Genomic DNA, 57,671 nt, shown 5'->3' with positions numbered 1-57,671 from the left:
TCACGATGGCGTCCGAGGAGACGACAGTAGGCGGTGTTACATTGCGCCATGTGAGATCATCGTCCTCGCGATACCACGTGTTCCCGGACACTGCCCATTGGCCGTTCGTCCAAGGCAACAAGGCCGTCGCAGCGAATGCCTCGGAACTCGTCGCGGTGCGGACGGATGCAGCGATGGACGGGGACACATGAAGGCCTGGCAGCGCGGATCTCTGTGTACGGGGTGCCTTTTCCCCGGGTGTGACTGGTTTTGCAAGCTCGCCAGGTAGACTCGACCCCTTTGTGGAGAAGTTGGCATGCATATCTGTGCCGACAGCCACGACGGCCCCAAGGAGGATCACAACAATACCCAGTCGTTGCACAGGATCCCTGCGCGAGATGAACCAGCGACGAACTCGCGTCGGTTTCATCGGTCGTTCTCCTTTCCCGCCGGTGGCCCCTGCGTTTCAAACATATGAATCTCATTCCACACCCTATCACAGAGGTCGAATCACAGTATGTCATGAACACATGTTAGCGCTCACACGATAGAATTCCTGCTTGTCGCCCATTCGGTATCTCGATCATTTTTTGCTACCATAAAAATGACGCTTTGCTTGGCGAGGTGAACGATAAATGCATAGAGGCCGTTTTGCACCGAGTCCTACAGGACTTATGCATGTGGGCAATGCCTTTGTCGCCTTGCTTGCCTGGCTACAGATGCGATCCGCAAACGGAGGCTTTATTTTGCGCATCGAGGATTTGGACCGCGGCCGCTCGCGCACCCACTTTGTCGAACAGATTGTAAGTGATTTGCGTTGGCTTGGCCTAGACTGGGACGAGGGCCCCGACGTGGGTGGCCCTCATGCCCCGTACGTGCAAAGTCAGCGGATCGCCCGCTACGAACAGGCCATGGCCAAATTGACCGACCGCGGCCTGACCTACCCGTGTTTTTGCAGTCGAGCGGACATTGCGGCCATTGCATCCGCGCCTCATGGTTGGTTTGGCGATGAGCCACGTTACGATGGACGCTGCCGGCTGCTAACGGCAAGTGAGCGCCAGCATCGCGCCGAGCAAAAGTCGCCATCGTTGCGGCTGCACGTACCAGCCGAGGTTACGGTTTCGTTTGTCGATCTCGTTCGTGGACGCCAAGTAGGGCGGCCGAGTGACGGTGGAGATTTCGTCGTGTGGCGGGCGGACGGCGTCGTCTCGTATCAGTTGGCGGTCGTCGTCGATGACGCCGAGATGGAGGTGACGGACGTGTTGCGCGGGCGCGACTTACTTGCGTCGACATTGCGCCAAGGCTTCCTTTACGAGGCCTTCGAGCTACAACCACCCGCCTATGCACATGTACCGCTCATCGTCGACGAAGGCGGGCGCAGGCTATCCAAGCGAGATGGCGATTTGACGCTTTTTGCCCTGCGCTCTCTAGGCGTCGCGCCAGAACGCGTCGTCGGCCTGTTGGCGCATCTGGCCGGATTGCTTGAGCGCCCCGAGCCGATCCATCCATACGCACTCATACCTCGTTTTCAGATGGCAAGGCTGCCTGCGTCAGACATCGTGTGGACCGCTGAGCATCAATCCTATTTGCAACCCCATTGAGGTGATCACTTGACGAAATCGTATCGGCAGCTGCGCATGGGTTTGCACGGCTACGGCTTTATTGGCCGTACGCATGTGCTTGCCAGTCAACTCAATCTCGCAAGTTCCAGGCCTTGCCCACACATCGTATGGGATACAGCTGTAGTGCACGATCTCGCTTCACCCGCTGCTGCGCTGGCAAGGCAAACGTTTCGTACGGTGACGGACGACGTGCAAGCGTTTGTGCGTGAAGATTTGGATGCTGTGTCCATAGCATCGCCCAACGACGCTCATATGGCCGCATTGGCCAGTGCGCTACAGAATCGCCTCGCCGTGTACTGTGAAAAACCTTTAAGCGGCTTTCTCGACGAGTCTCGGCGCATGGCAGAGATGGTTGAGGCGGCAGGGGTTGTTCATCAAGTTGCGCTTATGTACCGTTTTCATCCGGCGGTGATCGATGCCTACCATTGGCTACGCAGTGGCCGCCTCGGGCGAGTTCTCACGTTTCGCGCCGAACTGCTCCATGGTGGTTATCTAGACCCGAATCGCCCGATGGCCTGGCGTCTGCGCCAAGCGCAAGCGGGTGGGGGCGCTCTTACCGATCTCGGTGTCCACTTAATCGATCTTTTGTTGCACCTGCTTGGCCCGGTGCGAACGCTTGCGGCGGAGTTGCGCACATTTGTGTCAAGTCGTCCGGGTTCGCGAGGAAGCGAGGCGGTGACCGTTGATGACTGGGCCTTGGCAAGGCTCGACATGCAATCGGGCGCAGTCGGTACACTTGAGGTCTCACGCGTTCACGTGGGACGGGAGCGCGACGGCATCGAGATCGTCTGCGAGGGCGGTGTGCTGTACATACCGCTGGATCGCGAGGCGAGGGCCGAGATTTGGTCGCCAACTGGTGAACGTTTGTCAGGGCCCACGCTGGACTCGCATCCGGTGCTTGCACCGATGCCGGCCAAATTCGCGCAGACGGCGCACTTAAACGCGCACGCCATCAGTATTGCGGTCTTTGCACTACGCGTGGCAGGTGAGGAAATTGCTTATCCTGTGCCGACATTCCGCGATGCCTTGGCTGCGGAGCGGCTCGTCGATGCGATGCGGACGTCGGCGGAAGCGGGGGGCAAGTCGCTTAGCGTAAGCACCTGACGTGACCTTGTGGCGCATCAGCTCGTTTTCTCGTGGGTATCCTGAGATGGAAATCCGTGTCGTGGACGGGAGCAACAATTGGACGGAGGGATCGACGATGGCAGGAGAGACACACTTGTGGATCGACGGTGATTGGGAGGCAGGAGAGCGCTTGGTGCCTCTTAAAAATCCGTATAGCCAAGACGTCATCGCGCAGATTGGCTACGCTTCCCCCGCGCAGGCGGAGCGGGCCATTGCCGTTGCGGCGCGGGCGGCCAGGTCGTTTCGCCAGGTTCCAGCGTGGCAACGCGCTGCCATCCTGCGCAAAGTGGCTGACTTGATTTCGGATCGGAAAGACGAATTGGTCGATACGATCGCGCGCGAGGCTGCAAAACCTGTGAAAGCGGCCAGACAAGAGATTGATCGGACCGTTGAGACATATCGCTTTGCGGCAGAAGCCGCACGGACCATCCATGGCGAGACCGTGCCCATGGACGCAGCGCCGCGCGGGGAACACCATTTAGGATTCACGATGTGGCAGCCACTGGGCGTCGTCGCGGCGATCACGCCGTTTAACTTCCCGATGAATCTTGTGGCGCACAAGGTCGGTCCAGCGATTGCCGCGGGCAATGCCATTGTACTCAAGCCAGCGGAACAAACGCCTTTGTCGGCACTCGTGCTCGGCCACATTTTTGCCGATGCCGGATTGCCTAAGGGCGTGCTCAATATCATTCCGGGCGATGGTAAAGAACTCAGTGAAGTGCTTACGACGCACCCGGATGTTGCGTATGTCACATTCACCGGTAGTCCATCGGTCGGACGGCAGATTCGTGCACAAGCGGGCTTGCGCAGGGTGACGCTGGAACTCGGATCGAATTCGCCGCTTATCGTCGATGAGGGGTTCTCGGAGCAGGAGTTAGGCAAAATAGCGAGCGAGATCGTCAGCGGGGCGTTTGCGTACAGTGGACAGGTATGCATTTCGATTCAGAGGGTTTATATCCACGATGCGCTGTTTGATGACTTGGTTGAGCGGATTGTCGCGGGGGCGAAGGCCCTTCGGTTTGGCGATCCAATCGATGAGGCAACCGACGTCTCGGCCTTGATCAATGAGCAGGCTGGCAAACGACTCGCAGGTTGGCTCGATGAAGCGAAAGCGGCTGGGGCGAAGGTACTTTGCGGTGGCGACATCGACGGCAATCGCATGCAGCCGACGGTCGTGACGGGGGTGCCTGCCGATGCAAAACTCGTCACAGAGGAGGCGTTTGGGCCCGTCGTCGTCGTCGAACGAATTTCGAGTTGGGAAGTCGGTTTGGAACTTGCGAACCGGTCGAAGTTCGGGCTTAACGCAGGGGTCTTCACGAAGCGGATCGATCGCGCGTTGACGGCGGTGGAAACGTTGCAGGCAGGTGCGGTCTTGGTCAATCAGGTGCCGACCTATCGCCTGGATCATATGCCCTACGGTGGTGTCAAGGAGAGCGGTGTCGGCCGTGAAGGGGTTGTCTATGCGATGTACGACATGATGGAGCGCAAACTGGCGGCATTTCGCACGAAACCACTGTAAGAGATACAAACGGCGAGACCAGGGACATAGCCCTGGTCTTTTGCGTTTCACTCAGCTTGTTTTGGACGAGCGCGCAAGTAGTATATGGGCAAACCCATGCTGCGGAACTTGGCCTCGTATTCGGTCTGCACATATTTGCTGGACAAGCTTGTTCCGTCGGGTTCACCCTCTGCAAATGCGCGCGCACATTCGGCGATGTCCCAACCATTTTCCGCAAGCGAAGCCAGCGACCAGTTAAATAGATCGAGGTTGTCCGTCTTTTGTTCGAGCCAACCGTCTGCACACAGCCATTTTGCGTACAGGGCAAGCTTCTTCGCGTGGGTCAGGCGGCGATCGTAATAGCGTCGGCGCGGCCACGGGTCGGAAAAGTTCAGGTAGATGCGGGCGACGCGAGGTTCGTGCCAAAGCTCTCCGATATGCCCAATGTCCCCGACGATAAACGTCGTGTTAGACAATCCCTGCCGAGCCGCGCCTGCAGCCGCTTTGGCAACGACTGCCAGCATTTTGTCGACGCCTACAAAGGTTGTGTCCGGGTGGAGCTTGGCCATGGTTTGCAAAAAGCCACCCTTTCCACAGCCAATTTCCAGGCAAAACGGTTTTCGTTGCGCGGCATACCACACTTGTAAATCGTCTTTGCGGGCGTCAAGCAGCTTTTCGCCGCCTTGTTCAAGCCATTTTCCCAATCGATGTGATCCTCGGTAGCGCATATCTTCCCCTCATTTCCTGCGTCATCGTATCTGGTTGGCAGTTTTGTTGCAAGTATGGGTACAATGTGGGCAACAAATGGTTGGGGGCTTTGTCATGGCCAAAGAAGCGTTACTCATTGTCGACATGTCAAACGATTTTGTGCACGATGAGGGAAGCCTCACCGCCGGTCGAGCGGCGCAGGCGATTGTTCCATACATCGTGGATCTGGCGGATCGCATGGTGAGAGATGGACAGATCGTAGCCGTCTGCATGGATGAGCATCAGGAAGGAGATCCACATTTTCGCGATTGGCCGCCACATAACGTCAAAGGAACGTGGGGGCAGCAACTGTACGGTGACCTCGCCACTTGGTATGACCGGGAGCGCGATCGCGACACCGTGATGTATGTCCCCAAGGCCAGCTACAACGCCTTTTCTGGCACCGACCTCGCCGTTCGCCTGCGCGCTTTCGGCGTCCAACGGGTGCACATTGTCGGCGTCTGCACAGACATCTGCGACTTTCTGACAGCTGGCGGTGCGTATGACGCTGGTTTTGCGACCGTTGTGCACCGCGCTGGCTGCGCGACCTTTACGGACCAAGGCGAGCTATTTTTAGAACATATGCAGCGTTGCTTTCACACCGAGATCGTGTAAATGCGCGCCATTTCATCACATGGTCTGCCAGTGCATGCCGCCATCCTGCGAGCGCAAGAGCGTTGCATTGAGCTTGGAGTCGAGCGCAAGCACATACCATGTCGCCGGATCCGGGATATCGAGCGTAATATGTATCGCACTGGCAAGGCTGCCCTGTAGTGAATGACCAACCGTGTACCAGCTTTGCCCGTCGTCCAAGCTGCGGAGAATCGTTTCTTCGCCGTTGCGCAATTCAAGCAACACAAGGCCATCGGGTGCGATGGCGGACATTGCTTGCACTTGGCCTACGTTTAATTCGTCGATGGTCCAGTTTTTTCCGTACGTCGACGTGCAGACGTACAGTTGATTGCCGTTCGCTGTCGGCACCATGAACGCCACCATCAGGGATTGATTCGAATTCGCTTTGACGAACTCGACAACCGGGGGCGCGACAGCCTGAGATGGCAGCGTCAATGCGCTTGTGTGCCAGTGCAGACCGCCGTCTATCGTTTCGACGACATTGACCGTTTTGGTCAAATCGTCGACTCCTACGTACAAGCCCGTCTTGCCGTTGGGGGCAAAATCCAGACGTGCGGCATAGCCGTTGTGGACAAGTTCATCCTGCGAATTGTTCACCATGTGCCAAGCTTGTCCGCCGTCGGTTGTCGCAAACAGGTATTTCGCAGCGGCGCCGCCGCTGGCGTCATCTTCGAACAATAGCCAACCTGCTTTTGCACCTTGCCACTCGCCAAATGCGATCTGAGACACGCCGGCAGGAAGTGAGAACGTCGACGGACTCCAAGTCGAGCCGCCGTCGCGCGTAGTCAGGATGTGCGCTTCACCCGTATCGATCCACACCAAGGACCACATGCGTTTGGACGAGGCGATTGGATATACATAGTCGACGCCGCCCGGGCCGTTTGCCACAACATCGTCGGTAGGCAAGGGAGGCAGGGATTGGCGAACCCACGTGTGTGCACCGTCTTCCGTTGCATACAACACAAAGTGGCTCCCTTGATACCCCCACGCCACACCCGCGCGATCGTCAAACATCTGAATGTGTGCATCTATGACGTGTACGGCGTTCGCGAATGTCGTGGGGGTCGCTGTTGCTTTGGCTGCAATTCGCTGTAGTGCGCTCCCCGCCGCCTGGGCACCGCGAGCATGCACGACACTGGCGGCTGCTGGCGGCTCGGTTGGCGTTGCTCCACACCCCGCAAGCAACCCTGCGATGCCGACAATGGATGCAAGCAAAACAACGCGCGCGTGCATGTCAATCGCCTCCCTATTTCTTAAAGTATACCAAACGAATTCCAAAACGTGCTTCCAAACGCGCATACGCAATCCTATAATGAGAATAGATTGTGGTGCGAGAATCTACAAACCGGAATGAATGCGGACGGAAGTGGGAATTCCAGATGACCATATTAGGTCCCCTTGCAATTTCAATCGCCTCTGTCACGATGTTGTCATGGTCCGCGCCGATGCATGTGGGCGAGCAGTTGGCAAAGCCTGTCGCCGATATTCACGCGGCAGCTTCCCGCCAAGTGGCGAACCGTGTTGTCGGCAACCTCGTGGCACTTGGCGATTCCATAACGTTTGGCTACAACCTTGGCAATAACCGCGCGCCTTCGAAGCTTGCGTTTCCATACCTCATTGGGAGCAAAGTACACGACAACGTTATCGATCTCGGCGTTCCAGGGTGGACCAGCGCGAATCTGCTGCATGCGCTGCAATCAGATCCAAGTATGCGGGCGGATGTCCAAAAGGCCAGCATTGTAACCATCGATATTGGCAGTAACGATTTACTGCAACCAGCCCTCTCGTTATTTTCTGCACGTGCAGCGAATTGGCACGACGTTTCGCTGACAGCGGCGCAGTCCACACAGTTGGCTGCTCGTCTTAGTAGCGCTGTGCAGGACATTGCGACAAACGTGGCGGCCATTTTGCGCGACGTCCATACGCTTAATGCGAAGGCGACTGTCGTCGTATACGACTTGTACAATCCTATTCCAACGTCGGATCGCTCGTTGTACATGGCGGCCGAGGCCGCTATCGGCGCTGCGAATGTACAGATTGCTAAAGGCGCCGTCGAGTACGGAGATGCGATTGCGGACGCCTATGATGCGTTTGCCGGGCATAGCAACTATATTTTGAAGAACGACGTGCACCCGAGCGTAGCAGGGCAAGCCGTCCTGGCTAAGCAAGGGGAGGTTGCCCTTTCGATGTCGGCCGCATTTCAGGCCATTGCTTCGCCCAACGGATGGAGTTCCCTAACACAGTGGCTCGGTCAACAACTGGCGAACGGCATATCGTGATGGCAAGGTATAGAATGGGCGCTCTAACACCATTCTGGTGCGAAGGTGGTCGTCGCGGAGAGGAGTCTTATGAACAGCGAATTACAGCAGGTATCTGAGACAGTGGTGCAACCGCCCAGAACGGCGTGGGGGCGCTTGAAGATGGCTTCCATTCTGGGCGTGTTGACGGCCATCGCGCCGCTGTCCATCGACATGTATTTACCCGCGCTACCGACGATGGCGCGCGATTTGCACGCGGCGACGGCGACGGCGCAACTCAGTTTGACGGCCTGTTTGGTCGGGCTCGCGATTGGACAGCTTTTCGCTGGCCCCGTGAGCGATGCCAGTGGCCGCAAGCGCCCACTTTTAGCAGGACTTGTGTTGTATTTGTTGGCCTCGTTCTTATGTGGATGGATGCCGTCGGTCTGGGGGCTTGTTGCACTCAGGTTTGTGCAGGGCCTGTGTGGTTCCGCAGGCATCGTGATCGCTCGCGCGATTGTGCGAGACATGTACAGCGGGGTTGAACTGACGCGCTTCTTTTCACTCCTGATGTTGGTGAATGGCGTGGCTCCCGTGCTGGCGCCGGTCATCGGTGGTCAGTTCCTGCGCTTCACGTCGTGGCGGGGGGTGTTTTTCATCCTCTGTGGCATCGGTGTCGCCTTGACGGTACTGGTGGCACTCTCCTTGCCGGAGACGTTGCCTGAACACCACCGTACGCGAGGTGGCATAGAAGGCACAATTTCCGCGTTTGTGCGCTTGTTTCGCGATCCCGTCTTTATGGCGTACGCTTTTTCGCAAGGACTCGTGTCCGCTGGTATGTTTGGATATATCTCCGGATCGCCTTTTGTATTGCAGGACATCTATGGACTTTCGCCGCAGTGGTTCAGCGTCTGTTTTGCCATCAATGGCATTGGCATTGTACTCGCCTCCCAAGTGAGCGGGTGGCTTGCCAATCGCGTGGAAGGGGCGCGTTTGTTCCGGTCGGGAGCGTGGATCGCCGCGCTGGGAGGCGTCGCTTTGCTGTTGAGTGTGTTGCTCGGTGCGGGACTCCCGGGGATCTTGCCGTCGCTCTTTTTCCTTGTGTCCAGTGTCGGCATTGTCAGTACCTTGGGTGCGTCGCTTGCGATGCAAAACCATGGACGTGCCGCGGGGAGTGCCGCTGGCTTGATCGGCGTGTCGCAATTGTTGCTTGGCGCAATCGCGACACCGCTTGTCGGTTTGGGGGGCGCACACACAGGGCTGCCGATGGGGATTGTCATTGCCAGCGCAGACGTTGGGTCACTCGTCTGGTATGCCGCTTGGTCGTTGCGCATGAACATGAATGGCAGGGAGGTAGCGTAAATGAATGAGGCCGATGCATTTCCTCGTGCGGCGATCGATCCGTTCGAGGAGGAGGCAGGGCGGCTTCAGCACGTGTTGCGGACAATGGAGCACGCTTTGGCTGGCGGGCCGAAGCCGCCTGTGCGCGACGAGGATGAGGAAGACCAGGATGAAGCGTTGACCGCAGACGAAGTCGCGGATGTCGCGGTCGCCGAATTGGCTCGCGAGCGGCGGCGAGAAATCGAACGGGCGATGCGGGAACCATATTTCGGGCGGATCGACTTCTCCCCCGCGGGAGTGGGTCGCCAGCGCTTGTACATCGGCAAGCGCGGCATTGACGATCCGGCTTCCGGCGATCGCATCGTCCTTGATTGGCGCGCACCTGCAGCCAGCCTATTTTATTCATTCGCAGGACAAGGGGACGAAGCGAGCTACGTCTCGCCCGAGGGCGAGGTGCGGGGAAAGGTATCGCTTAAGCGCAACATCGTCGTTCGCGATGGCGAATTGCAGCGCGTGGTAGACAGCTATGTTGAAGGCCAGGACCAGGCTGCGGCGACGGACGAGTTTCTCCTTTATCGGCTCCAGGATGCGAAAGACAGCCGTCTGCGCGACATCGTCGCGACCATACAAGCCGAACAAAATGACATTATTCGCGCGGATAGGAGCTTGCCGATTGTTATCCAAGGCGTCGCTGGTAGTGGCAAAACAACCGTCGCCCTCCACCGACTCGCATACCTCTTGTACCAGCATCCCGAACGCCTGCGCGCCGAACGTATGGTGATTTTTGCACCATCGGCGATGTTCGTCGACTATATTTCTGAGGTACTCCCCGAACTGGGTGTAGGAGGCGTTCAACAGACGACCTTTTCCGCGTTTGCTTTGCGCGTGCTGGATCATGCTGTGCTTCTGGTCGACCCCGGTGAACGCCTGCGCCAGCGGTTCGCACTTCGCCAACCGCCGGAATATGCGGCCGCCATGCGCGAGGTGGAGTGCAAAGGCAGGCTTGAAACGTGGCATAGCCTGCAGGCATTTCTCAGCGAAAGTGAACAGTCGATGCTGCCAATGGGAGCAGCCGTCGCACCGTTCGGCCGTTCCCTCGAACATGCGACCATCGCTCGCTGGTTTTTTGAGGAATATGCCAACTATCCAGTCTTTGTACGTAGGCAGCGGGTATTGGCACGCGTGCGTCGGCACTTCGAGATGGAAGCCAAAGCGGCTGGCCAGACAGATAAATCGTCAAAGCGAAAGTTGGCGGCAGCCATTCGCCAGTATGAAGAGCGGTGGCCGAACATGGAGCCACTCACGTTCTATCGCAGGTTTCTTGAATGGCATCCTGAGTTGACGACGTCTTCGCTGCGCCAGCCAGAGAAACGCGGTGCACGCCCACAGGTACAACCGGAAGATCTGCCGCTTCTGCTCGCGATTCATCAATGGCTGTACGGCATTGATCCGCGCGATCGGTTCGATCACGTTGTGATCGACGAAGCGCAAGACTTCTCACCTGTACATTTACAGGTTTTGCGAGCCTATTGTCCGAGCAACTCGTTCACCATTCTTGGCGATCTCTCACAGAGCATCCACAGTGAAGCGGGAATCCGCGAATGGCGTGCGTTCATAGACCAATTTCCGAGCGGTTGTCGCTACGTGGAACTGTCGGTGTCATACCGTTCGACTTTCGAGATCATCGAGTTTGCCAATCGAGTGTTGCGGCCTTTTGGGCCAGCGGTCGAAGCAAAGCCCGTGTTCCGCAGCGGTGATAAGGTGCTGGTGGAAGAGGTGGCCTGGCGCGATCGCTTTGAGGCTGTGCTTCATCGCATCATGGCAATGCGTGAGTTGTCTTCAACAGTCGCCGTGTTGACACGTACGGAAGAAGATGCTCATGTTTATCACAATGCCTGTTTGGAAGCAGGGCTTGACGCCCATTTGTTGACGGCCGATCGCGGCGATTACGAAGGCGGCATCAGCATTGTCCCAATTTACCTTGCAAAAGGTTTGGAATTTGACAGTGTCATTGTCGTCGATGCAGACGCAAACCATTACAATTGGAGCGAGCGCGATGCAAAGCTCTTATATGTAGGTTGTACAAGGGCCCTGCACCGACTTTGCATTCTCTACGCAGAGCCCATTACGCAGTTGCTTGAGTGGACGAAAGCCTAAGGGTGTTCGTCCACTTTCGTTTTTTAGCTGGACATCATTTGTTTAGTTTCGAAAACAAAAATCAAAAAAGACAATATTGGTATACAATACGTCTCCCTGTCTTGCATGTTATTCTTTATAATGATTTTGAGAAACCGTTTTCATTCCTCGTGGGGCGCGGGGGGAGGGCTACCGTGAGCTTAAGTGTGCAGACAAATATAATGGGCCAACCAGTGTTTCACGCGTTTGTCGAACAAGGGCCAGCTTGGCCAATGACTTCATGGGACGTCTTGCAACAAAAGCCGATTGAAGTCAACTTTATGGAAGTGGGCAAACTTCTGGAACGAGTTCACGAGCGAAAGGAACTCTTGTTGTGCACCATACGAAGTTCTCAGGTCGTACCCATTTATCCATTTTTGACACAGATGCAGGCGGGAGGCTTTGAATGCATCCATGTGCTAACATGTGATGCCAATACCTATATCATTACGTTTGCCGCGTTTTCGCCTGAGCGTGCGATGGGCTCGTTCGAAGCCGGCATTGCGCGCCTCGCTTCAGAAAGATCGCTCGTTGGTGTCAGTCGGACATTCATCGACACCGATGTGCGTCGTTGGTGGACCGCAGTACTCGAGTCGACGTCCGCCTGCCACTTGAACATCTATCAGGACCATGTATTTTCGCGATTGGACCGCGAACTCGTTGCCATTTCCGACGAGGATCGCATGCGTTTTTTGAGCCGCATTATCACAGCTTTGGACGATCGCGGTTACGAAGGCGCCTCCGCAGTGATCGACCAGGTCTTTAATCAGATTGTGGAGCATAACTACCGCATTGAGGACGTGGCCGAATTGTCCGCACAGGTACTTTTGGCGGCGGTTGGACTGAAGGCTGGCAGCGGGCGCGACAGGCTGGTGCAGTTGCCACTTTCCACACGGCAGTGGCTTCAATACGTCGGCAAACAGTGTCCTAAGTGGTGGGACTGGCGAGACCGTCTGAAACAGTCTCTGATGGTCATCATGGGGCGCGAAGAGGCGCTCACGTCGGCACACAGTGCGCAAATCGGGCAGGTCATTCAGATGATTGAGTCGAACTACGATTCGGATCTCGACGTCGCGTCATTGGCGGCTCGCGTATTCTTGAGCCCAAGCTATTTAAGTAAGCGATTTAAGAGCGAGACTGGCATGACGATTCGCGAATTCATTGTTCAGACTCGTTTGAATAAGGCAAAAGATATGCTATTGCATGATTTCCATCTCAAGGCTTATGAAGTCGGCGCCCATGTCGGGTATCCAGACCCAACGTATTTCAATAAGTTGTTTAAACGCCAAGTGGGATTGACGCCGAAGGCGTTTCGCGATCGCGCCGTGCGTCAGTCGCTTGGTATTCACGAGTCGGACTGATTGATGTTCTATGACTGCACAGTCTGCCAAGATCGAAAGCGCTATCTGGCAGACTGTGCCTATTTTACGGTGCATTCTATGGCTTAGCGGCGTTTCACTTGAGCCTATTCCTATCAAAAATTGCCGAGTCGCTGCCACAACTCAATGCATGCGCGCGTGTTGTGGTAAGGGCACTTCCACGGTTCAACCTTCCACTTCGACAAGTCTGGTTGCCCGTCCCGATGTACCAACCAAAACCATTCGCCGTATTGTCTATCGACCATTTTGTTCTCGATGAAATCCCAGACGCGCCACGCGTGATGCAGATAGTGAATATCGCCTGTGATGCGATAAGCGTTGACGAGGCCAACTGCCGCTTCGGCTTGTGGCCACCAGTGTCTGTCGTCGTCGATCACGCTTCCCGCCCGGCCTTCATTGCATACTCCGCCATCCTGATCTATGCCTTCGGCCAGCGTGGCTTCCACCATGCGCAGCGCGATGTTGTGAATTGCTTCTTGCAAGACCGGATCGCCCAAAGCATCGGCAGCTTCACAAAGAAGCCACGAGCCTTCGATATCGTGCCCATACGAGATGACGTTGTCGAGAGGTGTCCATTTGGCATCGAAAAACAGCTGAAAGTGCCCACTCTCGCGATCGACGATGCGCTCTGCAACGATTTGTAGCAAGTCATGCAACCTACCACGCAATTCGGGATTCGGCCATACCTGATAGAGTCGCGTATAGGCTTCCAACAAATGCAGATGCGTGTTCATGGATTTGGGTGCCGCTAAATCGGATAAACCCAGTTGGTCGCTCATAGGAACCCAGTCGTCGGAAAACGATTCATAATAGCCGCCAAACTCTGGATCGCGCGCGTATCGTTCAATGCATTGGTACGTCAATTGTGCAAGGCGAAGTGCTTCTGTGTTACCTGTGGCGGCGAAGTATTCTGCACATGCGTATATGGCGAACGACTGTGCGTAGACGTGTTTACGGAGCTGGATGGGGCGGTGCGTGACATCCACCATCCAGAATACACCGAGGTGGATCTCGTCCCAAAAGGCGGTTTTCAATAGGTTCCATGTTGCGTCGGCAATGCGTCGGTTTTCGGTGTTCATGTCAAACCGAGTGTTGATGGAATGAGCAAATGTCCACAGGATGCGCGAAGCAAGAATAACACCCAGATTTGCCTCTGGTTCCGGTGTGCAGTCGTTACTGACGCAGCCGTAGAACGTACCATCTTCGCGGATCGCGTTTGCCCGCCACCAGGCGAGAATGGACTTGCCTTGATCTACCGCGCGTTGTCGCAAATTGTTTGTCATCTGCACCATGTCACCGCCTGTGATTTAGCATAACAAAATGAATAGTATGCTAACGAAACTTGCGAATCAATCTGATGTATCAAACACAGTACGGAAGGACAAGAACCTACCCCTGGACGGAAATCGATAAGTGCATTAGGCTAACAAATGTTGATAGGGAACGGAAGGGGCGACCTGGATGACGAAGAAGGTGACGATGCAGCAAATTGCAGAGCGAGCCGGAGTGTCAAAATATGCTGTGTCGAAGGCTTTATCTGGGCAATCGGGGGTAAGCGAGGAAACGCGCGAACGCATTGTGAAAATTGCCACCCAACTGGGATATTTTTTGCAAGACAACGGCGTCACCAAGAGCAAGGTAGGGGATGCAAAGGAGAAGCGAAGGGCGCAAACGGTTGTCGTGCTCTTGCCCAATGTGCGTATGCAAACCCGGGCGTCTTCGTTTTGGGGGCGAATTGTCGATGGCGTTACGGCGGCGCTGGCAGACAAAGGATTTGGGAGCATTCTCGTGACCGAGCATTCGCCTGAACATTTTTTGCAGGTGTTAAATCCGTCTGCAGTTCTTGGCGTGATCGGAGTGGGATACGTTGCGACGTCGCTCTTGTTTGAAATTCGCAATTTGGGACTACCCTTTATCCTCATTGATCACGAGGATGAGTCAGTACCTTCGGACACGGTGTTTGCCAACAACTTCGATGCAACGAAGCAACTGACACGGTTCCTGCTGGGACAAGGACACCGCCATCTACATTTCATTGGCGATCCGTCTTTTTCAGAGAGCTTTCGCCAGCGTTGGCTTGGTTTTCGCACGGCGTTGGAGGAGCAAGGCATCGCCTTGTCGCAGCCGGATGAATGGGCGGGCAGCCTGGGAGTAACAAGGGACGAGCATATTGCGTGCTTGACGCGAATGGCAAACCAGCTGCTGCGAGAAGGAGATATGCCAACGGCGTTTGTTTGTGCTAACGATGCCCTGGCTATCAGTGTCATGGCTACCCTTCAACAGCTGCGGCTCGCTGTTCCTTCGCAAGTGTCCGTAACGGGTTTTGACGACATTGATGACGCATCGGAGACTAGGCCCGCGTTGACAACCGTCTACGTTGATAAGAAACAAATGGGGGCGCGGGCGGTCGATCTCTTGTTGCGGCGGATCGAACACCCGGACGCACCACGTGAGAAATTGCATGTATGCGGTGAAATTGTGCTTCGCGATTCGACGGCTGCGCCTGTCAGGCGTCTGGAACAGGCGGATTGCGAGGCTTAACGGCCGCGTGGAATGCGCCAGCTCATGAGCAAGACGACGACGCCGAGGCAGGCGAGAACGATGCCAAGAATGTGCAATTGCCCCGTCGTGAGGCGGCTACCGAACAACAGCCCGAGCACGACAGTCGAGATGATTGTCCCCATGTACCGGGCCATTTGAAAGAGCCCCGAAGCAGTGCTGATAACTTCTCGTGGACTGGCGCGAAACAAGGCCGTCTGCAGCCCGACATTGTTAAAACCGTTCGAGAGCCCCAACACGGACAGAACCACGGCAAGCCACCAAACAGGTGATTGGCCATGTAGGGTCAGATAGAGAACGCTACCTACGGTCATGAACATGGCCGCGAGCATTAAGGGTGGGCGCGATCCGCTTTTGGCCACCCAGCGCCCGGTGATGGGCGACGTGATCAGACTGAATCCTGCGACGCACAACATGAGCAACCCTGTTTCCTGGGTATCGAACTGTCGCACTTCCTGGAGATACGTTGGCATGCCGAAAAACACTGAGTAAAAGATGATGTTAACCGTCGCGAACTGGACGAGTACCCATGTTAGGGCGGTGTTCTGTCGGAAAAAACGCAGGCTCAGAAACGGCAGTTCTGCCTTGGTTTCGCGCCAGCCAAACAGGGTAAAGGCGACGACGCCAAGGACAAGCCCCCACCACGAGGGCCTGGATGTGAGCGACAGTAAAAAGACGATGGCACCAATGATACCGAGAATAAACAGAAAGATACCCATCAAATCAAGTTCATGCAGAACGGCTCGCATCCGCCGCCCAAGCGGTGCCGTTTGCTCATTGTCCCGGCCACTAGGTAACACCCAGATTGCCAATAAAAAGCTCGCAATGATAAAAGGAAAATTGACCCAAAAGATTCCCTGCCAATCGGCGTAGTGCATGATAATGCCTCCGATGGAGGGGCCGAATGCGGCGGCACCCGATGAAAACACAGCCAACAATGCAAGCGCCTGCGACTGTCGCTCTGTGATCACGTTGCGCACGATACCCATGCCCGCTGGATATACGGCACCGCTGCCCAGGGACTGAATGAGGCGCAAAATGATGAGCCACGAGAAGCTAGGCGCGAAGGGGGCCAGCGAACATGAGAGTGCAACGAGCAGTAAGCCGATAAGGAATAAGGGTTTACGGCCGAGGAGATCGGCGAGTTTGCCCATGATTGGCTGGGCGACGGCGCTCGCGAGATAGTAAGACGAAATGAGCCAGGATGCGGTGGTAAAATGGACGTGAAACACGTGCTGAAACTTCGTCATGGCAACCGAAATCATCGACGAATTGAGCGGATTGAGCAAGACGCCAAGTGCAATGGTCATGAGAAATAAGGCGCGTCTATGACCATTCGGTTGCGTGGCGACAGGGTTATTTGGCACACTAGACATTCCGGTTCCTCCTCACACTGGCATTATGATACGCCTTGCGAAGGAACGTTTCCAAGCGATAGGAGGGCGGCGCATGCGCGTTGTGATCGTACAAAACGAAGATGAATTACAGACTTGCTTGGATATTCGGCGAAAGGTGTTCGTCGAAGAGCAACAGGTGCCTGTGGAAGAAGAAATCGACGAACAAGATGTCGTCGGAGTGGGGCATCACGTCTATATCGAAAACGACGAGGGAACTCCCGTCGCCACGGCTCGCTATAAGCCGTATGGCGATGAACGTGATGGAACAGCAAAAATTCAGCGAGTTGCAGTGCTTAAGGCCTATCGCAAAGGTGGCTTTGGTCGGGCTGTTATGGCGGCCATCGAGGAACTTGCGCTGGCAGATGGATACCACCGCGCCGTCCTCGATGCCCAGTGCCATGCAGAAGCGTTTTACCACAAACTTGGCTATTGCACCGTAAGTGAGGAACCGTTTTACGATGCGGGGATCTTGCATGTGCGCATGGAAAAGCTGCTTAAAGGAGCGCCAATCGCTCGATGATTGACGCATGCTGTGGAAACTGCGTGACGAGTTCATGCCGTTTACATAGCTCAAAGTCCCGGTAATCAAAGCCTGGTGTGACCATACAACTGACAAGCGAGTAACCGAACACGTGTTGATTGGGCTTTTGCGGGGCGGGCGACGAACCAAAGATGGTCCCCTTTGGCACGAGTAACTGTGGTCGTTCACCAACATCCATGCGCACGCCGAGCGCGTGTGCCGTGTATTTCCCGGAAGCATCAATGGTGTGAACGACGAGCGGATCGCCCACGTGAAAATACCAAAGTTCGTCCGACTTGAGCCGGTGGAAGTGGGAGACGTCTTCCGCACGCAATAAAAAATAGATAGATGTGGCGCTGCGTCGCGGGGAGCCGTAGTGACCCAGTGTCGATTCGTCTTCCATCCACACAGGCGAATGGTAGGTTTCGCGATAAAAACCCCCTTCCGGGTGTGGTTCGAGTTGCAACGCTTCAATCCAGTCGGATGCGTCCATGTGCGGGCCTCCTTGTTGAACTTGTTTGCATTTGCATTGGTACAGCCGAATTTGGCACGATAGAGTAGGCACTCCTGTTGATTATGGCATATCCCCAAGGTGGAATGTCACAAGGCGTGCAACTCGTATGCACAATCGCCATCGGTCGAAATGCTTTGTCGGTGCTCAGCTGTTTGAAAGAACTTTTGGATGTCCTTTCAGTCCAGCAGTGAGCGGGACAGCTATTTCCTTTGGACAAGCGAAGACCGATGCGCAAGCGTTTGAATCTCCGACGTGACGGTCGGCAGGAAAGCAGGGAAACAAATTGCAGCCAATCGATGTTCAATCGGTTCAAGCAGCACTAGAGAGATTTGTCGGAGACGACGTGTATTTGCATCTTGAGACGACCAACGGTGCGTATGCGGCACATCGATTCGGCCAGCCGATGGCTGTCTGTGCCTATATTCGCAATGGCTTGGTGAAGTTTGAGCGAGCACAGATCGCCGGGACTCGTCCGTATCGCGTTGGCCTAAAAATGGCGTCAGGTTGGATCTATGCCGAAGGGCTGACGGATTATGAAGTAGACGGCGAAGGGCGGTTGTTGCTCGCAGGGCACGATAGTGAAGGACGGCTCGCTGTCGCTTTGCAATTGTCGAGAACGCCTTGGCCAATGGGCGTTTTGGACGAGGAGAAGGAGGTGGAGTGAACGTGGGTAACGTGGAAAAAACGCGTCATCTGCTGCTCGTGTTTCCGCACCCTGACGATGAGTCGTTTGGCAAGGCGGGCACGGTGATCCTATTTACGAAGGCCGGAACTCCAGCAACCTTGATCTGCGGCACACTTGGTGAGATGGGGCGCAACATGGGGAATCCCACGTTTGCAAATCGCGAGACGTTGCCAAGCATCCGCCGCCGTGAGCTGGAGGACGCGTGTCGTGCACTTGGTGTCGACGATTTACGCTTGCTTGGTTTGCGGGATAAGACGGTTGAGTTCGAGGATCCGGAACGCGTGGCGGATCGCATCGAGGCCGTTATCCGTGAAGTGAAGCCGTCAATTTTAATGACCTATTATCCAAAATATGGAGTCCATCCGGATCACGATGCCATGTCACACGCCGCGGTCATCGCTGTCAAGCGCTTGCCGAAAGAGGAGCGGCCGGTGATCTGGGGTTCGGCGGTCGTGAACGACGCGGAATCCATTCTTGGCGAACCTGATTTCGTTCTTGATGTTTCATCCGTTCTCGATGAGAAAATGGCCGCCATGCGTGCCCATAAGTCCCAGTACCAAGGTATGTTTTCCCGCATGGAAGAAGCGTTGGCACAAGGCGGAGCTGTACGCGATGAGGTTTTACAGCAACTGACCCGGGAACGCTTTTGGATTTATCGGATCGAAGATTAATTGATTTTGTGAGGGACGACTGTGATACGTGTTTTATTCATTTGTTTAGGGAATATTTGCCGTTCGCCGATGGCGGAAGCGGTATTCCGAAACATGGTCGACGAAGCTGGTCTCGCAGATGAAATCGACATTGATTCGGCCGGGATCGGCAACTGGCATGCGGGCGATCCGCCGCATATAGGTACCCGGCGTGTTTTGGAGAAGAACGGGATCGACTGGAAAGGGCTTGTCAGCCGCCAAGTGACACCTGACGATTTGCAACGGGCAGATTATGTTGTTGCGATGGACGATGCCAATATGGAGGCTTTAGAGCGGCTAGGGGCACCACGGTCGGAGCGGGTCTTTCGCTTGTTAGATCTCGTACCGGATGAACCCCTCGATGAAGTTCCGGATCCGTACTATGACGGGCGTTTCGATGAGGTGTATCGTCTTGTACAGCTTGGGTGCAGGGAGCTTTTGCAGAAGATACAAAAGGAACTTGCAGAGCGCAAAGCAAGTAAATAGATATTTGTGACGGACAGGTTGTGGTAATCCCACATACCTTGCGAGTGTGGATGATACAACCACACAAGGAGGTATGTGGGATGCATGTTTTAAAACACATCCACTTTGCGGATGCCCATCGTCCTGGGCAAGCCTTGGCCAACGGGGGACAGGGTTATTTTCCGGCGGACATTCGACGGTTGTACAATATTCCCACCAACCTTACCGGGGCCGGACAGACGATTGGCATTCTTGAGTTTTCGAGCGGCTACAGCCTTCAAGATGCGACCTTGTTCTGGCAGATGCACGGCGTCACACCGCCAAATGTTGTCTTTGTCTCCGTCGATGGCACGCGCAATGACGGTGGCACCAGCGTGGACGACGAGGAAGCCTCACTGGATTTACAGTGGGCTGCCGCCATCGCACCGGGGGCTCGGTTTGTCATCTATGAGGCAAATGCCGGTGAGACGTACCCGGAGTTTGAAGCGGCAATGTTGCGTACGTTGAACTACATTTTGAACGATCATCTGCATCAGCCGAGCGTCCTCTCCATTTCCTACGGAGACGGCGAAGATTCGTTTGATGCCGAGGCACTGCAGTCCATAGCTGACCTCATTCAGAAACTGGATGAGCGTGGCGTAACAGTCTGTATTGCCTCTGGCGATCAGGGGGCCTACGGCTTGCACAATCCCTATGGCCCTTATGCGCGCCATGCCGATGCGCCAGCCACCAGTCCTCATGCGGTGGCTGTCGGTGGTACGCATTTGTATGCACATGGTGGCGAGTGTGCCTGGACGTATCTGGGGCCTCAAAATGGCGGCGCGAGCGGAGGCGGCTTTTCAGATATCTTTGCCAAACCGCCGTGGCAGACGGCTGTGCCCGGTCATGCGCGTGGTGTGCCCGATCTCGCTCTTAATGCCGATCCAGCCAGTGGGTATCAAATTGTGTTTCAGGGTCAGTCGGCCATTGTCGGTGGCACATCCGTGGCCTGCCCTGTGTTTGCGGCGATTATCGCACTTGCCAACGAGCGTCGGGCCTCATTGGGACGTAAGCCCCTTTCATCGCTGCCGCAGTATCTATACACGTATGCAAGTAAACTGGGTTTTCGCGATATCGTCGTCGGAAACAACACGTATAACGGCGTCATTGGCTACGATGCCGTACCAGGTTGGGATGCGGTGACAGGATTCGGATCAGTCGATGCTACACAATTCATCGACACATTGGTTAACGACGTACCGTAACGCCAGCGTGGTGGCGTCCAGTGGTGGCATCCATCCGAAGAACCAATACGCGATACGCTTCATATAGATGGGCGAACGTCACTCTGTGGAGGCGGGGAAGCGGATGGATCAAGCCAAGATGAAGTGGTTACCCCATCGCGTTCATACCGTATTTCTCGAAGACGTGACCCCAGACGATCCTGTTGTTGGTCGCAAGTATACCTGCATTCGCTCCTTACGTACTGGACGCATACATGTGAGCATCGGCAAGCAATACCATGACGCAGAGCTGTCCCGCCGTTATGGCCGGTGGGTTCGCGAGTCGATTGTGGCCGAATGGGTCTCGCCAGCTGAGTTGCAGGTTCATGTGCACATCAGCGGCGCAGGTGTGCATGGGCGAACCGGGATGCGCAATCGCAGGTTCCTGCGTGATTTGCCCTTCGCATTGGCGGCTATGCGTCATGCCGACGGATACCTTGTCAAAGTTCATCCAGAACTTGATGATGCTCAAATCGTCATACGTTTTCACAGCGATGTAAGTAAATATGACCGAACTGAGACCTGGGGACACTGGCGAGATTACGCGATCACGCCCAATTGGCGACATCGATTGAGTCGTTAACGTTGAGAAACAAAGCATACAAGCCCTGCCCGACGGAGGTGGGGCTTTTTTATGATCTTCGATATAAAAGTTAACACAAGAAAAAAATAATCGCCCTATGTGTTAATAAATATAACGTTCATTATTGACCGCCTTGGGGTTTGTCGGTATGCTTGTTGACAATGATACCGTTTCTTCCAGATATCGGGGGTGAAATGGGGGTCGCACGGGATGGAACCTCCGTTTGAAACGGTTATTTTCACGCAGGCCGATGAGGCGAAAAATCTACTGATGATGCGTCAGTTGAAGGAAGAGGTGGAGAATCAACAAATTCGCATTGTTGACATCCGTCGCTACCGGGATCAATTGATTGTCACCATTCGCCGGCTCTCGTCCTGAGACGGGCGGGAGCCGAATGTGGCCACGCCGTGAGTCGCTACGTCGGCTGTCCACGCCACTCCTTCTGGAGGCGGATCGACTTCGATCCGTCTCGTTTTTTTTACCCTCACGCGCAATGTACCGTATGATTTTCACACAACCCAAAATGGGTATTGACATATAGTTTGCCTAAAAGTAACCTTAGCTTAAAATGGATAATATGGATTGTAGAATATCGACTTCCATGATGAAGGTGGACAGATCAAGTATTAACGGCTATCCGCCTCGCCTGATTAGACAGCAAAGTTGGAACGAGAAATGGGCCTCATTTGTGAGCTGGGACGGTGAGAACAGCGTGAAAAAATGCCTAACGGCGCTGTTGGGCCTCCTAGTGATAGCCCTAACCGGTTGTGCGCAAGGAGGCCTGCGTCAACCAACGGCGTCACAGCAGACGTGGGTGACTATACCGACGAATCATGGCGCAACCACTTCCACCAAACTACTGTATAATCCTTACACGCAGAAATTTGTGCTGTATAACCTCACCAGTTGAGTCCGTATAATTGGTGTAAATTCAAGCGGCCGACTGGGTGACATTATGTAAAAAGTTCCACCTCGTCCCTCTTTGGTAGAATGAGTTTGCTGAGAACCTATCTACTGGGAGGAATGCGAGAATGGCACAGTACAACATTACCGTGGATGACGAAGTTTTGAAAGGGTTATTTACTGGTGATAAGAGGATATCGCAGTTGCTGGATCAGGTTCTGAATCAAGTTCTGAAGGCGCAGGCTTCTGAGCAGCTTCAGGCGGAGCCGTATGAACGTTCGGAGGAACGCCAGGGCTACCGGAATGGAACCCGTCCCCACCCACTGACAACCCGTGTAGGGACCCTCACCTTACGTGTCCCGCGTCTGCGTAATGGGAGCTTTTCCACGGAGTTGTTTGCGCGTTACCAACGTAGTGAGCAGGCTCTGTTGTTAGCGCTTGTGGAAATGGTGATTAACGGGGTATCCACAAGGAAAATCACGGCGATTACGGAGGAACTCTGTGGTGCGGAGTTCTCAAAATCTACAGTTTCAGATCTGTGTAAACGACTTGACCCTATTGTACAGGCGTGGAATGAGCGCAACCTAAGAGAAAAGCGATACCCATTCGTGCTGGTCGATGCAATCGTTCTGAGGATTCGGGAGGAAGGTCGGGTTCGCTCACGAGCAGCCATGATTGCGACCGGCGTCAACGAAGATGGGTATCGTGAAATCCTTGGCATTATGCTTGGGGATAGCGAGTCTGAGGCTAGCTGGTCTGAATTCTTCTCTTGGCTCAAGAGCCGAGATCTGAGAGGGGTGGATATTGTCGTCTCAGACAGCCACGGTGGGCTTGTAAGGGCTCTGCAAACGCAATTCCAGGGTGCAACGTGGCAGCGATGCCAGACTCACTTCATGCGTAATTTCTTGGACGCCACACCGAAGAATTTGCATGACGAACTTTACGGCAAAGTACGCTCTATACTGGATGCACCTGATGTCGAAACCGCACGGCTGCTGATGAACCAAGTTGTATCGGACTACAGCGAAAAGGCTCCTAAAGCTATCCAGGTACTCGAAAATGGGTTTGACGACATTACGGCAGTCCTCTCTTTACCAGAGCGCTACAGGAAGCGTCTGCGAACAACCAATGGAATGGAACGTCTTAATGAGGAAATACGCAGGCGAGATCGGGTCATTCGAATCTACCCAAACCGAGATTCCGTCATCCGTCTGATTGGAGCTTTACTCATGGAGATTGACGAGAAGTGGCAGTCGGGGCACAAATACCTCGACATGAAGGACTACTTCATGTGGCGTGAAGAACAGCAGAAACGGGCAAATCAGGGCTCAAAGATCAGCAAGATAAGTTGACATAATTCCATATCTACCAGGAGGCGAATTTACACCACATTTAGGACTTGATCACCTCACCACGAAATCTATCGTCAGCCAAACAACCGAACCTAACTATTTCATATACGGATTCAACACTAGGCAATTTCCATTTTAAACCCAATATCGTCTATGGCAGTATGAACCTACCCTCCAAATTGGACTTGGAGATTCCATCAATCTCAATTCGTTCCGCGGGCATTAGTAGCAGCAAAATGACGCGTCTTTCCGTGGTATACCAGCGTTCCGTCGACGAAAATAACCCCTTGAACCTCTTTGATACGAGTGACAATCAGAGCAACATTTTGTATGTTGGGCCGGAGCTGTTTCGTAAACTCATTCGGATTTCGTATCACATCAGTTGGTCTGACTTTGTGACGAAGTATGATCATGGGCAATCGTTTGGAATCCAAGCACTTAAGGGTGTCTGTGTATACGTCGACCGCGTATCAGATGTCGAAAAGGTTGCATCCTTGCTTCAGCAATTGGGCTATAACGAGAATTATACATTTAAGTCCTTTCACAATATAACTGCATCTATTCATGACGCCGTCGTCTTTGCCATTGCTCTGCCAATTGTGTTTCTTTTGGCCACTATCGGGCACGTCCTTCTATCCTTCAATGCCTACCTCAAGGTGCAACAGAAGGATATGGGCATCTTACGACATTTCGGATACGATGAGTCGGATGTTTTTCGGATTTATGCCTATAGCATCAGTCGAATATTTGTGATGGTTGGTGTTGGGGTTTCCATTTATACTTTGATACTAGGAGCGCTATGCATTCCAATTTCCCACTTGTACTATACCTTTGAACTCGTCGCATTTCTTTGTATATTGACTCTTGTTACATATAGGGTCATTATTAGCTGGCTTCTTAGAGGATATGTAGGGAAAGGTGTCTTGGAACTTTTGAAATTTAGCAAGGAGTTTGAGTAGATTGAAAAGCGCTGTGTAGCCACTGACTCGTCATGGATTACATTGGAAAGACGAGTGAAGTGTATTTTGATGCCTGCACAAAATCTGGGTTGAATATCCTTAGAAACAGAAATCGCAAGAAACGTCCAAAGAAAAAGGAAGCCCTGCCAGGGTGGCGGGGCATTGCCTGTAAACGCGCGAAGCGACCGACACATCGCGCAATGAGTATGCGTATCCAACAGCGCGCTTATCTTGTGCTTGAATAACAATTTACCGTTGTGGCCGGGTTCCCGGCGGGGGCTGCAACAAACCTCGGCGCTTTGCACCGTTGTGCGCCATACGCACCAATTCCTGCACGCGCTCGTCGCGGGCGACGTCAAATGCGAGCGTCCCCAATTTGATGAACGTGCCAAGCTTCATCCGCGACACCTCCTGGCAAACCAGCCTTCACTCAAGCATATGGCTCGCCCCGACAGCATGTTCGATCCAAAGGCATGTTTGCGGCCTATTTTGCTCGCCCGCTTATAACGCAAGCGTGAAGCGCTCGCCATGTGGGGTTGAGTTGACGCCCACCTTGTAACATAGTTTGTTGACGATTGTGTTCGCGGTATAATAGCGGCGGAAGGGGAGAGCGACGATGGAGCAGATCACGTCGAATGATCGTTACCGTGAAGTGACGCAAAATGGGCGAGTGATGGTAGAGTTCTACGCCAACTGGTGCCCGGATTGTCGCCGGATCGAACCCTATTTTGATGAGTGGGAAGCTAAGTACAAGGACTCGTTCTCCATGGTTCGCGTCAATCGCGATGAGCTGCCTGATTTGGGAGAAGAACTCCAAATCCTTGGGATCCCGACGTTTATCGCGTATGACAACGGTCAAGAAGTTAAGCGTCTCTTTAGTCGGGATGCAAAATCGAAGGAACAGGTCGAAGCGTTCCTTGACCAGGCGTACCAAGGGTGACGTAACCCACGGGGCCGCGGGCGTTTGTGAGCGCTGCGGCCCATTTTGTTCCCCACAGAGGAGGACGAGTACTGCATGACGTCGCTGCATCACTTCTTTCATCCGAAGGTCGTGGCAGTGGTCGGCGCGTCGCGAGGCGCGGATCGGCTAGGCCATGTTATTTTTCGTCACATTTTGAACAGCGATTTCCGGGGCACCGTGTATCCCGTGAATCCTTCTGCGCAGTCGGTGGCCGCCGTCAAAGCATACCCAAGCTTACGGGACGTGCCAGAGCAGGTCGATCTCGCCGTCATCGTCGTACCGGCGAGCCAGATACTCTCCGTCGCGGACGACGTAATCGCAGCAGGGATTAAGCACGTGATGATTGTGTCATCCGGTTTCTCAGATATGGATCCGCCCGGCCTCGAATTGGAGCGCGAATTGCTTGAAAAGTTGCGCAGCGCAGGCTGTCGTTTGATCGGACCCAATAGCCTTGGTCTTATTCAAATGGATGAGCAGACACAACTCAACGCCAGTTTTGCACCCCAGGTCCCGGAGTACGGAAGGGTTGCGATTGCATCTCATTCCGGGGCACTGGGTATTACGATTCTCGATTACGCGGCGTACATTGGCGTCGGTGTCGCCAGTTTTGTCAGTTTAGGCAACCGTGCAGACGTATCGGGCAATGATCTCCTTCAGTATTGGGGTGCCGATCCGTCGATCGACATGATCTTGCTTTACCTCGAATCGTTCGGAAATCCGCGCAATTTTTCGCGGATCGCACGCAGAATCACGCGGCAAAAGCCCATTTTGGCGGTGAAGAGCGCACGTACGCCAGTCGGCCACGACGTTGCGAATTCACGCACAGTCTCCGTCGCTGCCGAGGATGCGACCGTGGAGGCAATGTTTCAACAGGCAGGCGTCATTCGCGTTGATACCTTGCAGGAATTGTTTGACGTGGCAGTGCTGTTGCGTGCGGGTCCCATCCGCGCTGGGCGCCGGGTCGCAGTCGTGACCAATACTGCTGGCGGAGCCGTGATGACGGTGGATAGACTGGTGCGCGAGGGGCTCGAGTTTATCGGCCCGGTCATCAACATTGGCTTTGAGACACTAGCGGAAAGCTACCGGGTCGTATTGCCGCAGGTGTTGCGCGATCCGGCGATCGACGCCGTCATCGTCCTATTCACACCTGTCGGGCCGTCGAACGAAGAGGCCGTGCGCGTGGCCATCTCGGCGGCACTCTGCGAAGTCGCAAACGATCCGCCGACGCCTGGTGTGCGCCACCCTTATGAGAAACCTGTCGTCGCTAACTTTTTGACCACGGGCGATTATCGGGTACGGTGTCTGGAAGTCGATCCGGAGCGCGAAATTCCTATCTATCCATTCCCAGAACAGGCCGTACGAGCTTTGGCAAAGGTCATTGCCTATCACGAGTATCGGGACAAGGACCCGGGTGTTGTGCCGGAACTGGATCGAATTCAAACAGGCGATTCGCGTGCGGTCATTCTTGCCAGTGCACCGACAGAGATGGAAGAAGCGTCATCTTATAATCTCACGTGGACAGCTTTATGTGACGCTTTGTCCGCGATTGGTCTGGAGGCTGCTCCTGAGCCGGACGAGCGGGCGGAAGAGAATGCAGCGTTCAACATCACTATGGAAAGCGATCCGCTTTTTGGCCCGCTGCTCCGTTTACATTTGTCTTCTGAAGAGCGTGGCGTCGCAGTGTTGCGGCGGACGGCGACGCAGACCTTGCCCGCGGTGCGCCTGGTTCCACTCACGGATGCCGATGCGCGCGGAATTTGGAGTGAGGCTGAGGTCAACAGCGGATCGGCAAGCATGGAACCACATCGCGGCATCGTCCTTGATGCCGTCCTGCGCATGTCGCAGTGGGGCGAAGAAGTGCCCGAAATTGTGCGCGCGGATTTGTATTTTACAGTGGTAAACGACAAAGCTGTGTGCGTGGCTGGTCATGTGGAAGTCGCGCGTTTGAACGGGTAACATAGGATGACAGAAGTGGAGGGGTGGCTATATGGAACATCGAAAGCTGATCATTCTGGGTACAGGCCCAGCTGGTTATACTGCGGCCATTTATACGGCAAGGGCGAACTTGGAGCCACTCGTGTTTGAAGGCGAGGAGCCGGGTGGGCAACTGACGCTCACGACAGAAGTGGAAAACTTCCCAGGATTCGTGGATGGCGTTATGGGCCCTGAGTTGATGGAATCGATGAAGAAACAGGCGGAGAAGTTTGGTGCGGTATTTGCCCGCGGTAAGGCGACTTCCGTCGATTTGTCGAAACGGCCTTTCACCATCACGGTTGACAAGGATCGCGTCTATACGGCTGATGCGCTGATTATCGCCACGGGTGCTTCTGCAAAAATGTTGGGCATCGAAGGCGAAAGTGAGTTGATTGGCCGCGGTGTTTCGACTTGCGCGACGTGTGATGGGTTCTTTTTCCGCAATAAACGCGTGATCGTCGTGGGTGGCGGCGATTCGGCGATGGAAGAGGCCACGTTTCTGACGAAATTCGCTTCGGAAGTCACGATTGTGCACAGGCGCAACGAACTTCGGGCGTCGAAGGTCATGCAGGATCGCGCCCGGGCGAACGAAAAAATTCGTTTTGTGATGAATGCAACGTCGGAAAAGGTCCTCTCGGACGGCAGTAAAGTAACGGGCTTGCAGGTCGTCGACAACGAGACGGGCGAGCGCAAACAAATCGAAGCAGACGGCGTGTTTGTCGCGATTGGACATCGGCCGAATACCGAATTTCTCGGTGGTCAGCTGGAATTGGATTCGGTTGGCTACATTGTCACGAAGGGCAATACATCTGAAACGTCTGTGGCTGGAGTGTTTGCGTGTGGCGATGTGATGGATTCGCGTTATCGGCAGGCCATTACTGCGGCTGGTTCGGGCTGTAAAGCGGCGATGGATGCGGAAAAGTTTTTAGAGGGACATGCTGTGGAAGATTGGTCGGTCACACTGAACGCTTAAACCTACGGCATGCTTATACTTCAGCGTGGGGCTCGCTTCGCAGCGAGCCTTTTGCCGTTGCTTCTTTTTGACGCCTGCATGGCCACCTTGGCGCTCGCGCATACTTTACCCGAAGCACCCATTAACCAAAGAGGGAGTTGACGTTTGGCATGCACATGAACCAATCGTTTGGCGCAGGCCAGAGTAACGTTATGGGGCAAGGGTTCAACACACTGCGCCAATTTGGCACCCATCCGCAAGAAGTGCAAAGCCATATCCAGCAAGATTTGTATCCCGGGTATTCGTACGCGTCGTCACCGATGCATGCGGGTGCGACGAATCCGCAAATTGTCCAACAACATATTGCACAGGATCTTGGATACGCACAACCGTCCTATGGCTATGCTGGTCCACAAGTACCAACGGGCAGCACGCTCAGCCAATTTGGTAGCAACCCGCAAATGGTGCGCCAGCACATCCAGCAAGATCTGCATGGATACGGCTATGCTGCGACGAACCAGGCCCAAAATGTGGGTGTGACGCATCAAGTGATGCAAAGTGTCCCGGCACAAATTCATAGCCAGACGTTTGGTTACGGCTATGCTCAGCATCCGGCTTCGCACAGCACGCTGGGCCAATTTGGTTCGAACCCACAGATGGTTCAACAGCACATCCAACAGGATTTGCATAACCAGGTTGGTGCGATGTCCAGCCAGCAAGCAGGTGCATTCCACGGTGCAAACTATCCGTCTGCACAAGGGGCTGTCGGCACTTTTGGCCAATTCGGGACGAATCCGCAAGTCGTCCGCCAACACATTGCGCAGGATCTCGGATACTATCAATAATTGTTGCGAATGACCGCGAATCGAAGTTACAAGAGTGTGAAAACTGGCCGTTCCATCCGTCTAGATGGGGCGGCCAGTTTTTTTGCACAGTGGGGTTGTGGCACAATAACCCACAGAAGCGCTGATTGCCATGCCTCGGCACGGCTGACCCAGATGGAGGGTTATATATGGAACACGCATTGACATGGACCATTGTGGAACTCGCAAGTAAGTTGCGATCTCGTACTATATCGGCAGTGGAAACGGTCGCCGCGCATCTCGAGCAAATTGCCGCACATAACGTTGCTGGACAGGGCATTCATGCCGTGATCGAGGTGAATGCAGAGGCGTTACTTCTGGCCGAGGCGCTCGATCGCGAGGCTGCCAAGGGGTATTGGCGCGGCCCGCTCCATGGCATTCCCATTCTCGTCAAGGACAATCTGGACACGGCGGACACCATGCAAACCACAGCAGGCTCTATCGCGCTCGCGGGGCACCACGCCAAAGAGGATGCGACGGTTGTGCGCAGACTGCGTGAGCAGGGTGCCATCATCATCGGCAAGGCAAATTTGACAGAATGGGCAAATTTCCTAAGTGACCGGATGCCAAATGGATACTCCTCGCGCGGGGGGCAGACGAAAAATCCGTACGGACCAGGCGTGTTTGACGTCGGTGGATCGAGTGCGGGATCAGGCGCCGGCGTTGCGGCGGGGTTTGCGCCCGCAGCCATTGGTACGGAGACCAGCGGTTCCATTCTCAGTCCGGCAAGCAGTAACAGCCTCGTCGGCGTCAAGCCGACCGTCGGGTTGGTTAGCCGCCACGGGATCATCCCTATCGCGATGAGCCAAGACACGGCTGGACCGATGACACGTAGCGTCGCGGACGCGGCGCTGTTGCTCGCTGTCATGGCCGGGCCTGACCCGAAGGATGTCGCGACACAGGGTGTAGAGGTACCCTCGTTGGCTAAGTGGTCAAGTCTCAGCCAGGGTGGGCTCCGCGGCACGCGTATTGGCGTACCACGCGACTACGACAACGAGTTAGAGGACGAGGAGCGGATCGTCTATCGCAAGGCCTTGGCCGATCTCGAAAGCCTGGGTGCCGTCCTTGTCGAATGCACACTACCGACCTCGTTTACAGGCGGAATCGACGTGCTCATCGAGGAATTTCCGGTGGCTCTTAACGCCTACTTAGCTTCGGTCGAACCGTGGCTGGCCGTGCACTCGTTGGCCGATGTGATGGCCTTTAACGCCCGTAACGCGGACAAGGCCCTGCGATATGGTCAAGCTATCTTTGAAATGGCCGCCGCGCGCGCCGGGGACAACCTCGCTAGCGGTTCGTATATTCGAGCGCGACTGGCGGATTTGCATGAGGCACGCACAAACGGTATCGACAAGGCCTTGAACGAACATCGCCTCGACGCACTTGCGTTTGCCAATAACCTTGGTGCTGCCATTGCGGCGAAAGCAGGGTATCCGTCCATCACAGTGCCAGCAGGTTACACGAACGGCGGAAAACCCGTCGGCATCACGTTGACCTCAGGGGCATTCTCGGAATGGAAACTATTACAACTCGCGTACGATTACGAGCAGGCGACAGGCCATCGGCGACCGCCTGTGCTTGCGGAGTAAGGAGGCGTTGATTTTGGGTTTTGCAATTGCAGGAGCTGTGTTTGCGTTTCTGTCTGTCGCGATTGGGGCTTTTGGGGCGCATGTGATGGCGGATCGGATGTCCGCGGACATGTTGAACGTTTATCACACCGGAGATCAGTATCAGATGTATCATGCATTGGCTTTGCTGGCCGTGGGCATTCTTTTGCACCTTGGCATCGGCGGGCGGGCCATGCATTGGGCCGGCTGGTTGTTCGCCATCGGTATCGTCCTTTTTTCCGGCAGCCTGTATGTTTTAAGTATCAGCGGTGTCAAGGTTTTGGGGGCGATCACGCCGATTGGCGGGCTCTGCTTTCTGGCCGGATGGATCTGTATGATTGTCGGATTTGCGCGCTGATCGCCACAGGTGCCAGGCGACTCCTAGAAGGCAAATGGCGCCGCCAAGGCCAGTGCTCTGCGTGATAGGTTGACCAAGAAGACAGGCGGCGAGCAGCGTAGCCACAATGGGTTCGCCGACGACGGTCATGGCAATGGTTGTTGGCTGCACTCGGTTGAGTAGAAGGTTGAAAAGCCCGTGCCCTAGTACGGTTGAAACACATGCTAATAGCGCAAACATAAGCCAGTTGTGCAGTGTGTAGGGCGCAAAAGGAATGCTTGTCGTCACGTTGAACAAAGCCAGGACACCACCTGCAATCGCGAAGACGATGGCGTTATACAGCCAAGGCGTCAGCGTTTGCCGCACTCGCCCGCCGACGAGTACATACCCTGACACGGCCATGGTGCCAAGCAAGGATAGCCCGTCACCGGCAAGGCTGTCGCCTTGATGTCCAGCGTTCGCGAAGGCGACGAGGCCGGCCCCGATAATGGCAATTGCCATCGCCAACACGTCGGCTCCTTTGACTTTTGAGCGAAGGAACAACCATTCGCCGACCATGACAAACAGTGGCTCAAGGGCCAGAATGATCAGCGAGGATGCGACACTCGTCTCCTTGAGCGATTGGATCCAGAACAAAAAATGCAGCCCGAGGCAAATGCCGCTGATGCCAAGCCACGCCGTGTCCTTCCTCGAGATGTGCGCGAGCTGTGAGCGCTCGCGCCAGGCGAGTGGGAGGATGAGCGCCGTGGCCATGAGCAGGCGATACATGCCAATGACACTCGCCGGTGCGTTCGACCATTCGATGAAGATGGCAGAGAGGGAGATGGCGACGAGGCCGCAGGCGAGTACAGGTAAGGTCCAAACTTTCACGAATGACTCGATCCCCTTTAAGGAAGTTTGAAAATGTTGCGGATTGATGGAAACCGGCACGCATTGAAAGGTTTCCTTGACGTCAGTCCGTGCACTCTGTACATTTTGTCTATCGTTTGTTCTCGTTGGGCGAGAAGGGAGTGTTTCTATATTGAAGATTGAATCAAAGCTTGCGCAAATCGGCAATCGCAAGGATCCGGTTACAGGGGCAATTTCGCCACCCATTCACCAATCGACGACTTACGCGCATCCAGCGCTCGGTCAAAGCACTGGTTTTGACTATACACGCACGCTAAACCCAACGCGCAAAATCGTTGAGGACGCGATTGCCGAACTCGAGGGCGGTGTTCGAGGGTTTGCCTTTGCCTCTGGGATGGCGGCTGTTCATGCCGTGTTTTCACTGCTCTCACCGTCTGATCACGTCATCGTCTCAAGCGATTTGTACGGCGGCACGTATCGGGTGCTCGAGCAAATCCTCAAGCCTCTTGGTATTGAGGCGAGTTACGTGCACACGGGCGACATCGCTGCCGTCGAAGCGGCGGCAACACCGAATACGAAAGCGATATTCATTGAGACGCCGACGAATCCGACGATGCAAATCACGGATCTTGCGGCATGTAGCAACTTGGCAAAGGCCCGGGGTTGGCTGTGCATGGTAGATAACACATTCATGTCGCCATACTTTCAACGGCCGATTGAATGGGGCGCGGACATCGTGGTCCATTCGGCGACCAAGTTTCTGGGGGGACATAACGACGTTTTGGCCGGTCTTGTCGTGGCCAAGTCGGAAGACGTCGCAGAGCGGCTTTATTTCATCCAAAATTCGATTGGAGCGGTACTCTCCCCACATGATTCTTGGCTTCTTCTACGCGGCATGAAAACCTTGGCACTGCGTATGGAGCGATCCGCCATGAACGCAAACGCCATCGCGGCCTGGCTGGACGCGCGCGACGACGTCGCCAAAGTATATTTTCCGGGACTCGATCATCATCCAGGCAAGGCCATCTGTGCAAAGCAGGCAAGCGGCTTTGGCGGGATGGTTTCATTTGAAGTGGTCGATGCCCGCATGGTTCCGTATGTCTTAGAACATCTGAAGGTCATTACATTTGCCGAGAGCTTAGGCGGTGTAGAATCGCTCATGACTTACCCAGCGCGGCAGACGCATGCGGATATACCGGAAGACATCCGCAACGCGGTAGGCGTTACAGACAAACTGTTGCGGCTATCCGTGGGTATTGAGCATATCGGTGATCTGATTGATGATTTGTCTGGTGCGCTTGAGTGGGCAACAGAACAAGTATTCGCACGCGGCAGACGGGGATAATTCCGTCTGCTTTTTCATATCTCAATGGCGATGATAGAACTTTGCGCATACCTCTGTCTTGTCAAGCATGTATGAACAAGGGGCTGAGTTCACATGAGCACAAGGATGACGAGGAGCGGATCAGGGGGAGAACCGGAACCTAGGGCCGGGCAACCGATGTACAGAGATGGTGCTACGCCCCCAATCGATCTAGGCCAGACGCTGCTGGGGCCGTCGTTTCGTTATGATCTGCGTTCACCCGATATATCCAAATTGGATAGATTTATTGTCGAGAATCCCATTCGCGATTGGTCAGTGGTCAGATGGAAGGATGTCGGGCGCCCCTTTCGTGTAGAGAATTACGCGAGTGGGAAACGGGTATGGGAGGAGCAGAATGGGGACCGGATGCCGATTCAAACATCTTGGGAGATGTTTAACCGGTCTTTTCACGAGTGGTTTGTCAAAGATGTCCCTTATGAACAAAGGCGCATGATGGGTCAATTTGCCCGTGCAATCTTGGGTTTTCGCGGCGCAGAAATAGGAAGGCTTTGGCGTGAGTTGCAACAGGTTGCATTGTGGAATACGGCCCATCGCCTTACGGATACCATCTGGGACCCACGCGGCAAGCGTGCGCTATTTCGAGGACTGGACGTGAGTAAGCCGCGAATTTTGTTTTTAGGCGCTGCCGAAGGTTATGAGGCTATGCAGCTATCTGCCATGTATCCCGGCGGTGAAGCCGTGCTCGTCGACTACGATGGATTTTGTGAAACGCATCGCTTTGGTGAGTTTCCAGAGGATTATCCGTTCCTTGGAACTCATCCACAAACCGGAAGCCCGCGTGCTTGGTACAAAGGCGATATGAACCTGACCTATCTCGTGTCGGACATCCGCCAATTGTCGTTTGGCCATGAGTTTGACATCGTTATCAGCGTGGGTTTGCTTGAGCACTTCCCAGACGAGTACAAACCGGAATGCCTTGAATGGCACCGCAAATTTCTTAAACCTAATGGTTACGCTATTCTCACGACGCCGCGTCACAGCTGGAAGACTCGACTTTTTTATCACGTCATGGCAGAGGCCATGAATTATACGTATCGCGAGCTTATGTCCATCCAGCAGATGGGCCTGTACATTCATGAAAACGGATTCAATATCCTTCGTCACGGCTATATCAAAACGCATAACGGTGTTGTCGCGCGTGTGCGATAGATACGCATAACCGTTGACCCTAGACGTGCCCTCGCGGCTCAGACATAAAGGAGCGAAGCGGGCAGCCCATATTCGCCATGAGTTCGTCGAGTAGCCCTAAGGGCAACCCCACAACGTTATAATAGTCACCCGCGATCGCTTGTACCAACAGGCTGCCGTATCCTTGAATGGCGTATGATCCAGCCTTATCTAAAGGCTCTCCCGTTGCAACGTACCACCTAATCCAGTTTTCGTCGCGCGCTCGCATGGTGACGGTGGTATGTGCAAAATCGACGAGACAGCGCTCATTTGAACGCACACAGATGCCCGTGTATACGTCGTGCGTCTTGCCGACAAGGGAAAGAAGAGTCTGCAACGCTTCCTGTTCGGACGTCGGCTTGCCCACGATGCGACCGTCTACGACAACCACGGTGTCTGCCGCGATGACGATATCCTCGGAGGTCTGTCTGCGTGCCCATACGGCGTCCGCCTTGCGCCGGGCCAATTGTTTCACCGCATCCGGTGGGGCTGTTCCCGGTGCAATGGTTTCGTCGACGTGACTTGTTACCACTTCAAAAGGCACGCCAAGCATCGCGAGCAATTGACGGCGACGGGGCGATCCGGACGCAAGGATCAGCGTTTTGGCGGTGTCTGTCATCGATTGATGCCTCCGTTTCGAAAACCTTCCGTGTTTTGCGCCTGCGCGTTCGGGAAACCTGTTCATGAACGCGATCGACCCACAAAGGAGGCGTTGCGCATGCCATCTCGACGAAAGTCGATTGGACGCGGTGACGAAGCTTCAGGACCGGTGATGAGTGCACAAGCAAGCGCGGCCATGCGCCGTGGTGCGCGAGTGGACGAAGAACGCCGGTATGGCAACCCGGCTAATGGCAAGTATGCGCGCAAGCTCGGCGGTGAATATGGTGCATCGGTCCAGGATGAGCAACTTTAGTCGTTGTGACTCGTGAGAATTGACCCTTCGTGCCACGGGCTATGGGTCGGCGTTGACCTTTGTGGCGGCGCCGACCGCATCTGTTGGGCGGCAGACTTTCCCGCCAGCCGACCGGTTGAAAACGCCACTGTAATGTTGTAACCGCCTGTATGCGCGTGGACATCCATCACTTCGCCGGCAAAGAATAAACCGCGGCATAATTTCGACTGCATGGTTTTTGGGTCAATTTCTTTGACACTAACGCCACCGCCAGTGACCGTCGCCTTTTCTAACGGCAAGGTACCTGTCACGTGAATCGGGCAACGTTTAATAGTTTGTCCAAGTTCGTTCATCTGCACGCGCGTTAAGTGAGCTAACTGAAGATCCGCTGGCACGTTCACCACGTGTGCAATGTAGGCAGTCAACCGCTCTGGAAACGTCAGCTCAAGCTCCGTACGGACAGCCCGCCGCGGATGGTTGGCGCGATCGGCGAGTAAGCTGTGCAACCACTCGTCTTGTTTCATGCTGGGTACAAGGTCGATGGTCGCTCGTAAATCGATGTCGGGATCGCGCCTTTTGGCCGTTGAGACGTAGTGGCTACAACGAAGGGCTGCGGGGCCGCTTAGGCCGAAGTGAGTAAATAATAAGTCGCCGCTTTCGGTTGTCAAACGTTTACCTTTGCCTGTCCAAATGCTGATTTCGACGCCATATAGCGATAAACCCTGCAGTTTTCGCGAAATAATCCATGGCTCGTCGGAAACCAGTGGGACTTCTGTTGGGTAAGGGTCCACAATCTTGTGTCCGACGGACTTTGCCCATGCATAGGCATCGCCGGTACTTCCTGTTTGGGGCACGCTACAACCTCCGGTCGCGATTACGCCGGCAGACGCCGTGAGTGTTTGCCCGCGAGCTAGACGAATGCCTACGAATTGCCCTTCCTTGGTAAGTATGCGGGATACTGGCGTATCCAAGAGAACTTCTACCCCCAACGAATACATATGGTCCACAACCGCCTTGACAACCGTTTTTGCGTCATTCGATACAGGAAATACTCGGCCTCGATCTTCTTCTTTTAATTGAATCCCCAGTTGCTCAAAAAAGTGGATGATATCATGGTTGGAAAACTGACTCAATGCGGAATATAGGAACTTCGCGTTACCTGGGATGTTTTCCATCAACTCGGGCAATGGTTTGGCGTTGGTGACATTGCACCGGCCACCACCTGATATGGCGAGCTTGCGTCCGAGACGATTGCCTTTCTCGACCAACAGAACGCGCGCACCACATTCGCGCGCGGAAATGGCGGCCATGAGTCCAGCCGGGCCGCCGCCAATAACGATAACGTCGTACATACGGAAATCCTCCGGTCCATCATGAGTCATTCCAGTGTAGGGAATGCTGATGTCAACCGCAAGTCCAAGTGTGTCATCGTAAGGCTGATGCAGTAACTTGCTTCAACTCGTCACAAGCATCATGGCACTCAAGCCAATCAATAAGGCGGCGGCGCCACTCCACCAGGATAGACGTTCCAAGCGGGCGAGGAAGAGAGCGGAGAACAAAGCGACAAAGACAGGTTCCGACGCGGCTAGGATCGCAACGGTCGATACAGAGGCGTGATCGGCAGCAAAGAAGAACAAAAAGACACCTGCAGCTGAACACCAACCAGCGACGGCAAGCCAGAAGTTTAGGTGTTGGGCATACCACCGCAGAAGCGGCAACAAAGTGCCACGGAACAGCAGCCAAATGACGTAGGTCGACGTGGCTGCGCTGAGGTCGATGGCCGCCGCGGGCAGTGGCGAGAGGCCGGTTTGGACGCTCAATTGTCGAAAGACGTGACCAACCCCTTGGATACAGGCCGCTGTGATGCCAATGACAGCGGCGCTTTGGAACGCAAAGCGCGCTGCGCGGTGTTTGCGAAGTCGACTCTCGATCACAAGCAGTAGAATGGAACCGAGAACTCCGCAGAGTCCGATCCCGTCGTCGAACGAAGGATCTTCTCCTAACGCGAACGCCGCGACGGCCATGGTTGCCACAGGACTGACGCCCTTCAAGACCACGCCGCGTACAGCGCCAAGTTGATTAACCGCTCGATAGAGCAACATGCGTCCTAAAAAGGTACCAACGATTCCGGAGCAAGTTGCCCAAAGCACAGGCACAGGTAAATCGGCTCCAGGTTTGATCAGGCGGCCGCCAACCATGTATTCGATGATCGCGACACCCGAGAGCGAAATGGCACTCATGGCCAGAATGGGAAGCAGCCCATAGTCGGGTGGTGACGACTCAGCCTGACCCTTGCGCAAAAAACAGTAGGATAACGCATAGCAAATGGCGCTGCCCAGTGCAGCCAAAAAGCCCACGCGCACTCACCTCCGTCTGTGCGGACAAACCATGTGTATTCGAAGCTCTCCCGATGTAGAAGGCCAAGCACGTTTGGCGATTCGAAAGCTCCTTGTTACAATGTGAGAGCGGCTATCAAGTGTTTAGTGAAGCTGTAGTCCTGACTTGCGAAAGGGGTATACAAGTGGACGCATTTCGTTTCTACAATCCAACGACTTTGTACTACGGTAAGGGTCAAATAGAGAAGCACCTGGCTGAAGAAGTAACGAAAATCGGCAAGCGGGTGCTCTTGCTGTATGGCGGAGGGAGTATTAAGCGCAATGGCCTCTACGACAAAGTGGTGGGTATTCTGCAAAATGCGGGCGTAAGTTTGTTCGAGCTAGCGGGTGTCGAACCCAACCCCCGGTTGTCGACGGTACATAAGGGCATTGCCATTTGCCGTGAGAACCATATCGACTTGATTTTGGCCGTTGGCGGTGGGTCCGTTCTCGACTGTGGCAAAGCTATCGCAATGGGCGTTAAATACGATGGCGATGTGTGGGACATTTATCAGCGCAAGGGCAAAGCCACGGGGGCATTGCCGCTGGGCACCATCTTGACGCTCGCGGCGACGGGCTCAGAAATGAACTCTGGCGGCGTCATCACGAACTGGGAGACAAAAGAAAAACTCGGCGGCGGATCGCCCTATACGTTCCCTGTCTTCTCGTTCTGCGATCCGGAGAACACATACACAGTTCCGCGCGATCAGACGGTCTATGGCATCTGTGACATGTTGGCACACTGTTTTGAACATTATTTCCATCCAACGCGGCATACGCCTCTACAGCAACATCTGATTGAGGCCGTGATGCGTACCATCGTTGAACACGCGAAGACAGCCGTCGAAAATCCGAACGATTACGATGCTCGCGAAACGATGATGTATTGCAGCACGATGGCTTTGAACGGAATGATCTCCATGGGTATCACGGGGGACTGGGCTTGCCACGCGATTGAACATGAGATCAGTGCGATTTATGACATCCCGCATGGAGGCGGGCTGGCAATTGTCTTCCCGCATTGGATGGAGCACGTTAAAAATGTCAATCCGAGCCGCTTTGCGTCATTGGCAAAGAACGTATTTGGCGTCGATGGCAATGGCAAGACGGACGCGGAGCTTGCCGACATCGCGATCGCAAAGGTTCGTGAGTTCTACCAGTCGATTGGCGCACCACAGCGCTTGGCGGATTATCAAATCGGCGATGACCAGCTGGAGCGCATGGCCAGTCAAGCGGTTCGTTTTGGCGAGATCGGGCATTTCAAGAAGCTCGGCAAGGATGACGTGCACAAGATTTTGCAAGCCGCGTTATAAGCAGAAGTGTATACGTAGGCGCCTCGTGAATGAACGGGGCGCTTGTTTGCGTGTCTGGACGCCATAGGTCTTGTGTGTAGAGAAGTTGATTTTTATACTTGTGATCCGAAACGTTTTCGGTTACGATGGGGCTAATCGCGGACAGTGTCTGAAGCTCTGTATTGTCGCATATGTAACGAGACTTCTGAAAACGTTTCGGTGTCAGGAAAGGGGATTCCGCCATGACCGTCACCATTCGCGACGTGGCAAGGGCTGCCGGCGTTTCCATAACGACAGTTTCTCGCGCATTAAACGGTGGCGACGACGTGGGGGAGGAGACGCGTCAGCGCGTACTTGAAGTCGCAAAGAAATTGAACTATCGTCCGAGCCACGTCGCTCGAAGCCTTGTCTTGCAAAAAAGTCGAAATATTGGTCTCTTGGTCTCAGATTTTAATCGCGGCGGTCATCACTTCATGTATGACGTATTGGTGGGTGTGCATGACAAGCTCGCGGAATATGGGTATGACGTCACTTTGGTGAGCACCAATACAGCTCGGCAACAGCTCATTAGTTACGTCGATTTTTGCCGTGAGCGCAGTCTCGAAGGTGTCGTTGTCATGGGTATCCGTTTGGACGATCCATATGTTGAAGAAGTAGTGGAATCAACATTGCCAAGCGTTGTTATCGACTTACCTCTCTTAAGCAGACATTGTGGTTATGTGATGACAGACAACGTGAATGGAGTGCGATACGCGATTCGGCACTTGGTGAACACAGGACGTCAGCACATCGGCTTCATCAACGGATACTCCCATGCAGCAGTCAGCATCGAGAGGCTACGGGGGTTTGAAGCTGCCATGCGAGCATATGGCATGGCGTATAGTCGTGATTCTATTTTGCACGCCGATTTTACAATTGAGGGCGGTGCGAAGGCGCTTGCTGACCTACTGTCCCGCCATCCTGAAACTGATGCGGTGTTTTTTGCAAGTGACTTGATGGCTATAGGTGGCATCCAGCATTGCAAGGCCTGCGGAATTCGCATTCCTGACGACTTGGCCATTATCGGGTTTGACAATATCGAGTTGGGTCGATTTGTAACTCCATCGTTAACCACGGTTGCGCAGCCGCGATACGAGATGGGGAGTGATGCCGCTGAAATGCTGGTCCGTATGTTGCAGGAGGACGAACAGCCATCCGGTACATTGCTGCCTCCAGAGTTGATTGTTCGAGAAAGTGCATAGAAGTTGCAGATGGCTTTGAACTGGGAGTGTGGAGATAAAAGATGAATTTCCATGTCATTAAGGAAAACGACCTATTTTACCTATCGGACTTACAAGGAATGTGTAAGCATGGTTCCGAAAACGTTTCGGAAGGAGGCTTGTTTACGCGCGACACGCGAGTGTTGTCACGCTTAAATTGGTTGACAAGACCAGACTCGCTCGTGTTGCTTGAGAGCGAGTCCAAGGAAGGCTACCAATGCCATTACTTGTACACGAATCGACCTCCCGCGCAGGAAGGTGACATACCGAGAGAAAGCATCCTTGTGACCCGTTCACAATCCGTCGACGGGCATGTTCTAAAGGAAAGCGGTATCATACGGAATTATTCAGGGGACGTTGTGCAAATTGACGTCTTGTATGAAATTGATGCCGACTTCGCTGATATGTTCGAAGTTAGAGGATTCGCTAAATCATTTGACCGGGAAGTACAGGTTAGCGCGTCCGGAAACGTTTGTAGTTACCGTTACACTGCACGCGACGGTCGAAAGATGAAGACTACGGTGGAGTTCTCTACTGCGGATGGGCTACTTGCGTGGGTACCACTCGGCGATACAGCTATGCAGGGCAAATTTACACTGCATGTACCTGCCCACGGCCATGCCGCGTGGGAGCTTGTGGTCACGCCCTCCGTAGAAGATGAATGCAACATAGACGCCCCGCCGCATAGCTCCGGAAACGTTTGCGGAGATGCGGAATCTTATGCTATGAACGCAGATGTGCACCGTTCATATGAACGATGGTTTGCGCGGATGCCAAGGATCCAAGGTGACGACAGATTCGTTGCATGGTATACACAAGGGCTCAAGGACATCCGGATGCTCCTGACGGATTTTGGCTACGGACGCTTTCTAGTGGCTGGTGTGCCTTGGTATGCAGTCCCGTTCGGGCGTGACAGTTTGATTGCGGCTCGTCAGATGATGGCAGCAGCTCCGGATATAGCGCGAGGTACACTTGCCACGCTGGCTCACTTTCAAGGTAGTGAAGTTAACCCCAGACGCGATGAACAGCCTGGAAAGATCCTGCATGAATTGCGCGACGGAGAATTGAGTCGCTTGGATGTACTCCCTTTTCATCCTTATTTCGGGAGTATCGATTCGACACCGCTTTTTTTAGTGGTGCTGGCTGATTACTTCCTGTGGTCAGGGGATCGTGAATTTGTAGAGCAGATGCTTCCCTCCGTAAGGAATGCCTTCCGGTGGATCGAGCAGTATGGCGATCGCGATGGCGATGGATTCGTTGAGTATTGGTGCGAATCTGACGGGGGAATTGCCAATCAGGGCTGGAAAGACTCGGGCGACTCGATGATGCACGGAAATGGCCAACTTGCGACCGGGCCCATTGCACTCGTGGAGGTTCAAGCCTATGTTCACAAGGCTTATACCAACTGGGCACAGATTTTCGCCTTGTTTGGCGATGACGCGGAGTCGGTTCGGTGCCAAGAGCGCGCGAACAAACTGCAACAGGCTTTTGTCCAACACTTCTATGATGCGGAGCGGAATTTGCTTGCTCTTGCCTTGGACGGTGATAAGCGACCGTTACTCGTTGCGTCATCCAATATGGGACAGGTGCTGTGGAGTGATATCCTGCCTCCGGAAATAGGTGTCGCCGTTGCAAGGCGCATGTTGGATCCTGATTTGTTTAACGGTTTTGGGATAAGGACGCTGTCTGCCGAGGAAATCAGTTACAACCCACTCAGTTACCATAATGGTTCGGTCTGGCCGCACGACACGAGTCTCATTCTCTCGGGTGTACGAAGGTATGGTGGGTGGGATCTAGCCGAACCGATTGTCAATGGTCTTCTTCTCGCTCAGGATGGTTTTGCGCATGGTCGTCTGCCGGAGCTATTCTGTGGATTTTCCAGCGGAGAAGTTGAGAAGCCTGTGCCTTATCCCGTTTCGTGCTCGCCACAGGCCTGGGCCGCAGCGGTGCCAGTGTTTGTCTTGGAGCAATTGTTAGGGATGGAACCCTGTGCACCTTCTGGGCGTATGTCGCTCAATCCTCATTTGCCGACCGGGATGGATGATTTGGTCATCGAGGACATCTGTGCGGGACAAGGCAAATTCAGTGTCGCCTTGCATCGCACAGATGGGGAGTTACTCGTATCGATACTTGAAAATACGACAGGCCTTGTTATTGATGTATGCACTTCCATGAAGGGAGTGATGTCAAAGGCCTGAGTGGATGAGCATTCAAGAGACGAATGTCAACTTTTATGTCATTTCGAACACAGTAATGGATTGAATTGGTGGGGTCAAAACTAGGTTGAGGAGGAGTCGAGGTATGAAGAAAAGAGTAGCTGGCATTGCTTGCATCACACTCGTTGGCATTGGTGCAGTAAGTGGTTGCGGTGTGCAGTCGCAACCCAGCAATACTGGGAGTGCTTCTGTGGCACCTGTACATTTAACTCTGGGTATGTGGGCATCTAGTCCTGCAGAAAAGACGCTGGTACAAAACCAGGTCGCAGCTTTTGAGAAACAGAACCCAAACATCAAAGTGAGTATTCAGGTGATTACCGGAAACTACCTTCAGGCATTGCAACCGATGCTTGCGGCACACAACGCGCCCGATATTTTCTACGTGGATTCTTCCTATGCACCAACGCTTGAAGCGTCGGGAGCCATTATGCCGTTAGACAATTATGTGAAGCAAGATCATGTGGACATGTCCGACTTTCGGTCTAACTTGTTAAATGCGTTTAAGTGGAAGGGGCACATTTACGGAATTCCAAAAGATATGAACACAATGGCCCTTGAGTACAATCCTGCATTACTTGCAAAAGCAGGCATCAAGGCTCCTCCGAAAACATGGAATGAATTTGACCAAGACGCTGCCAAATTAAAGGCCAAGGGCATTGTTCCTTTGGATATGCCTATCGATGTTGCACGCTATTACCCATTCATCGCTGATATGGGTGGTAGCTACTACGATGAGACGAAGGATCAAGCGACGTTCACAAATAAAGCGAATGACGCTGGATTGACATGGTTTATGAAAGAGATGGAAGAGAAAAACTTTGTTACTCCTCAGGACCAAGGCGGGTCTTGGGCTGGAATTCCGTTTGCACAAGGAAAAGCCGCAATGGCTTTAGAGGGGGCATGGCTGGTGCCCTCTATGCAACAGACGGCCCCAAACATGAAGTACGGAATCGCAGATTTCCCATCTCTTCATGGCAAGGATGCCAATATGTTGTTCACAGTTGCCTATGAAATGGCGCGCACTACGCAGCATCCGGCTGAAGCGGCGAAACTACTGTTCTTCATGACTGGAAAGCAAGCCCTCAAGATGACGGCCGATTCTGGTTTGGCCATACCATCGCGAACGAGTGAACAAGGCGAGTTCTTGAAAAAGTATCCGTCATATAAAGGATTCGTAGATGGGCTTAAGGGTGCTATTCCATATCAGTTTGGTACACTTGGGCAGAACTTCTTGGATGCTATTAACAACGCAACGCAACAAGGCATTTTGAAAAAAGAATCGGCGGCGCAGGTTCTGAGTCAAGCCCAACAGACACTTAACTCGCAAATGAACGATTGAATCAGGTTTGATTTCATGCGGGGTGCGCAATCATTTCGCGCACCCTCAGTGCTTTGGCAGATAAGCTCGTGCAAAGGAGGTAGTACATTTGGCGGTTTCGGTACAGCCTAGTCGCGCATGGCGTTCTCGCTTCCGAAGGAGCACTGTAGACCAAGCTTTGGCGGGATATTTGTTTATCTTGCCAGCACTTGTAGAACTGTTTGTATTTTTGCTTGGCCCCATAGTGTACGCCTTTGTTGTCAGTTTCAAGCATTTTTCGTATCTTGATCCGCTGGATGCTCACTTCATCGGGGTTCAAAATTACATCCACTTATTTCAAGACCCTGTGTTTCTTAGAGCGCTTTGGAACACGACTTTATACGCTTTGGTCGTGGTTCCCGTGCAGACGGCCTTAGCCATGTTGCTCGCAGTTGTGGTTAACCGCATCCGTGGCAAGACCGTCTTTCGCATCATTTACTATCTGCCATCTATCACGTCGACGGTAGGGGTTGCGGTCATTTTTGGGTTTTTGTTTCAGCCCAATGGTTTGCTCAATCGCTTGTTGTTTCTCACTTTACACGTTCAAGGACCGGATTACTTCAATAGCCCAATGTTCGCGCTTCCGGCCATTATGGTGGTAGCCATTTGGACGACAGCAGGACAGTTCATGATCATCTATCTCGCAGCATTGCAAGATATACCGACTGAGTTGTACGAAGCGGCTGCCATCGATGGTGCTGAAGGGTGGCAGATACTGCGCAGTGTGACTGTACCCATGCTAAAGCGGACGACGTTTCTAGTTGTGGTACTCGGTATGATTGGGGCATTCCAGGTATTTGACCTCGTATACGTGATCTCCGGCAATAGTTCACTACCACAACAGGATACGATGACGGTGGTTCTTGACTTGTTTGAAAAAGGATTCCGGACGATGCAAATGGGCTATGCGTCGGCAATGGGATTCGTATTGTTTGCCATCATCTTGGTACTTACACTCATTCAACAACTGTTCTTGGGACGGGAGGATTCGTAATGTTGGCGACACGTCAGCGCGGCGCAAACTGGAGACGAGCACGTATCGGACTATATGTGGTGGCCATCGCTTATGCACTTGTTTCTCTTTTGCCGTTCCTTTGGTCATTGTACACATCGCTTAAACCGACATCTGAGGTGTTTCAGTTACTTGTTCCATGGAAGACACTTACCGTCGCAAGTTATGCATCCATCCTACATGACTTTCCTTTTGCAAGATGGTTCTTGAACAGTTTGATCGTCGCAGTCATTGTGACAGTCGGCAATCTTGTAGTCAACACCTTTGCGGGGTACGCGTTTGCAAGGCTGAGGTTCCCATTTCGCGGGTTTTTGTTTTATTTGTTCCTCGGGATTATGATGATTCCTGGGCAAGTTGTACTCGTCCCTATCTATATCATCTTGGTGAACTTGGGATGGATCAACTCCTACGCAGGCTTGACGATTCCATTTTTGCTTAGTTCAACCATGGTGTTTTTGTCCCGGCAGTTCTTTCTTGGCATACCTAAGGAGTTAGAGGAAGCCGCACGCATCGACGGGGTTGGTCACTGGGGGATGTTCTTTCGAATTATGTTACCCCTGTCAAAGCCCTTATTGGCGGCACAGACCATACTTACATTTCAGGGCAACTGGAATTCATTTTTGTGGCCTTTGCTAATTGGCCAAACAACTTCTATGTATACCCTGCCGGTCGGGCTGAATTCGTTTTATGGGCAGTATAATGCGTACTGGAACAGTGTCATGGCAGGGATGTTGCTGCTCACCGTGCCCATGATGATCATTTTTGTGATCTTCCAACGCCAGTTTGTTCAAGGTGTAGCGAGCGCAGGATTAAAGGGATAACTGTTTCGAAAACTTATCAAGAAATCGTATGTCGGAGGAAAATATGAAGCGCGATTGGTGGAAAGAAGTCGTCGTATACCAGGTTTATTGGCGTAGTTTTAAAGACTCGAACGGCGATGGGTATGGGGACTTGGGTGGGGTGATTGAAAAACTTGATTACCTGTCAGAACTCGGTGTCGATGTCATCTGGTTGAATCCCATTTACGAGTCACCGGATTGTGACAATGGATACGATATATCGGATTACTATCGCATCATGCCGAAGGCGGGCACAATGGAACAATGGGAAAGGCTGCTTGATGAAGTTCATGCCTGTGGCATGAAGCTCATCATGGACTTGGTGGTCAATCATACATCAAATCTTCATCCATGGTTTCTGGAATCCCGTTCGTCGCGCGACAATCCAAAGCGAGACTGGTACATTTGGCGAGATGGCCGAAATGGTGCGCCACCGAACAACTGGCGTTCATATTTTACTCCGTCTGTCTGGGAATGGGACGAAGCGACGGGACAGTATTACTTTCACTCGTTCGCAACTGAACAACCCGATCTGAACTGGGCGAATCCGCAAGTGCGCAATGCCGTTTATGAGATGATGAAGTTTTGGTTGGACAAGGGGATCGACGGCTTTCGCATGGATGCGATCAACCTTTTGGCGAAACCAGCTCGGTTTTTTGATGCGGAGGATCCTTTTCATATTAGTTATCTCGCCAATAATCCAGGCATTCACGAATACCTACGGGAAATGCACGATCGCGTTCTACGACACTATGACGTTCTCACTGTGGGAGAAATACCGTTTGTGACGCCAGAGGAGGGGCTAAAGTACGTCGGTCAGGATCGACGTGAATTGCATACGCTGTTCCATTTTCAAGTTTGTGACGAGATGCCGACATGGGACATGTTGCGCTTTAAATCGATTCAAAAACGCTGGCACGACGTTTTTTATGGGCGAGGGTGGAACTCCCAATTTTTAAATAACCACGACCACACGCGTCAAGTTACACGTTACGGTAACGATGGCAAGTATCGAATGGAGTCGGCGAAACTGTTAGCCACAATGATACACACCTTACCGGGTATTCCCTACATCTATCAAGGTGAGGAAATCGGCATGACGGGCGTACATTTTTCGACGATCGAAAGTTACCGGGATATTGCGCTGCGCATCCGCTATCAAGAGGAAGTGGATAGAGGAAGGAAGCCGGACGAGGTTCTTGCTGAACTTGCTCCTCTTGCACGCGATAATTCGCGAACACCGATGCAGTGGGATGACTCACCAAACGCGGGTTTCACAGTTGGCGAACCATGGATTCCCGTTAACCCGAATTACCGTGAAATTAACGTGGAAAAGGATCGCGCACAATCGGATTCCATTTTTGCGTACTATAAAGCTTTAATCTCGCTGCGACGGCAATATCCAGCTCTTATATATGGGGATTATACAGATTTGTCGGAAGGCGACACACACTTGTATATGTATACACGACAATGGCAGGATGATGTATTTCTCATCGTGCTAAATCACGCAGAATCGGACACCTACTTCCAATTTCCGGAGTTGTTTCGAGATAGTGACGCACATCTTGTCCTCGCCAATTATGAAGATCAAACGGACGTCACGGACACGCGATTGCGTGCGTACGAAGCGAGAATCTATGCTATGAATGTTGTAGAGAAGCCTGTTTAAGACCAAAAGGGGACCCACCACGGGGTCCCCTTTACATTCTGCCGCTTATGCCTGTTGCTCTTCACGCACGAAGTTGCGCAATACCGTCTGCAAAATACCACCGTTGCGGTAGTATTCAACCTCAATATCGCTATCCAGGCGGACATTCGCCTTGAAGGTGAATGACGAACCGTCTTCTCGCTCCACTTTGACGTCGACCGTCGAACGTGGCTCCAACTCATTCGTAAGGCCAAGAATGCTGAATGTCTCACGGCCCGTCAGACCGAGGCTTTCTGCACTTTCGCCGGCTTGGAACTCGAGCGGCAGCACGCCCATACCGACCAAGTTGCTACGGTGAATCCGCTCGAAGCTTTCCGCGATCACGGCGCGCACGCCGAGCAAATACGTGCCTTTTGCAGCCCAGTCACGAGACGAACCCGTACCATACTCTTTTCCGGCGATCACGACGAGTGGTTGGCCGTTCTGCTGATACTGCATGGCTGCATCGTAAATCGGCATCACTTCGTTGGTCGGGAAGTAAGTCGTATAACCGCCTTCCGTACCCGGTGCAACGCGATTGCGGATGCGGATGTTGGCAAACGTACCACGCATCATCACTTCGTGGTTGCCGCGGCGGGATCCATACGAGTTGAAGTCGTACGGCTCGACGCCATGGCTCTTCAGGTATTGTCCAGCAGGGCTACTTTGCGCAATGCTGCCGGCTGGCGAAATGTGATCCGTCGTCACGGAGTCGCCAAGGTATGCGAGTACGCGCGCCCCACGGATCTCTTCGATATCCGGGACATCCGGCGTCAGACCGACGAAGAACGGCGGCTCTTGGATGTAGGTCGATTGTTCATCCCACACATAAAGGTCGCCATCCGGCGTGTCCAAAGCGTTCCAGCGTTCGTTGTTCGTGAACACACTCTCGTATTCCTTGCGGAACAGTTCTGGACTGATGACTTTGCGAATCGTCTCTTGCACTTCTTCGTTAGTCGGCCAAATGTCCTTCAGGTATACGTCGTTGCCATCTTTGTCCTTGCCAAGCGGCTCTTTGGTCAAGTCGATATCGACTGTGCCGGCGAGTGCGTACGCGACCACCAGCGGTGGCGATGCCAAGTAGTTTGCACGTACCAAAGAGTGAATGCGGCCTTCGAAGTTACGGTTGCCCGAAAGCACGGCCGAGACAAGCAAATCATTCTCTTGAATCGCCTTGCTCACTTCATCCGGCAGCGGACCGCTGTTACCGATACAGGTCGTACAGCCGTAACCGACGACGTCGAATCCGAGTTCAGCGAGCGGTTGGAGCAAGCCAGCCTTCTCAAGGTAGTCGGTGACGACGCGCGAGCCGGGGGCGAGCGACGTTTTGACATAGCGAGGTGTCGTCAAGCCTTTCTCTGCGGCCTTCTTCGCGACCAAGCCAGCGCCAATCATGACCGATGGGTTCGAGGTGTTGGTACAGCTGGTGATGGCCGCAATGACGAGCGCACCTTGATGCAGTTCTGCCGTCGCGCCGTCTTCGTATTGCACGGTCGCCGTCTTGTCGATCGCGTCGGCAACCCCAAAGCCGCCTTCGTTCACCGGCTTCGTGAGCCCTTCCTCGAACTTTTTCTTCATGTCGGACAACAGGATTTTGTCTTGCGGGCGCTTTGGACCAGCCAAAGAAGGCTGCACATCGGCCAAGTCGAGTTCCAGGGTATCGGTGAAAACCGGATCTGCCATGTCGTCAGTGCGGAACATTCCTTGTGCTTTCGCATATGTCTCAACCAGTGCGATGAGGGACTCGTCGCGGCCGGTGCTGCGCATATACTCGAGCGTTTCTTGGTCGATTGGGAAGAAGCCCATCGTCGCGCCGTATTCTGGACCCATGTTGGCAATGGTTGCACGATCCGCCAGGCTGATGTTTGACAAACCAGCCCCGTAGAACTCGACGAATTTGCCAACGACGCCCTTTTTGCGCAGCATGTTGACAACTGTGAGCGCGAGATCGGTCGCCGTTGCGCCTTCCGGCAGCTTACCGGTGAGCTTAAAGCCGATGACCTCCGGCTGCAGTAGGTACAACGGCTGACCGAGCATGCAGGCTTCCGCCTCGATGCCACCGACGCCCCAGCCAAGTACGCCAATGCCGTTGATCATGGTCGTGTGTGAGTCGGTGCCGACCAAGCTGTCAGGGAAGACGACTTGCTCGCCGTCGACTGTGCGCTCTTGCACGACGCGCGCGAGATACTCGAGGTTGACCTGGTGCACAATGCCCATGCCTGGCGGGACGGCGCGGAAGTTGTCAAACGCCTTTTGCGCCCAGCGCAGGAACTTGTAACGCTCTTCGTTGCGCTCAAACTCGCGGCTGATGTTGAACTCCAGAGCCTCGCGTGAGCCGAACGCGTCGACTTGCACGGAGTGGTCGATCACGAGATCAACCGGGATCAGCGGATTGATCCGATCCGGATTGCCGCCAAGGCGATGCATTGCCGAACGCAATGCGGCGAGATCGACAACGACAGGGACGCCTGTGAAGTCCTGCAGCAAAATGCGGGCAGGTTTAAACGGAACGTCCGTTTTCTCAGGGTTTTGCGCGTTCCAATTAGCCAATTGGCGGACATGATCTTCGGTGATCACGCGTCCGTCGTATTGGCGCAGTACCGCTTCTAGTAAAATTTTGATAGAGATAGGAAGGCGGGAAATATCCGCAACGCCATGGTCCGCAAGTGCTCCCAGGCGGTAATAGGTGTACGACTTTCCGCCGACCTGCAGGGTTTGCTTCGAATCAAAAAGATTCTTGGCTCCCATTTGACTCACTCCTTTTCAACCTTGCTTCTGTCTCTATTGTGCGGCACCAGCGTGGATCTGTCGAACCGTCATCCAGATTGCCGATAGGGATATCGAAATCATTCCGGAAAGGTCGACCCAACTGCAAGCGTTCGCATGAGACGAACCCTCTGTCACTCTACTACCAATTGGAATGTCACGCAAGACAGAGGAAACCCGAGATAACCCCTTGTCAATGCTTGTCGTCACCATTCGACAGATTGCGCGGAGGCAATGGACCAAAGTACTGGTACAGGTGTGTCTCGATTCGCCCATTGTACAATTTGCGCCGTTTGTCCGCTTGTTTGCCGTATAAGCGCTCAAATTGCGGATGTGACGTTAGCAAAAAGACGGACCAAGTATCCAACTTGCGAAATGTTTTGCCGAGATCGCGATACAGGGATGCGGCTTCCTCAACCTCCATTAAACGTTCGCCATAGGGAGGGTTGCTGACGATCACGCCGTAATCCCGATCGGCCTTGAAGCGGCGGGCATCTGCTTGCTCGATGCGGATCATGTCCTCAACCTCTGCATAACGCGTATGGCGCCTACAGAGTTCAAGCACCTCGGGATCGTTGTCCGATGCGACGATATCGAGCTCGACGTGGCGGCGTGCCGCCTCTGCTTCGGCGCGGGCTTGCGCGAAAACGTCTTCACCGATAAACGCCCAATCTTCGGCGTCAAATGAGCGTAACAGGCCCGGTGCAATGCGCTGGCCGTACAACGCCGCTTCAATGGCAATAGTGCCCGATCCGCACAGCGGATCGCGAAACGGGCGGTGTGCATCCCATCGACTGAGGAGGACCATCGCAGCGGCGAGCGTTTCGCGAAGTGGGGCGATGGCATTTAGCAACCGATAGCCGCGCCGGTGCAGACCGCTACCGCTAGTATCGAGACGAATGGAGGCAATGTCCTTTAGCAACGAAACCTCGACGCGCACGGGAGCACCCGTTTCAGGTAAGGTGGCTCGCCCGTAGGCTGATTGCAGGTTGTCGACAATGGCTCGTTTGACGATACTTTGGCACGCAGGTACGCTGTGTAACGTGCTTTTGACGGAGCGTCCGACGACCGGAATGTTGGCATCAACCGGAAGCAACTCTGACCAGTCGATGGCCAAAGTGCCTTGATACAGGTCTTCAAAGGTCTCAGCACGAAACGAAGTAAGTTCGATAAAAACGCGTTCGGCCGTACGCAACCACAGATTTGCCCGTGCCACAGCTGTTGCGTCACCACGAAAGCGGACAAGCCCGTTTTCACTTCGCGTCTCGTAGCCCAAGTCCTGGAGTTCGCGCGCTGTCAATGCCTCAAGACCGAATGCACAGGTTGCGATGAGTTCAAATTCCATCTGTCAATCGACTCCGTTCCTACGTCAAGTATCCATATGTACGAAAAAGACCTTTTTCCCGAAAAGGACCGGCAGGTCAGTGCCTGTCCAGCCAAGCGTCGGGAAAAAGGCCTCACGTGAAGGTTGTTCGAAGCGTGTAACATCTTCGTCAATCACCTTCATCGTCATTTTTCTAAGTTCATCTCATCGGTTGAGAAGTAGCACAATCATCGACGCCAGTGAGAAGCATGCGCTGATGAGGTAGACGACGGTGACCGTTTGCACTTGTGAGAGTCCTGATCTCAGAAGCCAGTGGTGCACGTGATTTTGATCCGGCTTATAGACAGGTTTACCAGCTCGTGCCCGAACGAATACGACGCGCAGGGCATCGAAGATAGGAACGCCGAGTGCAAGAATCGGCACGCCGATAGAAATGACCGTCGCCGATTTAAACGCGCCAACCGATGCAATGGCCGCGAGTAAGTATCCGAGCACGGTGGATCCGGCATCACCCATGATGATGCGCGCCGGGTAGAAGTTATGGCGTAAAAAGCCAACCGCCGCGCCGGTCACCGCGATGGCAAACCAGGCCGATGCGTGATCGCCCTTTATGAGGGCGATGAAAAACAAAGTCGTCGCCGAGATGGCCGCGATGCCCGCGGCAAGGCCATCGACGCCGTCGAGGAAGTTGAACACATTGGTCACACCCACAATCCACAGCACCGTCAAAAGTACAGACAACACCGTGGGGATAGCGACAAAGTGATGCCCTCCAAACGGCGATGTGAAGCCTTGAATGCCGCCGCCAAACAACGGAACCAACAGGGCAGCTAAAATTTGAATGACAAATCGGATGGAGACTGAGAAATCCTTGCCTCGAGTTTTGAAATAGTCGTCCAACAGACCTATTCCAAACAGCATCGCCGCGCCGATGAGCACGCCGACGTAAGGCGTTTGCAACCAGTCTTTCCAAGCGAACCCTAAAAAGAATGCGGCGAGAACGCCGGCAAAAAGGGCGGCACCGCCAAGCAGTGGCAAGGGATCGCGGTGGATCTTGCGCTCGTTGGGCAAATCGACAAATTTCAACCGAATGGCGACTTTTCGCATGTGTGGCGCCAATGCAAAGGCGATGAGAAACGCAGTGACGCCTGAAAGCCAAAGCGGCATACTGTCCTCTCCTTCGAGTGACATTCACGGCAATTATACTAAACCATCGCCCATCCGGCTATACTGCTGTCAGTGTGTGTCTGTGCTAGAAGTATGTCGGTTGCATGACAATTCGCCCTTCGCCGTTGTATTTCTGCCCGACGTCTGTAAACATAATCGTTGTGTGAACTAGGCGGACATTCGATCCGCTTCGACAAGGAAGTGAAGTGGATGCAAGCAAACGGGGTCGTATACGAGGAGCCGTCAAATGGGCTAGAAAATGCAAAAGCGACGTTGCGCGATTACATTTCCATTATGAAGTGGGGCATCACCATCGCCAATCTGATGGCGACGTTTGCTGGCATGTGGGTCGCCTCCGGTGGCCATCCAGGGCTCGCAACGCTCTTGCTAACGCTCGTCGGCACCGCGCTTGTCGTCGCTGGCGGCGCTGCGCTAAACAATTTTTACGATCGCGATATCGACCAGCATATGGCGCGCACCAAACATCGCGCTGTGGCACAAGGCAAGGTCTCTCCGGCTGCCGCTTTGGCCATCGGTTTGTCGATGAGTGTCGTCGGTCTCGCGGTCCTGCTCTTATTCGTCAATTGGCAGTCGGCTGCATGTGCCTTTGTAGGACTCTTTGTGTATTCGTATCTTTACACTGTCTGGTTCAAGCGGCATACCACACTGAACACGGTACTGGGCGGGGTGTCGGGCGCCATGCCTCCGCTGATCGGTTGGGCTGCAGGCAGTGGCGGATCCATTTCACTCGCCGGTTGGTGTTTGTTCTTCACCTTTTTCCTCTGGCAACCACCGCACTTTTTGCCGCTGGCTATGAAGAAGACCGAGGACTATCGCGCTGCAGGCATCCCGATGTTGCCGGTTGTCCGCGGTTTCCGCGAGACGAAGCGACAGATTGTACTGTACACCGCGGCTATGGTTCCCGTGTCCCTGATGATGACGCCATTAGGTGCTGAAGGTTGGATCTACTTCGTCGTCATGGCTGTTCTCGGAATTTGGTTCTTGTACCTCGGTGTTAAAGGTCTCTATATCCAACCCGAGCGCGATCTCGAATGGGCAAATCAGGTATTTCGGTTCTCGCTCATCTATTTGACGGCTTTGTGTGTTGTATGTGTACTTTCCGTGTCCATTTTCTAAAGTAGACAAGCTACAGCGAAAGGCTGCTCCGCGGGGGCAGCCTTTTTTATGAAGCAGGGCTCATCGCGGTGCTGTAAAATGCCAATAGAAGTTGCCCTAGGGTGCGATCGTCAGGCGCGGCGCGTCTCCAGGCTTGGGAACGATGGACGACAAGTCGGCTTATGGCTGACTCGGAGGCAAGCGAAAGGCATATGCCCTGGGCAAAAGGAGGTTAAGTGTCGTGAAAACGCATGCAGCCGTACTTTACGAGATGGGATTGCAAACGCCTTATAAGACCAGCCAGCCCCTTCACATCGAAACACTCGATCTCGATCCACCAGGCCCCGGCGAGGTACTGGTGCGCGTGCGCGCGGCCGGATTGTGCCATTCTGACCTGTCGGTGATAAACGGTTCTCGCCCGCGCCCATTACCCATGGCTTTAGGGCACGAGGCCGCTGGTGAGGTTATCGAGGTGGGGCCGAGGGTTGAGGACCTCGTTCCTGGCGATCACGTCGTATGTGCTTTTGTCCCCAGTTGTGGCCACTGCCTTCCTTGCCAGGAGGGGCGCCCAGCCTTATGTGAGCCAGGAGCGGCTGCGAACGCAGCGGGGACGTTACTGTCTGGGGCGCGGCGTCTACATCTTGGTGGTCAGGATGTCAACCATCATCTTGGAGTTTCCGGCTTCAGCGAATATGCCGTGATTGCGCGCAACTCGCTCGTCAAGGTCGATCCCGATGTTCCATTCGAACAAGTTGCCATTTTCGGCTGTGCGGTCATGACGGGCGTTGGCGCAGTTGTCAATACGGCGCGCGTTCCGGTGGGCTCCAGCGTGGCTGTCGTCGGACTTGGCGGCGTTGGCCTAAGCGCCTTACTGGGTGCCGTTGTCGCGGGCGCGCGGCGGATTGTAGCAATTGATGTAAATCCAAGCAAGCTGGAATTTGCCACGAAGCTTGGGGCCACCGACGTATTTGACGCGCGCTATCCGGATGTCATATCCCTTGTCAAAGCCGCGACGGATGGTGGAGTCGAATTTGCATTCGAAACAGCCGGGGCGGTTCCTGCCATGCAGACGGCGTATGCGGTGACCCGCCGCGGTGGGACGACGGTGACCACGGGACTTTCTGATCCAAGTCACCTCTTTTCTGTCCCACACGTCACACTTACTGCGGAAGAGCGCACCGTCAAGGGAGCATACGTGGGCAGTTGCATACCGGCTCGCGACATTCCACGGTTCCTGGAACTTTATAAACAGGGTAAATTGCCGGTGGATCAGCTGCTGACAGATCGCATCGGTCTCCATGAAATCAACGAAGGCTTTGATCGACTGAGCCAAGGCGATGCAATCAGGTTGGTCGTCCTGCTGTAACAGGACGTGGCAACGGGATGGTATGTCGTCCCTGCAGAACTGGCGGATGGCGGTTGAACGATGTACGGAATTTCGTTAAGATCGCTAGTGGGAGTTTAGATAACGACAGGGAGACGAGAGACATGTATCGTCGCGAAGAGACGAAACCGGTGCGCGTCGGCGACGTAGTCATCGGCGGGAATCATCAAGTCATCATTCAAAGCATGACGACGACGAAAACTGCCGACGTCAAAGCGACGGTGGAGGAAATTCATCGGTTGGAGGACGCCGGCTGTCAGGTTGTCAGAGTCACTGTCAACACGCGCGATGCTGCGGCTGCCATTAAGGAGATAAAACGGCAGATTCACATCCCGCTCGTCGCCGATATCCATTTTGATCATCGCCTTGCACTTGAGGCCATTCGCAACGGAATTGACAAAGTGCGAATCAATCCGGGCAACATTGGCAAGCGAGAAAAGGTGGAGGAAGTCGTCAAGGCGTGCAAGGAGCGGGGCATTCCGATTCGCATCGGTGTCAACGCGGGATCGCTCGAAAAGCACATCCTCGAAAAATACGGCTATCCGACCCCGCAGGGTATGCTGGAAAGCGCGGAGCACCATGTGAAAATCCTTGAGGATCTGGATTTTGACGATATTATCATCTCCATGAAAGCTTCGGATGTGCCTATGGCAATTGAGGCTTATCGGCTTGCCGCTGAGCGTTTCCATTACCCCTTGCATCTTGGCATCACGGAATCAGGTACGCTGTTTGGCGGTACGATTAAGAGCGCAGCTGGCCTTGGAACTTTGCTCAGTATGGGCATCGGGAATACGATGCGCGTTTCGCTTTCGGCAGATCCGCTCGAAGAGATTAAGGTAGCGCGCGAGTTGCTGAAGACGTTCCATATCGTTTCGGACGCCGTGACCATCGTATCGTGTCCGACTTGTGGGCGGATCGATATTGATCTCATCAGCATTGCAAATGAAATTGAGGACTACGTACAAAACATTCGTGCACCTATTAAGGTTTCGGTGCTTGGTTGTGCTGTCAATGGACCGGGCGAGGCACGCGAGGCGGATATTGGCATCGCAGGTGCCCGTGGGGAAGGACTACTTTTCCGTAAGGGAGAAGTGGTACGCAAAATTCCCGAAGCTGAACTCGTGTCGGAACTGAAGAAGGAAATTGACATCATGGCAAAGCGCTACGCTGAAACAGGTTCAATTTATTGATCGACTAAGTCACGAAGGGTTTCGTCAATCGCCCTTGAGTATGCAGGCGAGAACAGTTGACGACGATAAAGGGGCGTCTTCTGCGGGTTCATTGCATTTACGTCGAAAATAACTGTAGAACCGATGACAAGAATTGCTGCTATGGTGCATTCGGAACAGAGAGGGCGGTAGCTGCATTTCGTGAAAATGGCCGGTTCGAATCTTCTGATGCGAGAATATGCTCTAATCCAATTTACTTCGCAGTTTTGCCGGAAGATCCAAGCCAGATAAGAACTACTTGACCATTGAATATAGGTGTTTCTTAACCCGGAAAGTGGTATTTCGGTGTCGAGATCAAATGGAAACAGGCTTTTTGTCAACACGCTCCGAAGGCGAGAGAGTCGACGGCGTAAAGTGTCGTTGAGGTAACGAAGAACATGGGGCTGACGTGGTAGTGTATCTGACATAATTGTTCGGGTAACTACTTGGGGTTGACTTACCAATCGTGCTAGTGCTCGAGGCACTCTATCCTTGGCTAAAGGCGCATCGATGGAGTTTGGCCTAAAAAGTGAATGCAACTTCAGAACAGGGGGCTGTCCCAAAAGTGCCAAGTGCACTTAGGGGGAGCCCCTTATTTATGAAAATCTGTTTGAATGTTGCCCTACATGTCCACAAAAAGAATCGCCCTTCCGGTAAAATGTAGGTGCCAACAAACATCAACCGAGAAAGGGCGATTCTTTTGAACAACGTTGTCTTCATTGACTATAACATGGATCAACTGTTTCTTCCAATGGATTTAGAGGAACTGATTCCGCCAGGTCACGTCGTACGCGTCGTCAATGAGGCTGTTAACCGCATCAGTGACGATGTGTTTTTGAAGTACTATCCCGGTGGAGGCCGTAGCGGCTTTCATCCGAAGATGCTCACCAAAGTCCTGGTCTACGCATATACCCAGAAGATCTACTCCTCCCGCCAAATCGCTAAGGCGCTTCGCGAGAATATTCCCTTCATGTGGCTCGCTGCACGACAGACTCCAGACTTTCGAACCATTAATCGATTCCGCTCGCAACGAATGAAAGGTCTCATTGACGACGT

52 protein-coding genes (1 of these 52 running past the window's edge) are annotated in these 57,671 nt (G+C 53.8%); 38 read left to right on the top strand and 14 right to left on the bottom strand.

Going from position 1 to position 57,671, the window contains the following annotated elements; all coding sequences use genetic code 11:
- On the bottom strand, positions 1-409 hold the 5' portion of the coding sequence (locus QMF38_RS08530; RefSeq protein ID WP_058095524.1) for a WD40/YVTN/BNR-like repeat-containing protein. The gene continues 866 nt to the left of window position 1, outside the view; only the first 409 of its 1,275 coding nucleotides appear in the window; the start codon lies at positions 407-409; its stop codon lies off the left edge, out of view.
- Positions 410-614: 205 nt separating this feature from the next.
- Between QMF38_RS08530 and gluQRS the strand changes: the two genes are divergently transcribed.
- The 3 genes from gluQRS (at position 615) to QMF38_RS08515 (ending at position 4,245) form a co-directional block, all read left to right on the top strand.
- On the top strand, positions 615-1,580 hold the full coding sequence (gluQRS, locus tag QMF38_RS08525; protein ID WP_058095523.1) for a tRNA glutamyl-Q(34) synthetase GluQRS: 966 nt from the start codon (positions 615-617) through the stop codon (positions 1,578-1,580).
- A gap of 9 nt (positions 1,581-1,589) precedes the next feature.
- The gene (locus QMF38_RS08520) at positions 1,590-2,705 is read left to right on the top strand and encodes a Gfo/Idh/MocA family protein (RefSeq protein WP_058095522.1); all 1,116 of its coding nucleotides are present in this window, start codon (positions 1,590-1,592) and stop codon (positions 2,703-2,705) included.
- Between the two features lie 97 nt (positions 2,706-2,802).
- Complete coding sequence (locus tag QMF38_RS08515) at positions 2,803-4,245, top strand: aldehyde dehydrogenase family protein (RefSeq protein WP_058095546.1); 1,443 nt, start codon at positions 2,803-2,805, stop codon at positions 4,243-4,245.
- Positions 4,246-4,292: 47 nt separating this feature from the next.
- Here QMF38_RS08515 and trmB read toward each other — a convergent pair whose 3' ends face one another.
- On the bottom strand, positions 4,293-4,952 hold the full coding sequence (gene trmB / locus QMF38_RS08510) for a tRNA (guanosine(46)-N7)-methyltransferase TrmB (RefSeq protein ID WP_058095521.1): 660 nt from the start codon (positions 4,950-4,952) through the stop codon (positions 4,293-4,295).
- A gap of 94 nt (positions 4,953-5,046) precedes the next feature.
- Here trmB and QMF38_RS08505 point away from each other — a divergent pair, with 94 nt between their 5' ends.
- Positions 5,047-5,586 carry a cysteine hydrolase family protein gene (locus tag QMF38_RS08505; protein ID WP_232302368.1) on the top strand — a complete coding sequence of 180 codons (540 nt, stop codon included), beginning with the start codon at positions 5,047-5,049 and terminating at the stop codon, positions 5,584-5,586.
- 15 nt (positions 5,587-5,601) lie between these two features.
- Here QMF38_RS08505 and QMF38_RS08500 read toward each other — a convergent pair whose 3' ends face one another.
- Positions 5,602-6,837 (bottom strand): hypothetical protein, encoded by a 1,236-nt coding sequence (locus QMF38_RS08500; protein WP_058095519.1) that lies wholly within the window; start codon positions 6,835-6,837, stop codon positions 5,602-5,604.
- Between the two features lie 146 nt (positions 6,838-6,983).
- Between QMF38_RS08500 and QMF38_RS08495 the strand changes: the two genes are divergently transcribed.
- The 4 genes from QMF38_RS08495 (at position 6,984) to QMF38_RS08480 (ending at position 12,718) form a co-directional block, all read left to right on the top strand.
- A complete protein-coding gene (locus QMF38_RS08495; protein WP_232302367.1) occupies positions 6,984-7,883 on the top strand; it encodes a GDSL-type esterase/lipase family protein in 900 nt (299 codons plus the stop codon).
- Positions 7,884-7,952: 69 nt separating this feature from the next.
- Positions 7,953-9,203 carry a multidrug effflux MFS transporter gene (locus QMF38_RS08490; protein ID WP_083496230.1) on the top strand — a complete coding sequence of 417 codons (1,251 nt, stop codon included), beginning with the start codon at positions 7,953-7,955 and terminating at the stop codon, positions 9,201-9,203.
- Positions 9,204-11,339: a HelD family protein gene (locus tag QMF38_RS08485; protein WP_058095518.1), complete on the top strand. Its 2,136-nt coding sequence runs from the start codon at positions 9,204-9,206 to the stop codon at positions 11,337-11,339. It begins immediately after the preceding gene.
- Between the two features lie 173 nt (positions 11,340-11,512).
- Complete coding sequence (locus QMF38_RS08480) at positions 11,513-12,718, top strand: helix-turn-helix transcriptional regulator (protein ID WP_281759191.1); 1,206 nt, start codon at positions 11,513-11,515, stop codon at positions 12,716-12,718.
- Positions 12,719-12,831: 113 nt separating this feature from the next.
- On the opposite strand, the gene QMF38_RS08475 is transcribed toward QMF38_RS08480, so the two are convergent.
- Positions 12,832-14,019 carry an AGE family epimerase/isomerase gene (locus tag QMF38_RS08475; protein ID WP_232302370.1) on the bottom strand — a complete coding sequence of 396 codons (1,188 nt, stop codon included), beginning with the start codon at positions 14,017-14,019 and terminating at the stop codon, positions 12,832-12,834.
- Positions 14,020-14,197: 178 nt separating this feature from the next.
- On the opposite strand from QMF38_RS08475, the gene QMF38_RS08470 reads away from it, so the two are divergent.
- The gene (locus QMF38_RS08470; protein WP_058095515.1) at positions 14,198-15,277 is read left to right on the top strand and encodes a LacI family DNA-binding transcriptional regulator; all 1,080 of its coding nucleotides are present in this window, start codon (positions 14,198-14,200) and stop codon (positions 15,275-15,277) included.
- Here the strand turns inward: QMF38_RS08470 and QMF38_RS08465 are convergent.
- Positions 15,274-16,671: an MFS transporter gene (locus tag QMF38_RS08465; protein ID WP_006446156.1), complete on the bottom strand. Its 1,398-nt coding sequence runs from the start codon at positions 16,669-16,671 to the stop codon at positions 15,274-15,276. The genes QMF38_RS08470 and QMF38_RS08465 overlap by 4 nt on opposite strands.
- 73 nt (positions 16,672-16,744) lie before the next feature.
- On the opposite strand from QMF38_RS08465, the gene QMF38_RS08460 reads away from it, so the two are divergent.
- Entirely contained in the window at positions 16,745-17,212 is a 468-nt protein-coding gene (locus QMF38_RS08460) for a GNAT family N-acetyltransferase (RefSeq protein WP_040288865.1), read from the top strand.
- Here QMF38_RS08460 and QMF38_RS08455 read toward each other — a convergent pair.
- On the bottom strand, positions 17,187-17,705 hold the full coding sequence (locus tag QMF38_RS08455) for a cupin domain-containing protein (protein ID WP_040288867.1): 519 nt from the start codon (positions 17,703-17,705) through the stop codon (positions 17,187-17,189). The genes QMF38_RS08460 and QMF38_RS08455 overlap by 26 nt on opposite strands.
- Before the next feature lie 304 nt (positions 17,706-18,009).
- On the opposite strand from QMF38_RS08455, the gene QMF38_RS08450 reads away from it, so the two are divergent.
- The 8 genes from QMF38_RS08450 to QMF38_RS08415 all read left to right on the top strand — a co-directional run bounded on the left by QMF38_RS08450 (position 18,010) and on the right by QMF38_RS08415 (position 24,624).
- A complete protein-coding gene (locus QMF38_RS08450; RefSeq protein WP_006446159.1) occupies positions 18,010-18,390 on the top strand; it encodes a YojF family protein in 381 nt (126 codons plus the stop codon).
- Positions 18,391-18,392: 2 nt separating this feature from the next.
- A complete protein-coding gene (gene bshB2 / locus QMF38_RS08445; RefSeq protein ID WP_100218590.1) occupies positions 18,393-19,082 on the top strand; it encodes a bacillithiol biosynthesis deacetylase BshB2 in 690 nt (229 codons plus the stop codon).
- 21 nt (positions 19,083-19,103) lie between these two features.
- On the top strand, positions 19,104-19,586 hold the full coding sequence (locus tag QMF38_RS08440) for a low molecular weight protein-tyrosine-phosphatase (RefSeq protein WP_040288868.1): 483 nt from the start codon (positions 19,104-19,106) through the stop codon (positions 19,584-19,586).
- 80 nt (positions 19,587-19,666) lie between these two features.
- On the top strand, positions 19,667-20,809 hold the full coding sequence (locus tag QMF38_RS08435) for a S53 family peptidase (protein WP_006446162.1): 1,143 nt from the start codon (positions 19,667-19,669) through the stop codon (positions 20,807-20,809).
- A gap of 103 nt (positions 20,810-20,912) precedes the next feature.
- A complete protein-coding gene (locus tag QMF38_RS08430; protein ID WP_040288869.1) occupies positions 20,913-21,410 on the top strand; it encodes a staygreen family protein in 498 nt (165 codons plus the stop codon).
- Positions 21,411-21,620: 210 nt separating this feature from the next.
- Positions 21,621-21,788 (top strand): hypothetical protein, encoded by a 168-nt coding sequence (locus QMF38_RS08425; RefSeq protein ID WP_192811458.1) that lies wholly within the window; start codon positions 21,621-21,623, stop codon positions 21,786-21,788.
- Between the two features lie 653 nt (positions 21,789-22,441).
- Complete coding sequence (locus QMF38_RS08420; RefSeq protein WP_281759190.1) at positions 22,442-23,665, top strand: IS256 family transposase; 1,224 nt, start codon at positions 22,442-22,444, stop codon at positions 23,663-23,665.
- A 251-nt stretch (positions 23,666-23,916) separates the two neighbouring features.
- Positions 23,917-24,624 (top strand): hypothetical protein, encoded by a 708-nt coding sequence (locus QMF38_RS08415; protein ID WP_052012350.1) that lies wholly within the window; start codon positions 23,917-23,919, stop codon positions 24,622-24,624.
- A 249-nt stretch (positions 24,625-24,873) separates the two neighbouring features.
- On the opposite strand, the gene QMF38_RS08410 is transcribed toward QMF38_RS08415, so the two are convergent.
- Positions 24,874-25,023: a hypothetical protein gene (locus tag QMF38_RS08410; RefSeq protein ID WP_157057305.1), complete on the bottom strand. Its 150-nt coding sequence runs from the start codon at positions 25,021-25,023 to the stop codon at positions 24,874-24,876.
- Positions 25,024-25,240: 217 nt separating this feature from the next.
- Between QMF38_RS08410 and QMF38_RS08405 the strand changes: the two genes are divergently transcribed.
- The 6 genes from QMF38_RS08405 to QMF38_RS08380 all read left to right on the top strand — a co-directional run bounded on the left by QMF38_RS08405 (position 25,241) and on the right by QMF38_RS08380 (position 31,339).
- Complete coding sequence (locus tag QMF38_RS08405; protein ID WP_006447476.1) at positions 25,241-25,564, top strand: thioredoxin family protein; 324 nt, start codon at positions 25,241-25,243, stop codon at positions 25,562-25,564.
- Between the two features lie 75 nt (positions 25,565-25,639).
- The gene (locus QMF38_RS08400; protein ID WP_006447475.1) at positions 25,640-27,541 is read left to right on the top strand and encodes a CoA-binding protein; all 1,902 of its coding nucleotides are present in this window, start codon (positions 25,640-25,642) and stop codon (positions 27,539-27,541) included.
- Between the two features lie 31 nt (positions 27,542-27,572).
- Positions 27,573-28,532, top strand: coding sequence for a thioredoxin-disulfide reductase (gene trxB / locus QMF38_RS08395; RefSeq protein WP_006447474.1), 960 nt, complete (start codon positions 27,573-27,575; stop codon positions 28,530-28,532).
- A gap of 149 nt (positions 28,533-28,681) precedes the next feature.
- Positions 28,682-29,356, top strand: a complete 675-nt coding sequence (locus QMF38_RS08390) for a hypothetical protein (RefSeq protein ID WP_157057304.1) — start codon at positions 28,682-28,684, stop codon at positions 29,354-29,356.
- 167 nt (positions 29,357-29,523) lie between these two features.
- Positions 29,524-30,963 (top strand): amidase family protein, encoded by a 1,440-nt coding sequence (locus QMF38_RS08385; RefSeq protein WP_058095745.1) that lies wholly within the window; start codon positions 29,524-29,526, stop codon positions 30,961-30,963.
- A gap of 13 nt (positions 30,964-30,976) precedes the next feature.
- Positions 30,977-31,339 (top strand): DUF423 domain-containing protein, encoded by a 363-nt coding sequence (locus QMF38_RS08380; protein WP_083496267.1) that lies wholly within the window; start codon positions 30,977-30,979, stop codon positions 31,337-31,339.
- Here QMF38_RS08380 and QMF38_RS08375 read toward each other — a convergent pair.
- Positions 31,238-32,188: a DMT family transporter gene (locus QMF38_RS08375; RefSeq protein ID WP_232302391.1), complete on the bottom strand. Its 951-nt coding sequence runs from the start codon at positions 32,186-32,188 to the stop codon at positions 31,238-31,240. The genes QMF38_RS08380 and QMF38_RS08375 overlap by 102 nt on opposite strands.
- Before the next feature lie 151 nt (positions 32,189-32,339).
- Here QMF38_RS08375 and QMF38_RS08370 point away from each other — a divergent pair, with 151 nt between their 5' ends.
- Complete coding sequence (locus QMF38_RS08370; protein WP_058095743.1) at positions 32,340-33,512, top strand: trans-sulfuration enzyme family protein; 1,173 nt, start codon at positions 32,340-32,342, stop codon at positions 33,510-33,512.
- Between the two features lie 93 nt (positions 33,513-33,605).
- Positions 33,606-34,700 (top strand): class I SAM-dependent methyltransferase, encoded by a 1,095-nt coding sequence (locus tag QMF38_RS08365; RefSeq protein ID WP_309298697.1) that lies wholly within the window; start codon positions 33,606-33,608, stop codon positions 34,698-34,700.
- A gap of 19 nt (positions 34,701-34,719) precedes the next feature.
- Here QMF38_RS08365 and QMF38_RS08360 read toward each other — a convergent pair whose 3' ends face one another.
- Positions 34,720-35,337 (bottom strand): Maf family protein, encoded by a 618-nt coding sequence (locus QMF38_RS08360; RefSeq protein ID WP_058095741.1) that lies wholly within the window; start codon positions 35,335-35,337, stop codon positions 34,720-34,722.
- A gap of 99 nt (positions 35,338-35,436) precedes the next feature.
- Between QMF38_RS08360 and QMF38_RS08355 the strand changes: the two genes are divergently transcribed.
- Positions 35,437-35,631 (top strand): hypothetical protein, encoded by a 195-nt coding sequence (locus tag QMF38_RS08355; protein WP_058095740.1) that lies wholly within the window; start codon positions 35,437-35,439, stop codon positions 35,629-35,631.
- On the opposite strand, the gene QMF38_RS08350 is transcribed toward QMF38_RS08355, so the two are convergent.
- Together QMF38_RS08350 and QMF38_RS08345 are read right to left on the bottom strand one after the other, a co-directional pair.
- Positions 35,628-36,962 (bottom strand): BaiN/RdsA family NAD(P)/FAD-dependent oxidoreductase, encoded by a 1,335-nt coding sequence (locus QMF38_RS08350; RefSeq protein ID WP_058095739.1) that lies wholly within the window; start codon positions 36,960-36,962, stop codon positions 35,628-35,630. The genes QMF38_RS08355 and QMF38_RS08350 overlap by 4 nt on opposite strands.
- 102 nt (positions 36,963-37,064) lie before the next feature.
- Positions 37,065-37,967 (bottom strand): EamA family transporter, encoded by a 903-nt coding sequence (locus QMF38_RS08345; protein ID WP_232302390.1) that lies wholly within the window; start codon positions 37,965-37,967, stop codon positions 37,065-37,067.
- 164 nt (positions 37,968-38,131) lie between these two features.
- Here QMF38_RS08345 and QMF38_RS08340 point away from each other — a divergent pair, with 164 nt between their 5' ends.
- The 7 genes from QMF38_RS08340 to QMF38_RS08310 all read left to right on the top strand — a co-directional run bounded on the left by QMF38_RS08340 (position 38,132) and on the right by QMF38_RS08310 (position 47,632).
- Positions 38,132-39,298, top strand: coding sequence for an iron-containing alcohol dehydrogenase (locus tag QMF38_RS08340; RefSeq protein WP_058095737.1), 1,167 nt, complete (start codon positions 38,132-38,134; stop codon positions 39,296-39,298).
- Positions 39,299-39,519: 221 nt separating this feature from the next.
- The gene (locus QMF38_RS08335; RefSeq protein ID WP_006447462.1) at positions 39,520-40,518 is read left to right on the top strand and encodes a LacI family DNA-binding transcriptional regulator; all 999 of its coding nucleotides are present in this window, start codon (positions 39,520-39,522) and stop codon (positions 40,516-40,518) included.
- A 41-nt stretch (positions 40,519-40,559) separates the two neighbouring features.
- Positions 40,560-42,734, top strand: coding sequence for an amylo-alpha-1,6-glucosidase (locus tag QMF38_RS08330; RefSeq protein WP_058095736.1), 2,175 nt, complete (start codon positions 40,560-40,562; stop codon positions 42,732-42,734).
- 103 nt (positions 42,735-42,837) lie between these two features.
- A complete protein-coding gene (locus QMF38_RS08325) occupies positions 42,838-44,091 on the top strand; it encodes an ABC transporter substrate-binding protein (RefSeq protein WP_281759189.1) in 1,254 nt (417 codons plus the stop codon).
- An 88-nt stretch (positions 44,092-44,179) separates the two neighbouring features.
- Positions 44,180-45,103, top strand: a complete 924-nt coding sequence (locus tag QMF38_RS08320) for a carbohydrate ABC transporter permease (protein ID WP_281759188.1) — start codon at positions 44,180-44,182, stop codon at positions 45,101-45,103.
- The gene (locus QMF38_RS08315; protein WP_281759187.1) at positions 45,103-45,942 is read left to right on the top strand and encodes a carbohydrate ABC transporter permease; all 840 of its coding nucleotides are present in this window, start codon (positions 45,103-45,105) and stop codon (positions 45,940-45,942) included. Before QMF38_RS08320 ends, QMF38_RS08315 begins: the two co-directional genes overlap by 1 nt.
- Before the next feature lie 43 nt (positions 45,943-45,985).
- Entirely contained in the window at positions 45,986-47,632 is a 1,647-nt protein-coding gene (locus QMF38_RS08310) for a glycoside hydrolase family 13 protein (RefSeq protein WP_281759186.1), read from the top strand.
- 45 nt (positions 47,633-47,677) lie between these two features.
- Here QMF38_RS08310 and acnA read toward each other — a convergent pair whose 3' ends face one another.
- The 3 genes from acnA to QMF38_RS08295 all read right to left on the bottom strand — a co-directional run bounded on the left by acnA (position 47,678) and on the right by QMF38_RS08295 (position 52,907).
- Positions 47,678-50,398 (bottom strand): aconitate hydratase AcnA, encoded by a 2,721-nt coding sequence (acnA, locus tag QMF38_RS08305; RefSeq protein WP_040289859.1) that lies wholly within the window; start codon positions 50,396-50,398, stop codon positions 47,678-47,680.
- Between the two features lie 211 nt (positions 50,399-50,609).
- Complete coding sequence (locus tag QMF38_RS08300) at positions 50,610-51,761, bottom strand: THUMP domain-containing class I SAM-dependent RNA methyltransferase (RefSeq protein WP_281759185.1); 1,152 nt, start codon at positions 51,759-51,761, stop codon at positions 50,610-50,612.
- A 183-nt stretch (positions 51,762-51,944) separates the two neighbouring features.
- Complete coding sequence (locus tag QMF38_RS08295; protein WP_058094200.1) at positions 51,945-52,907, bottom strand: glycosyltransferase family 4 protein; 963 nt, start codon at positions 52,905-52,907, stop codon at positions 51,945-51,947.
- 210 nt (positions 52,908-53,117) lie between these two features.
- Here QMF38_RS08295 and cyoE point away from each other — a divergent pair, with 210 nt between their 5' ends.
- The 4 genes from cyoE to QMF38_RS08275 all read left to right on the top strand — a co-directional run.
- Complete coding sequence (cyoE, locus tag QMF38_RS08290) at positions 53,118-54,044, top strand: heme o synthase (RefSeq protein WP_281759184.1); 927 nt, start codon at positions 53,118-53,120, stop codon at positions 54,042-54,044.
- 220 nt (positions 54,045-54,264) lie between these two features.
- Positions 54,265-55,389, top strand: a complete 1,125-nt coding sequence (locus QMF38_RS08285) for a zinc-dependent alcohol dehydrogenase family protein (RefSeq protein ID WP_281759183.1) — start codon at positions 54,265-54,267, stop codon at positions 55,387-55,389.
- A gap of 122 nt (positions 55,390-55,511) precedes the next feature.
- On the top strand, positions 55,512-56,597 hold the full coding sequence (gene ispG, locus QMF38_RS08280; RefSeq protein ID WP_281759182.1) for a flavodoxin-dependent (E)-4-hydroxy-3-methylbut-2-enyl-diphosphate synthase: 1,086 nt from the start codon (positions 55,512-55,514) through the stop codon (positions 56,595-56,597).
- A 748-nt stretch (positions 56,598-57,345) separates the two neighbouring features.
- The coding region (locus QMF38_RS08275) for a transposase (protein ID WP_281759197.1) at positions 57,346-57,671 on the top strand (326 nt) is incomplete at its 3' end.

Origin of the sequence: Alicyclobacillus hesperidum subsp. aegles (assembly GCF_027923525.1) — a bacterium.
GTDB classification, from domain to species: Bacteria; Bacillota; Bacilli; order Alicyclobacillales; family Alicyclobacillaceae; genus Alicyclobacillus; species Alicyclobacillus aegles.
Note: the sequence above shows the minus strand (reverse complement) of the source record. Positions and strands in the feature narration are given on the sequence as shown.

Coding starts and splice junctions, on each gene's coding strand:
- gluQRS (WP_058095523.1), top strand. CDS start 615: ATGCATAGAGGCCGTTTTGCACCGAGTCCTACAGGACTTATGCATGTG.
- QMF38_RS08515 (WP_058095546.1), top strand. CDS start 2,803: ATGGCAGGAGAGACACACTTGTGGATCGACGGTGATTGGGAGGCAGGA.
- trmB (WP_058095521.1), bottom strand. CDS start 4,952: ATGCGCTACCGAGGATCACATCGATTGGGAAAATGGCTTGAACAAGGC.
- QMF38_RS08505 (WP_232302368.1), top strand. CDS start 5,047: ATGGCCAAAGAAGCGTTACTCATTGTCGACATGTCAAACGATTTTGTG.
- QMF38_RS08500 (WP_058095519.1), bottom strand. CDS start 6,837: ATGCACGCGCGCGTTGTTTTGCTTGCATCCATTGTCGGCATCGCAGGG.
- QMF38_RS08495 (WP_232302367.1), top strand. CDS start 6,984: ATGACCATATTAGGTCCCCTTGCAATTTCAATCGCCTCTGTCACGATG.
- QMF38_RS08490 (WP_083496230.1), top strand. CDS start 7,953: ATGAACAGCGAATTACAGCAGGTATCTGAGACAGTGGTGCAACCGCCC.
- QMF38_RS08485 (WP_058095518.1), top strand. CDS start 9,204: ATGAATGAGGCCGATGCATTTCCTCGTGCGGCGATCGATCCGTTCGAG.
- QMF38_RS08475 (WP_232302370.1), bottom strand. CDS start 14,019: ATGACAAACAATTTGCGACAACGCGCGGTAGATCAAGGCAAGTCCATT.
- QMF38_RS08470 (WP_058095515.1), top strand. CDS start 14,198: ATGACGAAGAAGGTGACGATGCAGCAAATTGCAGAGCGAGCCGGAGTG.
- QMF38_RS08465 (WP_006446156.1), bottom strand. CDS start 16,671: ATGTCTAGTGTGCCAAATAACCCTGTCGCCACGCAACCGAATGGTCAT.
- QMF38_RS08460 (WP_040288865.1), top strand. CDS start 16,745: ATGCGCGTTGTGATCGTACAAAACGAAGATGAATTACAGACTTGCTTG.
- QMF38_RS08455 (WP_040288867.1), bottom strand. CDS start 17,705: ATGGACGCATCCGACTGGATTGAAGCGTTGCAACTCGAACCACACCCG.
- QMF38_RS08435 (WP_006446162.1), top strand. CDS start 19,667: ATGCATGTTTTAAAACACATCCACTTTGCGGATGCCCATCGTCCTGGG.
- QMF38_RS08430 (WP_040288869.1), top strand. CDS start 20,913: ATGGATCAAGCCAAGATGAAGTGGTTACCCCATCGCGTTCATACCGTA.
- QMF38_RS08425 (WP_192811458.1), top strand. CDS start 21,621: ATGGAACCTCCGTTTGAAACGGTTATTTTCACGCAGGCCGATGAGGCG.
- QMF38_RS08420 (WP_281759190.1), top strand. CDS start 22,442: ATGGCACAGTACAACATTACCGTGGATGACGAAGTTTTGAAAGGGTTA.
- QMF38_RS08410 (WP_157057305.1), bottom strand. CDS start 25,023: ATGAAGCTTGGCACGTTCATCAAATTGGGGACGCTCGCATTTGACGTC.
- QMF38_RS08405 (WP_006447476.1), top strand. CDS start 25,241: ATGGAGCAGATCACGTCGAATGATCGTTACCGTGAAGTGACGCAAAAT.
- QMF38_RS08400 (WP_006447475.1), top strand. CDS start 25,640: ATGACGTCGCTGCATCACTTCTTTCATCCGAAGGTCGTGGCAGTGGTC.
- trxB (WP_006447474.1), top strand. CDS start 27,573: ATGGAACATCGAAAGCTGATCATTCTGGGTACAGGCCCAGCTGGTTAT.
- QMF38_RS08390 (WP_157057304.1), top strand. CDS start 28,682: ATGCACATGAACCAATCGTTTGGCGCAGGCCAGAGTAACGTTATGGGG.
- QMF38_RS08385 (WP_058095745.1), top strand. CDS start 29,524: ATGGAACACGCATTGACATGGACCATTGTGGAACTCGCAAGTAAGTTG.
- QMF38_RS08365 (WP_309298697.1), top strand. CDS start 33,606: ATGAGCACAAGGATGACGAGGAGCGGATCAGGGGGAGAACCGGAACCT.
- QMF38_RS08360 (WP_058095741.1), bottom strand. CDS start 35,337: ATGACAGACACCGCCAAAACGCTGATCCTTGCGTCCGGATCGCCCCGT.
- QMF38_RS08355 (WP_058095740.1), top strand. CDS start 35,437: ATGCCATCTCGACGAAAGTCGATTGGACGCGGTGACGAAGCTTCAGGA.
- QMF38_RS08350 (WP_058095739.1), bottom strand. CDS start 36,962: ATGTACGACGTTATCGTTATTGGCGGCGGCCCGGCTGGACTCATGGCC.
- QMF38_RS08335 (WP_006447462.1), top strand. CDS start 39,520: ATGACCGTCACCATTCGCGACGTGGCAAGGGCTGCCGGCGTTTCCATA.
- QMF38_RS08330 (WP_058095736.1), top strand. CDS start 40,560: ATGAATTTCCATGTCATTAAGGAAAACGACCTATTTTACCTATCGGAC.
- QMF38_RS08325 (WP_281759189.1), top strand. CDS start 42,838: ATGAAGAAAAGAGTAGCTGGCATTGCTTGCATCACACTCGTTGGCATT.
- QMF38_RS08315 (WP_281759187.1), top strand. CDS start 45,103: ATGTTGGCGACACGTCAGCGCGGCGCAAACTGGAGACGAGCACGTATC.
- QMF38_RS08310 (WP_281759186.1), top strand. CDS start 45,986: ATGAAGCGCGATTGGTGGAAAGAAGTCGTCGTATACCAGGTTTATTGG.
- acnA (WP_040289859.1), bottom strand. CDS start 50,398: ATGGGAGCCAAGAATCTTTTTGATTCGAAGCAAACCCTGCAGGTCGGC.
- QMF38_RS08300 (WP_281759185.1), bottom strand. CDS start 51,761: ATGGAATTTGAACTCATCGCAACCTGTGCATTCGGTCTTGAGGCATTG.
- QMF38_RS08295 (WP_058094200.1), bottom strand. CDS start 52,907: ATGCCGCTTTGGCTTTCAGGCGTCACTGCGTTTCTCATCGCCTTTGCA.
- cyoE (WP_281759184.1), top strand. CDS start 53,118: ATGCAAGCAAACGGGGTCGTATACGAGGAGCCGTCAAATGGGCTAGAA.
- ispG (WP_281759182.1), top strand. CDS start 55,512: ATGTATCGTCGCGAAGAGACGAAACCGGTGCGCGTCGGCGACGTAGTC.